This window comes from Algoriphagus chordae (assembly GCF_003254055.1).
In the GTDB taxonomy this organism is placed as follows: domain Bacteria; phylum Bacteroidota; class Bacteroidia; order Cytophagales; family Cyclobacteriaceae; genus Algoriphagus; species Algoriphagus chordae.
The window spans coordinates 115,344-161,978 of the sequence record NZ_QKZT01000011.1 but is presented as its reverse complement, the minus strand read 5'-3'; the positions used below and the strand labels follow the sequence as shown (position 1 = coordinate 161,978).

The following is a 46,635-nucleotide window of genomic DNA, read 5'->3' as shown; positions in this document are numbered from 1 at the left end:
TGCTAAAAAGAGGCCTTGGATGGATGGGATATTTGCCCAAATTCAAAACATAAGCCCTCCATTCAATTATTCTAATGCATAATGCGGGTTAAAAATTAATTTTCCGGATTTATCAAAACAAAAGATCGTATTCGTTGCACTTTTATTAAGGACAAAGATCAGATCCTTAACGATCAGTGTTTTGGTAATACCACTAATTAACACATCATCAGTTGTTTCCAAAGGTATAATTTCAACAGATTCAAATATATCTGTGAACTCTAATTTCAACTTACTTGAAACATTAACCTCTATTACTTGATTTGAATTCTTAAATTCGTTTTCAGAACAAGAAAGAATAAAAATTGAGAATAATACAAAATATAAATTTTTCATAAAAAGAAGAGAGGCTGCCTCAAAATGAGGGACAGCCTCTGATTTATTAGGTTAAATATCTGATTCAATTTTTATTACCAAATAATTGACTACTCTAGACGATAACAATTTGGTTCTGGATCTAATGATAGTCCTGGGCAGCATGAAATCTCATCCATCTCACACTCTTCAAAAGAAACCCAAACGTTTTCATTTGCACAATATTTTTCAGTGGAGTTGTAAAGTGAATAAGATAATTCAGGAATGGGGCAACTTGGAGGCATTCTTTCAGCAAAAGCCTGATTCCGCACAATTTGATCTAAACTGATTAGAGGAATAATTTGATTTTCATTGAAATCAAAGCTAGGCCCAATATTCAAAAATAATACTGCTGCTAAACAAACCGCTTTGGTTAATACGCGAGTCTTCATAAAGAAATTGAAATTAAGGTTATAACTAAAATATTTTTTAATTTTTAAAAAAAACCAAAAATCCTAATTTTAGTTGAAGTTTATCTTTACAATAATAATTAATTCAGAACATCGGTAAACATAAAAGTTGAAAATCTACCTTCATGTAAGGTAGATTTAGGTCAAAACAAATTCACATCAAAAATGTTTCCAGCCTTGAGCTTTAATCTGCACTGCGGTTCCACTTTTTGTAACCAAGAATTTACCTTCTTCAGACTTCGTGATATGACCGATAAAGTGGATATCCGGATGCTTTTCTAGTTTCTCAAAGTCCTTCTGATCAATCGTAAATAGCAACTCGTAATCTTCTCCCCCATTCATCACACAGGTAATCGGATCTAGATTCAACTCTACAGCAGTATCGAAAGTCTGCTTATCAATTGGCAACTTATCTTCGTAAATAGTCGCTCCAACTCCTGAAGCTTTGCAGATATGGAAAATCTCAGAAGCCAATCCGTCAGAAATATCCATTACCTATCGGCAACGATTCCAGATGGTTGACTGCTGGTTTTTTGAAATACAAAGACTTATCAGTCGATTGTGCCTGACAAAACTGATATCCCAGAATACTAAAGAGGACTATGAAACAGGACTTTTGAAAAAAACTACTTACCATAATATTGGGTTGTTACTAATTATTAATTTACTGATGAGCTTCACTATTTATTAAGACCATCGAATGATTGTCTATGATTTAATCTACTATCGTCGAGATATCGAAAGTTTCTTCCTTGACTTTTCCTGATAATAGCGAAACACTAAGCTTCACTGATCCACCTTTGGTTAATGTAATTTTATAATCGAGCGAGACCTGGAAAGCCTCACACTACTCGACTTGCAATTTCACCTTGTACAAAATGATCCAATCGTCCTCAGTTTCGGATAATGAAGCATCTTTTGATACTACTATTTCACCCTTCCTATTCACAACTCTTGGCGCAGCGCTGGTCGCTGGAAATGGAATATTGACTGCTAATTGCTTAAAATCCTGGTCGAAAATCGCAGCATAAAATGGATTTTTCATCTTGATTGCCAAATTGTACTTATCTCGATCTTCATCTGGCTCCGGCATTCTATTTTCCTCAATTCCCTTATTGTAGATGGCGACATAATAATCCTCCACTTGTAAAATATCTACCAGGCCCCCGTTTGTCCTTTTATAGTTTTGGGTGTAAAAACCTTCTCGATCTTCTAGTTCTGCAGGGGTATAAGCAACCCAGTCAGGAATAGCTATGCGAACAGTTTTATCATAGACAATATCTCCATTCACCTTTTTATACACATATATCTTAGGTTCTACCCAAGTTCCCAGCAAAACCAGATTTTCCATATCACTGACCACAGGAAAGAGCATGCCGTGCATTTGTCCATCCAAAATATCGGAAGTCTGCGGAAGACTCAATGCACTAAGGGTATCGCCAGAAGTCAAATCTTGCCCTTCAATGAAGGGTCTATGATACATTTCTGAATAAAATTTACCGCCTTCCTGACCCAACGAATACAGGCTTTCAGGCATTGGTTTAGGGTAATAAAGTCTATTCCCATACTTAAAAGCCCCAAGCTTTGGATAAATCATGTACGGGACGAATTTGTAAGGCACCGTAATCTCTCCAATTCTATTGCCATCTTGATACAGCAAAAAACCCTTGGTCTCGGATAGGATAATGACCTCTCCCTCCAAGTATCCAGATCCCAAAACAAAACCTACCGCATCCTTTGCATCAGTGGTGAAATCCTTTTCCCTGAGGATATTGCCTTCGCTATCTATTTCCAAATATTTTTCAGTAAAGTCAGTTGTCAGCAGATACTTATCCTCTTTGGCATCATAGTCTATGAGCTTCATTTCACCTAGAAAATCTACTTGGATAGAGTCAACTAATTCAAAGGAGAAATTATCTGGATGGGCAACTTTTTCAGAATTTCTTCCACAGGAAAAAACAGCAAATAATAAACAAAGACTGGTGATCTGGCTGAGGGAAATCTTCATTTGAGAATCAGAGGGAAAACATATGTTATTAAGCTAAAAGTGAATGTAAGAAATATCTTTCCCTAGAGAAACGATAATTACTAGTCGAATTTCAATTTCAGCTTATAAAGGACAATCCCATCGTCTTCCGTTTCGGATAAACCCGCTACTTTAGAGACAATTAATTCTCCCGAATTATTCACCACATTGGGATAATTGCTTGCTATTGGAAAAGGAACATTTGTAGCCAATTGATTAAAATCCTTATCGAAAATTGCTGCATAATTGGGGTTCTTTTTTCGTATAGCCAATCCCCCATCTGTTGGTGGGCCTAGTTTGGTCATTTCTTCTTCAGAAAGACCTTTGTTATAAACAGCGATATAATAATCACCTGACACTAAAATATTGGTCAGTATTCCGGCCCGCTTTTTCCTGTTTACTTCAAAAAATTGTTCGGCCTTATCCAAAGCCACCGGAGTATAGGGTACCCAATCGGGGATGTTCACATCTACAGTCTTTTCAAACATAAATTGATCCCCAACTTTATTGTACACATAGAATCTTGGTTCAAACCACATGCTAAGCATCAGGTTATCTTCATCCAAAGTATAGACTGGAATCGGGAATCCGTGAACCTGATCGCCTAATAAATCAGAAGATTCTGGTAAACTAAGTGCTCCAAGTGTGTCGCCTGAAATTTTATCTTGGGACTCTATTATAGGCAGTCTATACAATTCCTGATAGAACTCACCCTCTTCCATTTTAATAGCCAAGGTCTCAGGCCAAGGTTTAGGGTAATAGATTTTATCCCCAGATTCAAATACTCCCAGTTTCGGATACATCATAAAAACCTGAAAGGGATAGGAAATACTTATCTCAGCAACTTTGGTAGAATCCCGAAATATATAGTAACCCTTTGGTGGATTGAATACGGTGACATCTCCATTGAAATAGCCTAAGCCCAATGCCTGGCCCACTGCGTCGATTCCATCTTCACTGAATTTGTTTTGATTGAGGATTTTACCGTCTTCATTTACTTCCAGATATTCATAGTAAGCATCCGTAGCCAATAGGTATTTTTCAGCTTTAGCATCGTAATCCAACAACATCATTTCACCAAGGTAATCCACCTGAACAGAGTCGATGATTTCCAGAGAAAAGGCCTTTGGTTCAATAGTGTTTTCTGCTTTTTCTCCACAGGAAAAAAGGCTTAGCAGTATAGTACTGACTGCTAGTTGAGGTAAATTAAGTTGCATAAGAAAAATTTTATAGTGGCAAAATCAATTGTCAATTGCATGATTCTCAAAATCATATATAAAAAACTAAATCAAACTTACCTCTGCAACTAATTAAAGTTTTTTAACTAATTCTTCAACTTGACTCTAGAGTCTTGACATCGGCCACCAACTGAGCAATGGAAGTCTTATTTAAACCATTGTATATCCCACGAATATGTTGCTCCTTATCGATCAGGACAATATTCTCCGTATGGATGAAATCATCTTCCGATTTTGCCAAGCCCAAATCCTCCTCAATGAAATAGGCATTTCGCCCAAGACTGTATATCTGTGATCGATCTCCTGTCAGCAGATCCCATTTCCCATCCTTCACTCCTTTTGAATCGGCATATTCCCGTAAGACTGATTCGGTATCGTAGTCAGGTGTGACAGAGAAAGAAATCAGCCTTACTTCTGAATCATCAGAAAACTCTTCCTGAATCAAATACATATTACTCGCCATCTTGGGGCAGATCCCTGGGCAAGTAGTAAAGAAAAAACTTACTATCTGAATTTTATTCTTGTAGGTATCTTGTGTGATTTCTTTTCCATTTTGATTGACAAGACTAAAAGCTGGAATCGAATGAAAATCAGCAGGAACAGCTAGCTTAGAATCAAACCACTGCGGTGTAAAAGAAGCTTCTGAGTAATACGGAAGTTCGTTTACGCGACTACTTATCTCCTGCTTTGGAGATTCACAAGCAATCAGCAGTAGCAGTGAGCAAAAGAGCATCATCCTAATTCGCATATTCAATACTTTCATCGTTAAGTTCATAGCAAAGATTAGCTCGTTTAAGGCCAAAAATCCTTCCGTTTTTCGCTTCATAATTGGCGTAAAGCTTTCCATTTTCTCTCCACGCCTGCTGCAGTCCCTCTTCTTTTCCATCTATTAAATTGATCCGCTTGAAGGGATTCCCACTACTGTACCATTGCATCTGCTCTCCCTCCACTCTTCCAGCTACATAGTTGGACTCAGATCTCTGCTGACCATTTTCCCACCAGGATTTGACAGTTCCATGCAACTTGTTTGAAACATACTCTGCTTCGTAGCTCAGTAGACCATTTTCAAACCATTTTTGACTTATTCCTTCACGTTTGCCAGCCACATAGCTAGACTTTTCGGATAATTGTCCAGTTGCATAATAGTCCATACTATAACCTGTAAATGGCGAGTCTTGGTAATAGAGCTTGCCCTCATCGGGATGAAGTACGAGTTGATCCACGATTACCTCTTCAGCGATGGAAATACTGGCCTGAACTTGATCATCCTGTAAAGCAGTGGGCACAGAGCTATTTTCAGATAACAGCAATAGGGCAAGCAGGGTAAAAAGCAACTTAATAGATGGCATTAGAACTTCCTTGATAATTGCCTGGAAACAAAATGTAATACTTGTTTAGATACAGTTCATTCTGAGTGTGGTAGTGATAAAGCTCCTCAGTAGAATGCTTGGTAGCACTGGTATGCCCGCCTGATGCATCAAGATCTACAGGATAAGTATCAGAGGAAGCGCATTTTCTACCATACAATAAAAAGCCATCTGAGATTACCCCGATCAGATTGTCATCATCATCTGAAAAAGACTTAGGCTCCAGGTGGTAATGATAACTCTGAGGACCAGTATGTGCGCCGTTGAAATCCAAAGAGGACACCGCTCCGTCAAGTGGGATATTTGGTCCTTCTTCATCATTATAAATCATCGCTCCACTGACGGCTATGCCAATTGGACCCAAGCCAGTAGAAGATGTAGATGAAGCTTTTGTGGGGGCAGCAGGGATTCTTAGGGTATATGATCCGTTGAAATTATCAATATTTCCTGGAGCCATCTGGTCGTATGAGGTCACTGTTGGCTCCACAAACAATGGATGATCCACTTCTGCTGCTTCTGTTACCATCGTTCCTTCCCCATTCGGACCGACGATAGAGCGCTCGTGGGTACTTGACCAGTAAGGTGATTTGTGATTGGGCATGCCATTAGATTCAATGACGATCTCCTGCCCATCCAAGTAGATGGTAGTATTCTCATCATCAAAATCGGAAAATGCTGCCGGCAATTCGGTAACAAGATTACCTGGGACATTTTCTTCACTTGTACTGCCGCAAGCCATCCAAGTGCATATCCCAAAAATCATTAAAAGGCTAAATCTGATTGTCTTCATAGTAATTGTCTTTTACTAATTAGACGCGATCATTTTATTTATCCCTCGGAGGTGGCGAGTTATTTTTTCTTCCACCCAGAATTGCTGGGATTAGTTCGTCGACAACCTCATTAAAATCAGAAAGCTGATCTGCATGACAGATTAATTTCAATTCCTCAAAATGATCGAAGGTAATGCGAATCTTCTCTCCCTGGATTTGCTTAATTTTCTCTAAGGCTACTGATTTTTCCTGCTCATCAAGTTGATCTGATTTAAGCAACTGAAAATAGGTGTTGGTGGCTTCCATTTGGCGATGGTCCAGTTTCATCATTTCCTCACTATGAACTTTGGCTAATGCTTCATAGCTAGACTTCTGGGATTCATCAAGCTTCAGCTTAGTTGAGATCATATCCACCAAATCGTTGTTTTGCCCTCTCATGGGAGGCCCAGCAGGTTTCACTACCAGCAAAAAAATCAAGACCAGGTTCAGGAGAACCAGTATTGCGAAACTCACTTTAACTGTCAATAGGTTTTTCATTCAGAATAAAGATTAAAATCTGATAACAATCCTTCGTATTGAAGCTCCATTTCGGCCTGTGTATTATTGCTACTGAAATAATCCACTACCACATAAAGATTACAACTAATAAGCAAAGCTATCGCTGCTGCAATAGCCATCATGCTAGGCCTCTTCTCAGGCACTGCCCTCAACTCTGTAGCAGAAATTCTACCTTGAATTTTGCTAAATGCATCCTCAGGTGGACTTGCCCGTTGCATCCCCTTTACACTATCCACAGCCTTATCTGTCCAATGCTCCATAATCTTATGACGTTTTTATTTGCTTTTCCCCTCGCTCAGGATACAAATGAATTAAAGTTTTTTTCAAATTTTCTTTCGCCCGCCTCACTAGAGACTCTACTGCTTTACGAGACAGTTGCATGATTTCTGCAGCTTCCGTCTGGTTGAGGTCTTCTATCTGAGTAAGGATGAAAGCAGTTTTTTGATTTTCTGGCAATGTCTCAATGACTCGAAAAAGAGCCTTTGCATCTTCTTGGTTTTCTAACTTTACTCCGGGATGTACAAAATCCGTTTGATCGTATTGAATATCTCCTGAATCTTTTTTGTAGAGGGAATAAAAGAAACCTTTTCGCTTAGTGGCTTGCTGACTACGCTTAAAATCCAAGGCACGATTGACCGCAATTCTATATATCCATGTGCTGACAGATGAGTCCTGTCTAAATTTAGCTGATTCGTGAAACACTTTCACAAATACATCCTGCAGCAATTCCTCCGCATCCTCTTCATTTTGAGTATAACTCAAGAGCGTATTGTATACTCGTGCGCTAAATGCATCATATAACTCCTTAAAAGCTATTTGATCACCAGAGCCAATCCTCTCAATCAATAAATGATGCTTTTCGCTCATTTATTTAAAGTTTTTATAAAAAAACATTCCCCAATTAATCTCATGTTCAGCGCAGCTAAAAGCATATTTCTAGCACAATAGTATGCAATAAAATAAAGTGTAAAAATTTTAGGCAGAGAGTTAACAACTTTTGAAGTTTGAGCAGTTTCCAATTTACTTAATCAAATCATGAACTCGCTCACGAAGGCTCGGCACCACTTCTTCCTCAAACCAAGGGTTTCTTCTCCTCCACATCAGATTGCGGGGAGAGGGATGAACCAAAGGTAAAAATTCTGGCAAATAGGTCTCGTAATTCTTTACAGTTTCAGTCAGCGTTTTCTTTTTGTCCTTACCCAAATAGTATTTCAAGGCATATTGCCCAATGAGAATAGTAAGCTTCACTTCTGGCATATGATCTCGCATTTCCTGGTGCCAAGTCGGTGCACATTCAGGCCTTGGAGGCAGATCTCCACCTTTCCCCCTGCCAGGATAGCAAAAACCCATCGGCATTATCCCAAATAATTTCGGATCATAAAATTGTGCTTTATCTACATCTAGCCAGCGCCTCAATTCATCTCCACTTGGGTCATTCCACGGAATTCCTGTTTTGTGCACTTTCGTGCCTGGTGCCTGCCCTATAAGTAGAATTTTACTTTGCGGATGTATAGAAAAAACAGGATTGGGACCTAAGGGAAGGTGAGACTCACATAAACGACATGATTTTGCTTCCCTGATTAAATTGTAAAAATTGTCCATTGGGCGACTATTCTTGCTTTTTCACTAGTACTAGTATACAAAAGAGAAATGAATTTTTACTCAACGATGCTTTTATGTCGAAATAATTGTAAATTATTAGGCTATAAAGTTGAATACCAAATAATTAATCAAAACAATAGTATGTTAAGTTTAGTTAAATCCAAGTTTACCGTTTGTGCGTAACTGGGAAAACGTTTCACTACCTATACTTCAAATACCATGAAAAATTCTTACAGCCTTTTTACTCTGATAATTTTTATCTGTGTAGGATGCTATTCATCCAAAGATTTCATTGCAGAGTATGACTACAACTATCATGCTTCCTTCAAACGGTACAAAACCTTTGCTTTCGTGGTTCCTTCCGAGGCAGACACTAGCATGATTTCCCCAGTGCTAAGCGCTACAATCGGAGCAAGACTTGGGTCTCAAGGCTTTCGAGAGCAGGAAGAAAAACCTGATTTATTGGTAAGTTATAAGGTCTTTATGGACTCCATAAAGTATCGAGGATATGTACAGCCCGAATTTAATTATTGGCTGAAACGGGTAAATAATGTACCCGTGAAAGAAGATGGAGAAATCGACAAAGAGCAGGAAAAAGACGAAACTTATAATCATGTGAGATATCATCAAAAACAAGGAATGCTCGTGATCTATGTGATCGATAGCAAGCGTGGAAACACGATTTGGCAGGGATATACGGCAGCTAATTTTGATTACGATTCACCAAATTTCCAATCTGATATCACTAGGGCAGCTTATCGAGTGATGAATGAATTCAAAGTTTTGAACCGGCAAATGGAATAATTGCCATGATTCGTGAGTATGGAAATGTTCAACTTGTGTAGAGTTTCCACAGTTATTTGAAGAAGCCCCAAAATTTGTTTGGGGCTTCTTTTTTTTGCTAAAACCTAGCCTATGGACTCCAATCGAAGTTTACGAGATGACTTCAGCAAATTTGTGAGCAATTCTCAGTTCTGGCAATAGCTTTGAAATAGCTGATGGAAATACAAAGAAATCAACTATGAAAAAATCACTTGTAATAACAGGACTTTTGAGCGCCACGATAATGGTGTCTTGTGTTTCTAAGAAAAAATACACTGAACTGGAAGGCAACCTGTTTAGAACTCAATCTGAACTAGCAAGCACCGAGCAAGAAAAAGCTGAGCTAGAAGAGAAGATGCAAATCATCGAAAATAGAGTAGCGGAGTACAACTCAAGGATCAACTCTCTACGAGACACCAATGATGCCCTGACTATGCAAAATGATGGGATGCTTAGCCTAGAAGGAGCGACTGTCATGTCTAAAAACTCCAAAGAGAAAATGAAGCAAACTCTAGCCAATGTAGATCAGGATAAACTAGCTCAAGCACAAACGCTAGAAGATTCTGTGAACTTGGCAGTTGAATATAATTTGAAGAAAAACATCACCGAAACCACGGTTGATGGCGAGGAAGATGATGTCAATATTAGCATTGATCAGACAGTAGTAATGATCTCTGTGTCTGACAAATTGCTTTTTAATACTGGTAGCTATAGAATCAATTCAAAAGCTGATCCTTTACTACAGAAATTGGCTGAGGTGATCAATGCCGAACCAAGCTTACAAGTAATGATAGAAGGACATACCGATCCTAGAACAATTTCCACTGGAGTAGTTCAGGACAACTGGGATCTATCTGTGAAAAGAGCAACTAGTATTGTAAGAAAGCTTCAAGAGCAATATAATGTAGCTCCTGAGAAAATGATCGCTGCGGGTAGAGCTAGCTATATGCCACTTGTGGATAATGATACTCCTGAAAACATGGCAATCAACAGAAGAACAAAAATCGTGTTGATCCCAGATTTGGACATGTTCTTCGCGATGCTTTAACAGCTAAAAACCACCAAGTTGCTTTAACCACCACAACCCAAAAGCAGGCTCTAGAGCCTGCTTTTTTTGTTTTTTTAATAACTGATGAGGGAAGGAAGAATTACTCGAATGGTACAATTCCAACTCATAATAAAGGAATTATAACTCCCCCCAACTTACCAGCAGTTTGATGCAGCTAAATATCTTTTAGAAAATTCCTATCTTTTAGTAAAAAGATGAGATTAACCCAAAAAACAATTGACAACCTCTCATACCAAATCATTGGGGCAGCAATAGAGGTCCATAAACATTTGGGTCCGGGTCTTTTAGAAAGCATCTATCATAAATGCCTTGCAATAGAATTAGGAAACAAAGACTTAAAATTCACAAATGAATTAGTGATCCCTATCGAGTACAAAGGTCACTTTTTAGACACCCAACTTAGATGCGACTTTTTGGTAGAAGAACAGATAGTAGTAGAAATAAAATCTGTATCTGAAGTCCTTCCAATTCACCATGCACAGATCATTAACTATCTCAATTTATTAAAAGTACCGAAAGGAGTACTTATAAATTTCAACGTTGTAAATATTTTTCATCATGGTCAGAAGACATTCATCAATAACCACTATGAGATACTTGATAGAGAATAGCCTTATAAGAAAAGTAACATACTGTTTTTCAAAAGTAATCTCTTAAGGGAACTGAAAAATAAAAACCACATAGAAACATAGAAAACATAGCTGCAGGAAATCTGAGCATTTACTATGAAATCTATGTGGCTATGTGGTTAAAAGAAAATCCTACTCCAAGACCTCCAGCGTACCCAAGGCATGCTGCATCAAGACTTCTTGGAAGAACAAGGTGTATACAGCCTGAGCTTGATCTGCTTGAGCACTCACCAATTGTTGGTTGGCAGTTGCCAAGTCCACAAAATTGGAAACGCCTAATCTAAATCGTTCGCTGATTGCATTTTGAGCTTCTGTAGCTGCCAATACCTGAATACCGGTATTCCCCTCTTTTTTCACAGCAGCCATATAATTCAGATAAGCCAGTTTCACATCTTGGTAAATTTTTCTATTCACCGATTCCTTCTGCAAAATCTGGTTTTTATACGCCACTCGACTTCTACTGACGTCTAGTCTTGTTTGGAAATTATTGAAAATCGGTATCGTTAGGCTTATTCCAAGGGTGTTTTGAGGATAAACCTTAAGAAGCTGATCCTGTAGATTTCTATCATCCAAGGAAGTAAAGAAGGTGTTATAATTATAAAATGCACCAAGTCGTGGATAGTACATCGCTTTGATCGCCTGCATATCCTTTTTGAAAGAAGTTACCAAAAGCTCCTGCTGCGTACCATCTGCACGGTTTGCCTGCGCTATATCATACAATTCCGGCATACTCATTCCTTCATACCTCAAGTCACCTGTCCTCGGGTCAACAGACTCCAAAACAGGGATCACGCCTGCTTCCAACTGCAAATATTCTGAAAGGTCCCAAACATCATTCTGGTATTGCAATTCAGCATCCACCAAGACGGATTCTAGTCTCGCTACCTCGGATTGTTGATTGTACTTATCCGACATAGTTCTCAGACCTGCCTCTAAGAAACCCTCGATTTGGCGTAATAGCTCCTGCTGATTCTGCAGATTCTCCTTAGAAATCCTTACCAATTCATCATCCAACAATACCTGAAGATATCGCCGAGCTACATCAAACATCACCTGCTGAGAAGCTCTATCTAAGCCTTTTCCTCCAGCTTCATACGCCAGTTTAGCAGACTGCGTATCGAGAATTCTTCTACCTGAATTGAAGATGGGCATACTCATATTCAGTCCAGCATTGACCACCTCATTGGTCACGTTGGTCACGACTATCTCCCCCTCTATCTGCTGAAATTGCTGTCCAGATTGCTGGGAAAATGAGCTACTGACATTAGCGTTTGGCAGATGTGAAAGGAGAGCTGATTGTTTTTGTACCTTTAGCACTTCCATATTATTCGCTTGGGTTTGGTAGGCTACATTTGCTGCCAGTGCCAAATCCACCGCTTGTCGGAAGTTAATTCTCAGCGTATCCTGTGCTTGAATAGTCCCAGCTATTAGGATTGCTACTCCTAGTGTTATATACTTTTTATACATGGATAATTGCTTCATCTTTTTCTATTTTACCATCCAGCATATCAATCAATCGTGTGCCGTAATCTGCATTTTCACGTGCATGGGTAGCCTGAATAATGGTAGTTCCTTCACGATGCAATTCCTGAAATACTTCCATAATTTCTTTGGCCTGTCCAGAATGTAAATTCCCCGTAGGTTCATCGGCAAGCAACACGCGTGGTTTACCAGCCACTGCCCTAGCGATACCGACTAGCTGTTGCTGACCTCCAGAAAGTTGTGCTGGAAATAGATCCTTTTTTGCCACCATATTAAATCGATCAAGGAGATCCGCAATAATACTTTTACGCTCATTGGAAGATACTTTTCGATACAAAAGAGGCGTTTCTATATTTTCGTAGACAGTCAATTCGTCGATCAAATGATACGCTTGAAAGATGTAACCAAATTCGCTTTTGTGAAGCGCCGCACGCTCCCGGTCCTTCATGGATTTGATATTTCTATCACCGAAAAGATACTCCCCATCATAGTCCTCATCCAGCAAACCAAGGATATTCAACAGCGTGGATTTCCCTGCGCCACTTGGCCCCATGAGAGTAATAAATTCACCTTCGTTAATCGTAAGATCTATTCCTTTAAGTATAAACACACGTTGAAATCTTGATTCTATGTATTTATCTAGGTCTTTAAGTTGTATCATTAATGTATTGGAAGATTGTAAAATTGAAATATTGGAAAACTATCCATTTCTAATTTTTCATTATAAATTTTAAATTCTATTCACTCTTTAAGGTCTTTGCGGGATTCACTCTATACACTTTCCAACTTCTATATCCTATTGTCAATCCTGCTAGCAATAAGACGAGCAAAATCGCCATAATATAAGGCATAGGTGAGAAAGCTACTTTATTGGCAAAAGATTGTAGCCAGGTATCAGCAAACCAAAGTCCAAATCCTATCGCCAGGATTGAGGCTACCAAGAGTAACTTGAAGAAATCCGAGGCCAGCACTGAGACTACGTCTTTTTGGGTAGCACCAAGCACTTTTCTAATGCTGATCTCCCGAGTTCGACGAAGTGCCACGTAAGACACTAAGCCAAATAGCCCCATGCATGCGATGAATACTGCTATGCCCGAAAATAAGGTAAATACTACTCCAACTCGTTCTTCCGAGCGATAAAGTTGTGCATATTCCTGATCTACAAATCGATAATTAAAGGGACGCTCAGGTACAAATTTTTTCCAGACCTCTTCCAAAGAAGTCAGATTGGCACTAGGATTTCCTTCGGGTATTTTCACCAAAAGAACATTGGCATTTCCTGGATCAATAAATATCCCCAACGGACCAATTTTTTCATGCATGGAGTTGAAATAGAAATCACCTACTACCGCTTTGATTCTTGCATCTGAGAAGCCAAAGTTCACGGTTTTCCCTATTGCTTCCTCAGGTTCCCAGCCCATTTCTTTAATGGCTGATTCATTGAGAATGATTGGCAGTAAGGTTTCATTTTCTCGTGTTTCTGATCTAGAAATGTCATTTTCATTGAAATCAGTCCCAGCAAGAATTGCTAGGTTAAGTGTTTTTACAATATCCTTATCCGTGGAGTATCCCGTAATCATAAATTCCCGCTGATTATCTCCTCCTGGAAAGATGGTATATCCTGCCTGAATATGTACTGGCATATCTCCTGCCAGTGCTATAGAGTTAGCAGCTCCAGATCTTAGCATTTCAGACTTCATAGTCTCAGCCACATTTCGCATGTTGTAGTGATAGGTCAATGCTACTACCTGCTCTCTATCGTATCCCAAGCTCACATTCTGCATATGATCCAATTGGCTTTTCACAACAAAAGTAGCTATCAATAGACCGATGGACACAAAAAACTGGAAAACCACTAAGGACTTTCGCACCCATGCCCCTCCACCCATTTTTGTTTTATTTGCCAAGGCTTTGATCGGCTCCATACCTGACAAAATCAAAGAAGGATACATCCCCGCTAGTAAGCCAACGATCAAGATCAACCCGACCATAAAGCCGATTCCAACAGGATTCATCAAAGAATTAGTAATCAGAGGCACCCCGCCTATATCTGAGAATTTGGGTAAAATCAAATACAGACATAGCACACTAAAGACCGTCGCTGCAAAGGTGAGCAACATGGATTCAGAGACAAACTGTCCAAACAACTGCCCACGTCCGGCACCCATTGCTTTGCGAAGCCCAACTTCCTTATTGCGTTCGGTAGCTTCTGCAGTTGCCAGATTCACATAATTGATAATACCTATTGCGATCAGCAGCAAGGCCACTATACCAAAAATATACAAGTAGCGGATATCCGTGCCTGGCTTTATACTGCTTAGAGACTGATCGCCTAAGTGAATATTACTAACAGGCTGAAGATGAAATGAGGTTTTGTAGCCATACTCAGCCAAATCTTTGCCAAGGTATTTTTCCTTGATTTGCTCTACTTTTGACTCAAAAGCTGCCACATCCGTTCCTTGCTTAAGCTTCACATAGGTATAATAATTACTTGGAGACCACTCAGGTTCTTTTCCATGTCGGTGGGATTTAAAGGAGGCCAAAAAGTCAAACTCCATGTGGCTATTGCTCGGAAAATCTTCCATCACCCCAGATACGGTAAAATCCGTCCCTTCTACCTTCAGTATTTTGCCAGTAGCAGATCCAGCATTTCCGAAATAGCGTTCCGCAGTACTCTTAGTCAGCACTATTTGATTTGGTTCCGCCAAAACTTGGGCTGGATTTCCCGACAAAAGCTCAAAATTAAAGACTTTGAAATAGTTTTCATCTGCGTAAGCAAAGGATTGCTCCTCCTGATTCCCCTCACCTGCATCTATTAGCACAGAGGAAAAAATGCTAATGTCAAAAATCAAGGTTCCGGTTTCAACATCAGGTACCTCCTCTATCAGCGTAGGGATCAAGCTAGAAGGTGTTGAGGCTACTAATTGACTTTCACCTTGTGAAACGAATTCCTGATTGAATTTATAAATCCTATCGTAGTCTGCATACATTTTATCGTAGCTCCACTCATGCTGTATATACAGGCAGATTGCCAAAAAACTTACAATAGCTACCGTCAACCCAATAAGGTTGATACCAGTATATAACTTGCGTTTCCGCAAATTTCGAAAGGATATTTTAAGATAGTTTTTCCACATACTATTGCGATTGAAAGATTGGTTATTGTGGTTTATCCTTGAAAATCATTTTTAAAAACTCATTTTATGATATTCCCAAATACCATCTGCGACTGTGACTGAAAACTGTGCCTGATCCAAATTTTCAATTCTACATTTTAAATTCTATTCATTCTTTTCCACTTTTATGCCATAAAAAAATGCCCCTGAATTAACTCCAGAGGCATTTTTACAGGCATTTCCTATTTACTATCTCGAACATTTTTGTTCGCCAGCGAACAAAGACACTAATCAATGTCCAAGTTTCACTTCACAAACTCAATGATCAATTATCAAGGGTCAATAATCAGACTCTTGATACTTAAATCTAGATCCTAGAATTTACGATACTTTCCGTCCAAGAACTCATTAGCCTTCTTCTCAGCAAACTTCGCTTTTTTGCTATCCCAGTGTAGTGTCTCGTTAGGGAATCTACCTGCGATCACACCAAGCAAAATAGTCTCAGTCAATCTAGACGCATAAGAAAATGGTGCACTACATTCATCTTTGCCTAAACAAGCATCAACAAACTGGTGGTAATGCTTATTACTTTCAGCTGCATAATCCTTCACTGGCTTACCCAAGTTGAACGATTCGATGTCCATCTCAACATATTTACCATCCACGATTTTGCGTGGTAATTGCTGGAAGTGTGGCAACAATAATCTGCCTTTTTCGCCCATAAACATGGCACCTTGATCTGGTAATTGGTCTCCATTTGGAAGAACCAAATCATCATGTGCTGCAGGAGCTCCGATTCCATCATACCATACCCACTTCAACGAGTCGGCTGTGTGCTTTGTGCCTGGGAATTCATAAGTCACTACATTATGTGCAGGGAAGCCAAATCCAGTAGGCTCACGACATTCGTTGATGATCGTACGAGGCACATCAAGTTCCAGTGCATTGTAAGGAGTATCAAAAATATGCACCCCCATATCACCTAGCGTACCGCAACCGTAATCCATTACTTTTCTCCAATTGCCTGGGTGATAAAAACCTTCCTTGTATGGACGCTCTGGAGCAGTTCCTTGCCATAGATTCCAGTCCAGACTTGCCGGTACCGGATCAGATCCTTCTGGCTCAGGCCCATCATAACCCCAGTCTTTTGGAGACCAAGCACGTACTGTATGTACCTTACCAATGATCCCAGACTGAATCAATAGAGTTGCCAATTTGTAATCATAAAACGAATGAACCTGGATACCCATCTGAGTCACCAAATTCTTTTTGGCAGCTAGCTCATTCATAGCTCTAGCTTCAGACACGTGATGTGTCAAGGGCTTCTGGCAATAAACTGGCTTGTTCATTTCCATAGCCATCATCGATGCTGGCGCATGGGTATGATCTGGTGTAGATACGATTACAGCATCGATTTGATCGCCCATTTCTTTAAGCAAAATACGGTAATCACTGTATGTTTTTGCATTTGGATGCAATGCTTTGGCTTTCGCCAAATTCGCACTATCCACATCACATAGGACTGTGACATCTACCAATGCATGAGATGAAATCGCAGCCAAATCTGCCATCCCCATACTTCCAAGACCGATATGTGCTGTTCTTAGGCGCTCGCCGGCATTTAACCTAGCCAATAGAGAAGGTGCCAAAGCAGCTCCCAAAATCCCTAAACCGGACTTTTTGACAAAGTCTCTACGGTCAATATTTTCTATTTTTTTACTCATGTTGCTGTAAATTTATTTCTGAGTTATTTTATAATTCTTTGATACTGATATTCTTAAAACGAACTACATCACCGTGACCCAAAAAACCGATATGGCCCGAACTACGCTGCAATCCTGGGTGCTCCTTATGATCTAATGTGCCGTTTTTGCTCGCTTCTAGGTAATCCCCATCTACAATGGTTTCTCCATTCAAGATGATTTTGATATGTGGATGATTCACGATCACTTCCTGGCTATTCCAGTCTCCTACAGGCTTCAGGTAACCACGCTTTGCAGGAATCACGCCATATACTGAACCATGGTACTGATACTCTTGCAAATCGGCGAATTTATCGGCGGTATTATCCAAAATCTGAAGTTCCTTACCCACATAGGCAGCATCTCCTTCTAATGGAGCATGTATGCCAAGACCATTGTTGGCGCCAGATGTGAGTTGAAATTCAAATCGAAGAATGAAATCCCCATATTCCTTCTCAGTAAAGAGATTACCTCCACCCGTTCCTTTGGGATCAATGACGATCATACCATCTTCGGCGGTATAGGAAGTCTTATTGCCTACCCAGCCATCAAGGTTTTCCCCATTGAAAAGGGAAACAAAGCCTTTACTAGAATTGCCTTTCTGCGAACTGCATGAGGATAAGCCCATTGCAAAAGCAAAAAGGGCTAGAAAAAAAACAGAATTTGATTTGGACATGGGAGGTTATTTAAAGCGTTTGATGCATTCAATTCTTAAAACTAGTTTGCAATTTAACGTTTCATGTCAATTTTGGGATAAAAAAACTTAATTAAAAATTTTATTTACTTCTAGGGTTATTTATTGATTTTTTCGGAAAAGATGATGTGCTAAAAGTATGATTTAGTATGTGATTTCAAATAAATGGGAGGATAAGTACGGTGTAGATAGAAGCTTTTTTAAGTAAATCCCCCATCCCTCTTTTGAAAAGAGGGAGTCTCATTAACTGAAACTCAAGATTAAATTTCTTAATGATCAAGTTCCCTCTTAATCTTTGATGCATTATTGAGGCAATTTCCCCTTCTTAAGGGGGTAAGGAGGATTTTAAACTGCAATCCGAAATCGTATCATTCACTCTTCAGCACTTTGGCAGGGTTAGTTTGCGAAGCGACATAAGAATGAACACCGACGATCAATAAACATATCGTCATCACTCCCAAACCTGCTGCTACAAATATCAAGTAAGGCATTTCCACTCGGGTATTGAAGCCATTTAGCCAGTCATTGAGGAAGTAATATGCGGGGAAAACTGCGATTAGGAAGGAAATTCCCACCAAAATCATATACTCTCTAGAGATTAGGAAAAGTATCTGTTGCAGCGTCGCTCCCAACACTTTTCGGATACTAATCTCTTTGGTACGCTGGGCAATTGTAAAACTGGACAGTCCAAATAATCCCAAACAGGAAATCAAAATTGCCAATGCACAGGCAAAACCCAGCACGTTTTTGATCTTCACATCTTCTTGATAGAATCTGTCAATCTGTGTATCCAAGAAATTGAAAGAGGCAGTTTCATAAGGATAAATAGTCAGATAAATTTGCTCCAATCGCTCCTTTGCTGCAGCCAGATTTTGATCAGAACTCAACTTCACATTGATCGACTGGAAATATGCAGGGTTATAGGTAAACAGTAATGGACGGATTTTCTCCCGTAACGTTCTGGAATGGAAATCTGCAACCACACCAATAATCCTCACCTGCTCCTCACTGTAAGTCAGCTCTGACCCTACCGCTGCCTCTAGCGTGGCGAAACCGGCTTCCTTCACAAACTGCTCATTAACCAGAATCTCATCAGCTCTATCTATCGCATCAGTACCTGCCAGCAGCGGGATACCATTCACCTTTACAAATGCTGAATCCACATTCATCACCTGTATATACATCTCTTTTTCGGTCGTGTCCATAGGTATTTTGACATCCGAAGTCCAAAGGCTGGTGGACGATACCAGACTTCCGCTCAGACTCGCACTTTGTACCATAGACTCCTGATTGAAACGTTCCTGAAGTTGAAGCATTTTGTCCGGATCTGACATAAATGGCATCGGCGCATACATCACCGCTTCCTTCTCAAAACCCAAAGGCTGGCTAGTCACATATTTGAGTTGATAGTTTAGTACCAAGACCAGAATGATAAATGCAATGGAAGATGACAATTGAATGACGGTGAGATTCTTTCTCAGAAAAACACCCAAAGAGAACTTCCCGCTTCTGACCATATCGCCTTTCAATGCCCGCTGAGGATCATAGTTTGAAAGAATCAGTGCAGGATAAATACCAGTAATCATGGAGATCAAAACAGGGAACCCTACATAGAAAAGGACATTGTACATGGAGAAATAATCTATGCTGAAATCGTTTGGCAGATAGCTTGCAAACAGCATTCTGATACCTTCTACAAGTGCTAAGGCAAGTATGGTGCTGAATAGAACGATCAAAAATGTTTCAGCCAAGAACTGAGTAATCAGCTGAAGTCGAGTGCCGCCAATAGTCTTTCTTATTCCTACCTCTTTAGATCGACTAATTGCTTGAGCTGTTTCCAGATTAACAAAATTCAATGCTGCCAATACGAGTATGATAAGTCCTATGGAAATCAAGCCTTTTAAGAATACTTTCGAAACGTTGTCATTGGAGTAATTTTGCCCAAAATGCAACTCTGCGAGAGGCTCAGTGAAGAAACTCGTACTATAATCACCATCATCTCCTGCTTCCATGTTTTTAGCGATGAGGGGAATGAATGCTTCATCCAATGATTCAGGGCTTACCCCCTGCGCAAGTTTCACAAAAAGCTGACTACTGGAATTTACCGATCCCCAATCATGCAAACCATACCATTCTATTTGATCTGGTGTCCTGATTGTGCTGTAAGAAATAAAGTCTGTGAACACGAAGTCTGTGTTTTCGGTATAATTGGCTATTACTCCCGTGACTTTGGCATAGATAGAATCCGAATCCACAAACATCAATTCCTGCCCAAGCACATCTGATGCATCAGAACCAGGAAAGTACTTATGCAGACTTTCTTCGGTGATCACTACAGATTCTGGTTGAACCAAGGCTGTTTCAGGATTTCCGGCGAGCCATTCTCTTGGAAATATCTTAAAGAATCCAGGGTCTGCAAAAGTCACATCATCAGACCGTCCAAACACCTTGTCTGTATTTGGCAATGCCACTAAAGCGTCATATAAAGTATAGAGCTTGCCTTTCTCTTCGATCCCAGCAATCTCGTCTTTGATTACTTCACCTAAGGGTCCTGGTGTCCCAGAATTAGGAAAGCTTCCTCCATCACCCCAATCTGTCAGCGTGTTGATGCGAAAAACTCTTTCCTTATCAGGATGAAACTGGTCAAAACTATAGGAATGTGTCACCACATTGAATATCAAAAAGCAGATTGCTATGCCTATTGACAAGCCAAGTATATGAATGCTCGTTCTAAGCTTATTTCTTCGGAGGTTCCTCCAGGCGATTTTGAAGTAGTTTTTCAGCATTTTTTTATAAGATTGAAAAAACTTGTCCGCCGTGGCGGATTGGAATATTATTTTTACTTGTAATAAATCATATCGTCATTGCAAAGGGCACCTATATATCAATCTATTCTCTGATAATTTTGCCCTGAAGCAATCTCTGTAAATCAACTAGAGATTGCTTTGTCGTCGTTCCTCCTCCGCGCTATGACGCTACATCGGCCATCCGGCATCCTACACCCATCATCATTCATCCTTCAGGGTTTTCACCGGATTCATCTGCGTAGCACGATAAGCCTGAGCAGTGACAATCAGTAAGGTGAATGCTATTCCAGCCAAACCTAAAATCGCGAAATTCAGCCAGGATGGCCAGGATTTTATAGCAAACTGTGCGATCCAAGTTTGCATTAGATATAAACTTAAGGGTAAGCCAACCAGAACGCCGATGACTGTTATCATCAGAAACTCTCTATTAAACATCCAGGATATACTGAAGCTGGAAGCTCCCAAAACCTTGCGTATCCCAATCTCTTTCGTCCGGCCAGCGATGCTCAAAGCTGCCATCGCAAATAGGCCCATCGCAGCAATCAGAATCGCAATTCCTGCGGCCATAAATACCATCTTTCCTAAGCGCTCATCCGCCTTGTATTGATTTTCGACCGTCTCATCCATGAAACTGAAGCTAAAGGCTTCCAAAGGAAAAACCCTTTCCCACTCGCTTTCAAGCAAATTTCTAAAAGCCTCAAAGTCATTTCCATTGCCCTTTACCAGCACTTTGGGGTTGGTAGCCGAATTGATCATCAGCATATTAATCCCACTGAAGAAGGTTTCAGGACTTTTTGCCAATACTACTGGCTCGATTTCTTTGTACAAGGAATTGTGATGAAAATCTTTGACCACACCTATTATTTGGTGAGGATTGAAGCGAGTGTTTGGCATCATTTCCCCCAGAGGATCATCCCATTTCATCGCCTTGGCAAAGGTCTCATTAATTACAAAAGCACTGCTATCTGATCCTGGGTCCGGATTGAAATCTCTGCCCTCTGCCATCTCCAACCCCATAGCTTTGATATAATCTCCACCTACGAAATTCACCCGGAAATTGAATTGCACATCCCCGTCTGTAGGAAACCCTGCATCCCAAAAAGCATCATCCCCATAAGTAGCAATGCTGATACCAGCGGATTGCACCTCAGAACGTGCAAGCAAAGCCTGTCTATATAATTCAGCTTGTTGAAAACTCTCAGTGATGGATTTGACAAAGCTAGTGCTGGGCACATCCGGTACATCCACGATTACCACCATTTCCTGATCAAAACCCAAATCAAAGCTTCGAACTGCTTTCATTTGATTGACCATAATCAAGGTGGAGGCTATCAGAAGGAAAGAGATAAAAAACTGAAAAGCTACCAAGCCTTTTCGTAGTGCTTGCTTGCCAAATCGTATCGAAAGATTGCCTTTCAAGACTTTGATTGGTCTCAGACTAGACATGAAAAAGGCTGGGTATGCACCTGCCATAGTTGTAATCAAAAGTACTAATCCAAATAACATTAGGATTTGAACTGGTCCATAAATCAAAGTCAATTCCTTCTCAAAAAGGCTATTGAAGGTAGGAACAAGTAGCTCTGCCAAAAGTAATCCCAAAACCAAGGCTGAGATGGTAGTTAAAAATGCCTCAGTCAGAAACTGAAATACCAATTGGCCAAAGTCTGCACCCATGGTTTTTCTTACGCCCACTTCTTTGGCTCTAGTAGTAGATCGACCGATGGCCATGGTTGTAAAATTGATACAAGCTATCAGCAGTATCAAGAAGGCGATGCCAGCCAGAATCCAGAGTAAGGTAGGCCGGGTAGACTCTATCATTCCCGTATTGGTCTTATCTGTAATGTGCATCTCAGCGATTGGCTGAAGCGTAAACAAGTAAGATCCCTCGGTATATTCTTCTCCTAGCACCTTTTTCATCAAATTTTCCACTCCAGCTTCAATTGTAGCCTTTTCGGAGGGATCATTCAATTTGACATAAGTGTCGCCATAAACTTGAAACCAATTATTTTGACCTTCCTCCGCAATATTAAAGTCCAGGTTTTGATCATTCATCAGCATTTCAAACTGTATACTGGAATTGGCGGGAAGGTCCTCCAAGAGTCCTGACACCTGATATTCCTCATAGTTCTCCCCCATCTTCATCCGGATAGATTTTCCGACAGGATTGGCATCACCAAAGTATTTCTTGGCAACTTCCTCTGTAATCACCACAGCAAACTTGTCTTGTAACACTTGGTCTTTGGTACCCTGAAGCAACTTGAAATTGAAAATCTCCAAGAAATCAGGGCCTACTATTCGGAACTGCTGAGTTTGTGTAGTCTCTTCATCTAGGTAGGCCTGAGCCGAACCACCAATGATTCGAGTAGTATGGGCGACTTGAGAAAACTCATTTTCGAAGGTTGGTGCGGCTATTATCGGAGTAGAAAAAGATGTTTGGGCTTCCCCATCTTCGATCTGATGTCGTTCTAGACGAAAAATCTGCTCGCTATCTTGATGAAAGTTATCAAAGCTTAACTCGAACTGGACAAAAAAGAAAATCAGAATACTGACTCCCAATCCTAAGGTCAAACCGATTAGGTTAATACTCGTGTGTAATTTGTTTTTGGCCAAATTACGAAAGGCGATTTTTAGATAGTTTTTCCACATAACTCAAATGGTTTCAAATAGTAATTACTGCTGTGTGTATGTGTGTGTTGATACTATCTAGAACCGAAAAAGGAATGCAACTCAAATGATTGCTTTTCCCAGATCTATAGTTCTATCAGGATTCTTTCAGAAAAGCTTTCCACTTCCATGCCATTAAAAATGGGCTCAGATGCCACCTATCGCATAGTATTCATCTTAGAAAGAAAATCCCATCGGACATTATTGTCCGCTCGTGGGCAAAATTTATTAAGTGGAATCTATTGTGCAAAAAAATCACAATCACTAGCACCTATGCTCTCTAGCCTTCTTTCGGAAGAAATGATCAGTTCTCAACAGATTAGTCCATAAGATTTTTAATTTTACTTTATCTTACTTTTCAATCCCAAATGACATGTCAAAAACTGACCTGAACCACTCCAATAAGAAAACGATCAACACGCAGGATAGACGCAAATTTTTACAAAAAAGCGTGCTTGCTGCAATGGCAACTGTGTTGGGGGCGGATATTGTTCATGCCTCTTCTATGCCTGAGGGCTATATCCCACTGGCTTTACCTGCTGACTTTGATCCCATGAAAGGCAAAAGTAAGGGGATGATTGTCCGAAATGAAAAGCCCTGGAATGTAGAGCCAACACCGGATTTATTGAACGATGCAGTCACACCTTTTGCCAGCATTTTTATTAGAAACAATGGGCTTATCCCAGAAGACGTTGATGTAAATGATTGGACACTAACAATTGGTGGAGAGTCAGTTACTCAAGAGAAAACCTATACCCTCGAGGAGCTCAAAAAGAAATTCAAATCATACAGCTACCAACTCACCTTGGAATGCGGCGGAAATGGCCGTGCGGGCTTCTATCCTCCAGCCTCTGGCAATCAGTGGGAAGAAGGTGCTGTGTACTGTTCTGAATGGACTGGAGTGAGACTCAAAGATGTACTTGCGGATGTGGGCATAAAATCTGACGCGGTTTACATAGGATACTACGGCAAAGACAAACATCTAAATGGCGACCCAACTAAAGTAGTGATCTCTCGAGGCGCACCAATTGCCAAAGCGATGCAGGACGAAACCTTACTTGCTTGGAAGCTGAATGGAGAGGATATTCCATTGCAACATGGCTACCCTCTTCGGATGGTTTGTGGAGGTTGGCCAGCTTCTGTATCCGGCAAATGGCTACACAAACTAGTCGTGAGAAACCAAGTTCATGATGGTCCGAAGATGATGGGAGATGCCTATAGAGTTCCCAAATATCCAGTGGCTCCAGGTCAGGAAGTTCCTGAAGAGGATATGAAGATCATCGAATCCATGCCTGTGAAATCACTCATCACCTATCCTAAATCAGGTGCAATGTTTGACAAATCCAAAACATTGCATGTTCAAGGACAGGCTTGGGCAGGTGAGCAAGAAGTAAGAGAGATGCAGGTAACTATCGATTTTGGTGCAACTTGGCAAAAATGCTCTCTAAAAAAACCTGCCAATCGACTCGCTTGGCAGCAGTGGTCCATTGACTTAAATTTTCCGCAGGCAGGATACTATGAAATCTGGGCGAAGGCGACCGATGATCAGGGAATCTCTCAGCCTATGGTAATGCCGGGATGGAATCCCAAAGGCTACCTCAACAATGCCTGTCATAGAATCGCGGTGAAAGTAAGCTAATACCTATGAACAACTCAGCTAAAAACAAGTCTACAAGGCCCAAGAAGGAAACCTTACAGCTTTTCAATGTCCTTATTAAATCCACTATAGGCATATTGGTGCTAGTGGTACTACTTGTAGGATTGGTACTTGCCATAGTTTTTCAACCTGAAATCTCAGCTCTACAAAGCGCAGATGCAACTGAAGCAGGGGAATCTGTAGCAAGTCAAGAAGAACCCCTAGATCAGCTTGTTGACGGGAAGGATGTAGCGACAGGATTAATTGCTGGAGAAGGCCTTGAATTGGTCAAAGCAAGTTGCACCGCATGCCACTCTAGTGCGCTTATTCTACAAAATAGATTTACACGTGAGGGTTGGCATTCCAAGATCGTCTGGATGCAAGAAACCCAAGGCCTTTGGGATCTTGGAGATAATGAATCAAAAATTCTGGACTACTTGGCTGAGCATTACGCTCCAGAAGAAGCGCATGGCCGTAGGGCACCGCTTAGCAATATTGATTGGTATGAGCTAAAAGATTAATTAGCTCTGTTTATTTTTTCCTGCAATTTCTCCATCCAAGATGCTCTTTCGGCAACTACAAAATCAAATTCAGAACCATCTGTTGTCAAAATTCTCAAGCCATTGTCAATCAATTTTCCCGTTTTTCTGGCTTGAACATCTGTAATGGTCTCATAAGGAAAATTGGATTGACCAGTACGAATATTGATTTTGTGAGACTTAAAAATCAAGCGCTCATTAGTCAGAAACAGCTTCCCTCCTACGGCTTCCGCACCACGAAATAAGTTGGCTGGCCCTTCTGTTTCAATTTCCTCGCTAGTATTTAGCGCTGGATGAATACTTTTCCCAAGTCTAACTCCGAGGCTATTGGCTATTTTCCCAAAAACATATGGAAAACCAAATGCCATAAAAACCCCAAAGAATAGGCCTTGAAAAATCAAGACATACCAGTCATGAAATTCGCCTTTCCACACATAGTGACTCAGGACAAGCAATACCATAAATAGCCCTCCATTGAGTAGCACTAAACCAGCCTTTTGCCTCCAGTTTATTGGATTGATTTCAGCTTTCATCTCTAGGTCATTTATTTGGTACTTAAGGCATCACAGCCTTCCTTATCGATGGTATAAGATAGATTGATGATCTTCCAAGCTTCATCCTTCTTGACCAAAGTAAAGACATCCACCCCACAGTGTGAGAATTCTCCATTCAGTCTAAATTCATAAGGAACCCAAGCCATCGCCATTCCTGCATGGATTTTTACATCCATGGTTTTTGCTGTTTCAAGATAGGAATTCTTGGAAGGAAAAGACTTCAAATCGTCTTTGAAAAACCTCATACGCTGTATAGCTGGACTTACGGCATTGTTCACTGTCCAGATCTGCCCTTCCATAAAAGCCAGTTCCTTGAGCAATACAGTATCCTGCTTTTCCAAAGATTCGAAAAACCGGTTAACCACTGACTTCACCGCAGCTATATCTGTCTCCTCAGCCTGTTGCGAAAAGCAATCAAAGCTAATGGCAAGAGCGAGGATTAAGAATATGTTTTTCATGGTTTTATTGAGGCTTATTGGTTAATGGAGATTCAATATCAGGATTAAAAATTATAATGAGAAATAGATAATTCACCCAACTCAATCATGACCCATACAGCAGTCCTTGAATTTCTTTCCACTACCACAGGGGCAAGGATCATTTCGCCCAATGCTTCGCTTTAGCTTATTATCGCCGAGCTGACTATTGGCCAGATCAGTTTTGAATACCTGAGAGAACACCTTATATAATTCGGGATGTTTTTCTTTGAAAAGCTTTGGTCGCTCAAAAAAGTACTCACTCGTAACCGCCAAAAACTCCTGCTTATTCGTCGCTCCATAGATATTGATATCACTTTTTCCAGCGAGCATTTCCTTCGTATTCTCAGAGATCAAATGCAGCCAAGGCAGCACCGCCTGATTCTTCATAATTAGATGCGGAATCCCATCAATCTCACCGTCTTGCTTGTCAAATAAATGCACAAACTCATGAATTCCCACATTCATTTTGTCGCTGGCATTATCAAAACCCTGATGCAAGGCTGGTTTGGAAAAAAGTACCACATGATGCATCACGCCACCGGATCCCACCATGCCTGAGATATTTCGGTCTTGCTCGCTGAAATCATATTTCTCAGTAAACAAATCAGGATACAAAAGCACCTCATGCAAAGAACTATACTCCCATTCTGGAAAAGCAAAAACAGGGATCACGGCAGAAGAAGCCACCAACAGACGGTCTTCATCATCCACGCTCGTTTTGATTCCAGTGATTCTCACCCGCCTCAGAAAGCGCTGAACATCCCCTTCAAATATCGCTTTATCCTCCTCATCTAGAGAAGCGTAGAAATTCACTTCCTTGAGTAAATAAAGTTTCCATTTTTCTGGAAAAACTTCTGGCACATCAAAGCCACTTTTGATTTTCTTGGGGCGAAAAAGTAAGAATAGTATTAAGGCAATTAATAATCCGACTAATATTTTTATGATCAAGACTGGGTTGTTTTAAGAGTTAGGGTAAAAGGTAAAATTCAATGCTTTGCCACCTTCTGCTTTTATTTTATAAATCACTCCTTTATTTCCTTCAAAATCAAAGTCTCAATCATATTCTAGTCTCTTTTTTTAAGTACTCTGATAGAAGCTTTGATTTTTTAGATGCATTATAAATTGACATTCGAAAGTTGAAATCCGTAAATCCCGCCATCCTTCTCTAAACTTTTTAAACACCACACCCCCCTCTCAGACCAAAAAAAAGCCACTTTATCCGACAACAAACGAATACTATCGAATACAAACGACTAGCTACCGACTTAGTGCAGTACGATCCCCCACCTTTGGATCATAAGTTTTTCCTCTAGCGAAAACGACAAACAAATTTTCTAACCAAAACAACAAACATCATGAATGCGCTAAGAAACAAAGTACAGCTAATCGGTCACCTAGGAGCCAAAGTAGAACTGAAAAATTTTGAATCAGGCAAGATCCTAGGACATGTAAACCTCGCTACAAACGAGTCCTACAAGAATCAAAAAGGCGAGCGTGTCACAGAAACCACCTGGCACAGACTAGTGCTCTGGGGCAAGAATGCAGAGCTTCTCGAAAAGTTCTCTGACAAGGGTTCTGAGGTAGCCATCGAAGGCAAGATCTCCAACCGTGACTACACCGACAAAGATGGTGTGAAGCGCTACATCACAGAGATCGTAGTAAATGAATTTCTAGTCTTGGGCGAAAAAACAGCAAAAGTATCCGCGGAAGCAGATCTTCCTTTTTGAGAAACGGAAACACCATTATTGAAAGGCTGGGAGTTCGGAACTTCCAGCCTTTTTTTATAGATCAGCTAATCAGGAAAAAACATGTGCTCGGCAGTTTAGGAAATTTCTCAGATAGCTCTGAAGATTTCGATGATCGAAAATCCACCAGAGATTCCTATTCCGAAGTCTTATTAAATCGTTGGTTTAGCCCGTCAATAATTTGATGAGTCTTTTTATCAAAGCCAACAATTCTGCCGGAACTATCTCTTACAAAATGAAACCAAAGTTCTGCATCTGTATCAAAAAACACATCCTTTTCATATGGGTAAATCGGAATGCGGTCCAGCACTAAATCTCGTCTGTATCCTTGAAATTTCAAGGTATCATTCTCAACCAGCATATTATTCCAATAAACTTTACTTTTTTCATACAAGAAATCTCCAACGTACTCTTGTAATTCTTCAGCTGAAATTGCATTGGGTTCTATAAACCTATTTCGCTGTACGCGTCGCTCCTTTAGATTGTATTTATCGCCATTTTTCAAAACATAGAATTTGTTCTTCCCAGTTTCCATCGTGTCAATCTCATTATAATAAGGTGACCAAAAAGTACCATCATAAATAGCTACATACTTATTGCCAATAACTTCAAATTCATCCCCTTGTACTATTATCCCAGTATCCTCATCGATCCCAATCCCCAATAATTCTGGCCGACTTTTCAGCAACTCAAACATATCATATTGCCTGTTGCGGTAGAGATGATGCTGATCAAAGGCCGTATTGGTCACAAAGCCAAAACCGACCTCGGGATCTCCCATGATCTTGTAATTTCCTTCCACATCCCTGCCTCCTCTAACCAAATAAGAACCTTGGATGGACGCTCCTGCTGAATGCCCGCCAATAATACCACCGCGATTCAAAACCTCATTTAATTCAGTGAATGTTTTGGTATTCAAATATGCATCTGCCAATCGCCATTGCCGCCCACCTTCAAGCCAAACGGCTGTGGCGGATTTCAAAGGTTTTACAAATTCATCCGTATCCGCAAGCAGTGAATCTCTTGTGTGCATAAATTGGATATCAGTGAATCCACGTGCTCTAAAATTCCTTTCCAAAATCTTGAATTCCGGATCGTAATTAATCGAGTTCTCATCGAAGGCCGTCGGGATGACAACAAGCCTAGCAATATCTCCACCGGCAAATTCAAAGAACACCTGCCACATTTCATCCGTCATCCCGCCTCCACCAACTAATAAGGCACCATTGCTTGGTCCAATCGATTGACTTTTTGAAGGGGAGGATTGATTCTCTGGGTTTTGGCAAGAAACACCCAAAATCAGAAGAAATACTACTGATAGATTAGAGAAAAAATTAAAGTTGGTATTCCTGATTTTCGATGATCGCAAAATAAAATGTTTAGAATGATAAGTTCTCGCCTGCTGCTCGTCCAACAAGGAAAGTATGGAACTTTCGATCTGGCAAATAGCCAAAACCTTGCCTAAGACAATATCCCAAAGTCTTTAATAGCTTCTCAGAATACTTGCATTTTTATAATGCTTCTTCAATTCATTTGAGTTTTTCCACTCAGCTGCTTTCGCCTCATGATACCAAGCTTTCAATGAACAGTGCTAATGCTGAGTTATGGTGAGTGTTTTTTTTTGGTTCTCAATTCGATGGTAATGCGTCAAACACCTCTCTTTTTTTATCAAACCAATCTTTCATGGCATCAGGAGACTTCATCATTTCTTGCATTTTGCTCATGGCCTCAAGATGTGGCTTGTCGCCCTTTTGGTACATTTCCATACCATGCTTTTTGCTCATCTCTGCAATTTCCTCAAAGGTATCTGCGGTAAACTCCTTATCACAGGCTCCGCCTAATTGAATACAAGTCATAGTTTTCATTATGTAGTGGTTTGGGTTATGGATGAGGATGACGGCTTTGGGAATTTCCATAGGCAGTCTTATTGAGCCAGCTGATCATTCAAATCAAATAGCTCTGCGAAGTCACATTACTGAAAATATAGAACATAATCCATATATGAACAAACAATTCTATTGACCTTCTGAAAGAGGGGAACTTTAGAAAATAATTATATTCTGTATTTTAATTTTAATTTAACCTTTTATTATTGACACTCCAATAGCAGGATTTAGACAGCTCTGCCTATATCATGATTTATACCGCCGATACACAGAATCACTCATAATATTGACAGACTAATTACTGCTCGTGCCTTTGGCACTCTATGGTTCTAATTATTTCCTGACCCCGAATTTCGCTTCGCTGTATTCGGGGTTTTTACCTTTTGTGCCGTTGGCACTAGCTTAGAATAGTAGTTTCTAAACATCTTGTCCAAGGTAAGCTCAGTAGAAACCCAATATGAAATTCTGGGTAAAAAAAATGAAATAAGTCGCAAAGTGCCAAAGTCATTTTCCAACTCTCCCTCTATATCACTTTTACACTAAACACAACTATCGATAACCATACTAGCCCAACGCGCTGAAATCCATTGCGTAATTACCAGACAGCTCAGGTTTGTTTTAAAAAAATTTGAAACTTACTTAAGCTTTCAATTCAATTGACCTCTCCATGAACCTCCGACTCTGCCTAACTTTTCTTGTTTTCCAACTATCTCTAGCCACTTTCGCTCAAACGAACGAATCACCAGCCGATTTGGTAAATCCCTATGTGGACAGCAAAAATTCCCGCTGGTTCTTTTTCAACACGGCTACTAGACCTTTCGGCATGGTCAATCTCAGTCCTGACACAGACACTGGTGGCGCTTGGGGATCTGGATACCGATATGAAAGCGATTCGATCAAAGGCCTGAGTCATGTCCACGCTTGGCAACTCTCTGGAATTTCGGTTTTACCCGTTTCTGATGTGAGCTTGGAAGGAGAAAGAAATTTCGCATCACCATTTTCTCATGACACCGAAATCGTAAAGCCTGGCTACCACCAGCTGATGCTAGATCGCTATGACATCAAAGTAGAACTCACCTCCACCCTACGCACAGGATTTCACAGATATACTTTCCCTACGGATGCCAACCAGCAGGTAATGATCCGATTGGGGGGAATGCTCGGCCCTTCCAATATCATCGACGGGGAGCTAAGTCAGGTAAATAACACGACGCTGACAGGCTATGTGATCAATGGAAGTACAATCAGAAGACCAAATGACACCCCTATCTTTTTTGCAATCAAACTCAATAGAGAGATCTCAGAGATTAGCGGTTGGTCAGAGGATGGAGTCACCTCTATGCTATCTGAGATAAGAGGAAAAGACTCCGGAGCACTTTTGACTTTTGATAAATCTAAGGAGGAACTGCTGATGAAAGTTGGGATTTCCTATGTAAGTACAGAACAGGCCATGCTCAATCTGGATACGGAATTGGCGCATTGGGATTTTGAGAAAATTCGTAAAGAATCTTTCGAAGAGTGGAATAGCTACTTAGGAAGGATCAAAGTAGAAGGAGCCACGGAAAAGGACAGAAGAAGATTCTATACGGATCTGTTTCATGCGCTACAAGGGCGAAGAACGATCTCAGATGTAAATGGAAAATATGCTGACCTTACGAGCGGAACTCACCTGACTAAGCAAATCCCTCTGGATGATTCCGGCAAACCTAAATTTAGGCACTTCAATTCAGATTCTTTCTGGGGAGCTCAATGGACGATCAATACGCTTTGGCACTTGGTATATCCAGAGATCACCGAGGAGTTTGTGAATTCCATGCTACGTTACTATGTGGATGGTGGCCTGATACCTAGAGGTCCTTCTGGCGGAAACTACACCTATGTGATGACCGGTGCTTCAAGCACGCCATTTATAGTCAGCGCATACCAAAAAGGCATTCGAGGTTTTGATATTGAGTTGGCTTATGAGGGGTTGAAAAAGAATCACCGACCTGGAGGAATCATGGACAAAGCAGGCTATGAACACAAAACTTCTAAAGGCGGAGGACTATCCTATTATTTGAAAAATGGCTACGTTCCTTCACCAAATCCAGAAGGAACTAGGTTTGGATTTCATCAGGGCGGCCCAAGTTTGACGATGGATTATGCCTATCAGGATTGGACTCTGGCACAATTAGCAAAAGCTCTAGGCGATGGAGCTGGAGAGCAGGAGTTTTTGAAAAGATCAGGGAATTACAGGAACACCTTTGACACAGAATCAGGGTGGATGCGACCAAGAAATGTAGAAGGAATCTGGAAAACCCCTTTTGATGCCTACGAATACGGCGCTGGTTTCAACGAAGCAAATGGAAGCCAAAATACGTGGTTTGTCCCGCACGATTTAGAAGGATTGGCAGAATTAATGGGAGGAAAAGAAAAAGCAATTGAGCGACTGAACATCTCTTTCCAAGAAGCTGAGAAACTTGGCTTCACTTCAGGCACTTCCCATTCTCAGGAAACTCATCCAGAATACCGTAGGGTCCCGATCAATTATGGAAATCAGCCTTCCATTCAGACAGCTTTCGTTTTTCACAAACTAGGAAGACCTGACCTAACTCAATATTGGTCTAGAGCTGTAGTGAAAAGAGTTTATTCTGATTTAAGTCCTGAAAATGGATACAATGGAGATGAAGACCAAGGACTAATGGGAAGTCTTGCGGTGTTAATGAAGATCGGTTTGTTCCAAATGAACGGTGGTACTGAAGCCGATCCAGCCTATCAGATTGGCAGTCCTATTTTCGACAAAATCACCATCGAACTGAATCCAAAATACTACTCTGGCAAGGAATTCATCATCAAGACCGAAGCAAATAGCCCTTCTCATGTCTATGTGAATTCTGCCAGCTGGAAGAATCAAACTCTAGGAAACTTTGAGCTTTCGCATAGCCAGATTACCGGCGGAGGAGAGTTGAAGTTGGAAATGAGTGAAAAGCCATAAACTAGACAGCCTACACGTCTATTAACGATTTCTTTCAATCATCAAACTACTATTTGGCTCTTCAGAGCTTTGCTTTCTATATCTGATCTACGCAATCAATTCCAGCTTCTGAATAAGCAGGAAAACTCTAAGTTGCAACCTCTGCGTATCCTCTGTGAGCTTCGCGGTAAAAAATGACAAAAAAATGAGGCCCTTACGAGCCTCATTTTCATTCAATTTATCTTGGCCAAACATTGTCAGCCTTGTCCTTATCAGGAAAACGCCCATGGGGATCAAGCGTGATTGCTTTGATTTTTCGATCACCAAAATCCATCACCGCATCAAAATTTCTATTTCCATCAAACCAAACCGTCACTGGCCAGGTCACTTCATAGGTAGTAGCGTCAATCATTTTTGCATTAGCCATTTTCTTGATCGCTGTACCTTCTGATTCAAACTCTACTTTCAATACAATCGGAGATGGCATTTCTCCAGCTTGATGTACAGTCACCGTTGTTTTACCATTTGCAGTACTTACATTTTGGATAGAACCTTCTACAGATTCCGTAGTAAACAACCAGTAATACCAGAACCACTCCAGATTTTGTCCCAAAGCATGATCCATAAAGAACATATAATCCCATGGAGACGGATGCTTAAATGCCCAAGTGGCGGTATATTTTTTCATGGCATTGATCACCGCCTCATCGCCTACGATCCCACCAAGCATGGATAGCATAAGTGGCGTTTTGGCATAAGTTTGAAAACCATACATGCTACCAGCATCATTGGCACTCCACATTAGTGGCGCTTCGTCTTCCATTCCACTGATTCGTCCGTAGCTTTGACCTAGGCCATCCAAATTATAATCCACTCCCTTGCTATCTGCTCCAGATAGAATATTCATGTATTGGTTGAAACCCTCATCCATCCAGCCGTAGCGGGTTTCATTGGTACCAACCATCATAGGCCACCACTGATGTGCTACCTCATGATCCGCTGCCCCTTGATTGGAATTGATCACCATAGGATATTCCATACCAGCACTTGGACCGTCCTGTAGGGTTAGCTGAGGAAAAGGATAAGGTGCCCAAAGCTTGGAATAAAACTCCAATGCATGTTTGGTATACTCTCCAGCTTTTTCAAAAAACTGAGCTCTCTCAGGAATGAAAACCATGTAAATCGGTACAGGGCCTTTGCCAGGAATATCCGCTTTGGTCGCTTTCCAGATAAACCTATCTGAAGTCGCCCAAGCAAAATCATTGACCTTATCAGCCACAAAACGCCAGGTAAGTTGGTCTCCAGCTTTCGTTGCTTTTCCAGGACCTTTTTCATCTTCACCCACTAGCGTAACTTCCCCATCAGAGTTCAGGACATTGGCGAATCTCTCAGCCACTGTCGGAGTCAAAACTTCCGTCGGGTTTTGTAAAACCCCTGTTCCTGTTACGATCCATCCTGCAGGCACAGTAAGGGACACATCAAATTTCCCGAAATTATTATGAAACTCCGCGGGACCTAGATAAAGGCTGGTTTCCCATCCTCTCAGATCATCATATTTTGCCAATCTTGGAAACCACTGCGTTGGTTGAAATAAAGTGCTATCAAAACGCTGCGTCATTCTATGACCTCTGCCAGAATCACCCCCCGGCAATTTGGTATGCCAGTCAATTTCTACTTCAGCAGTTGTTCCTGCTTTGATAGGATCCACCAGCATGATGGTTGCTACAGTGCTTTGCAAACCTCTTACACTTAATTTCGGCGCTGTTGCAGGATCATTTCGTCTTCGTTGAGGAGGAGCATTTAAGTCTACAGATTCGCCAGCTACTTTTATAGAAGTCACAATCATTCCTTCAGTATTTTCGGCAGGAACGGAACTTCCACGCGGAACATCTCCTCGGAAAACATTATGATCCAATCGAAGTACGATGGAATTCATATCCTCCTTGCTGTTATTATGCACCAAGATTTTCTCAGATCCAGTGATCGTCTGGGTGGACGGATCCAACGTTGCCTTGATTGTAAAATCGGTTTCTAGCTGCCAATAGTTAGCTCCTGGTTTGCCAGTGAAATTTCTTGAACCTTCTTCGAAAGCCTTACGAATAGAATTCGTCATCGGCACATCTTGCCGTATTGCACGCGAGTCCGTTTCGATGGACGTACGTAGCGGTTTGGTAGTATTTTGCTGCGCAAAAGCTACAGAAGAGCTAAGGAGCAGAAAAAAGAGTATTTTTCTCATATGCTTAGGTGGGTTTTATTCATTTGGAAAACTAAGTTAAAAATCCAATTCTATGCTCACAAAATGAGTATGAATGGGAAATGGAATTGATATGCTCACTATTTTTTGACACTTTTTACTTTTTACTTTTTACAATTTTTACTTTGTACAAAATCTACTCTCTCTTCCCCGGTACATACCGCTCTTCCATCCTAGCCTCCACATCTTCACGGTAGAAAGCAACATCCTTAAACTTTCCATCAACATATCTCTGGGCCTGATCATAGAAATGTGGGGAATTTGAGTCCGCATTCTGCCCTCCTGCGAGAACAGATTTCGCTTTCACTTTCTCACCAAATTCAACCACAGCTACAAAGCTATTTCCTCTGTAGCCATATAATCTCTTCGTTCCTGGGTAGGTTTTAGCACCAAAGGCAGCCAAAGCTCCCCAAGTTCCTGAAGCCATTCCCACAGGAGTATATTCCTTGGAATCATCGAAAGGCCCATCGATTTCACCTGTCAAACGCTGAAATCTATTGATCTCAGACCAAGGAGTATTCCATGTGCCAAAATCGGCATTCATCTCTTCCAAGGTCTGACTAAAGGTGGCTAGTAGAGCTGTCGGAGATGGATTAGGGATCTTAGTGTTTTCATCAATATTGAAAGGAATCAGATTATTGATATTTCCATGATTTCTAAAGAAATTCATTCCAAAGAAGTGCGCTAAGGACATCGCTACTGATTCCTTTGAAGTTCGGTAATCCCAAGCTCCCAAAATTTCGATAGCCTCATTGAACTGAGGATCTGCTATTCCTCTCTGCTCATGGGCTTGCAAAAGCATAGGCACTAAATACTCCATTGCCGGTAAATATGGATCATAAGCCAATTCAATCATGCTATCTATCGTCAAGCCTGAAACTTCTTTCAGCACTTTGACGGCATGAATTCCACGGAAATTCTCCTGATCTGGCGCCATGTAAAAAGGATAATCTTCCTTTTTCGGGCTAAATTCTGCAGCTGCCGTGTAAGGCGTAGAGTTACAGTTCTGAATCCAACCAGTACCCGGATTTAAGATCATAATACTTTCATCTACAGTGTGTAATCCCTGCCAATCAGACTTGGGATCTGAGCCATCTACTGGTTCGGAGAAGTCAAAACCTTCATTCCTTTTGGGAATAAAATTACCGTGGAAATAAGCAATGTTTCCATCTGCATCTGCGAATACGGTATTATTAGAGGAGTTGGTACGGATATCCATCATCTTCTTAAACTCCTCATGATTGCTCAGCTTTGTCCTGGTGAAACTTTGGATCAATGCATTCACAGGATCCCAATTGATCTTCGTTGCTACCCATTTATCACCAATCTTATGTGTGATCGGACCATGATGAGTTCTGTAAAAAGTGAATGGTTTCTCCTTCAATTCTGAGCCAGACTTATATTTCAGAGAAACTTGAAACTCCTCCACCGCACGAGTTTCGTCTCCATATTGATATTCATAATTGCCGTCTTTCTCTGATACTTCCTCTACAAACTCATCTATGAAATCTACTTTAGTAGAAGTATGCATCCAACCGGTTTTTTCATTGAATCCCTGATAGACAAAAAACTGCCCCCAAGTCACCGCTCCGTAAGCGTTTAATCCTTCTTCACTCACCACATGAACTTCTGGTCTGAAATAGAATGAAGTATGTGGATTGATCAATAAAATGGCATTGCCAGAGGCAGTCATTTTTCCATTTACTGCTATTCCATTTGATCCTTTAGGCTCATCCAACAACTCCTCACGATGAAATTCATCTTCGTACAAAGCCATTACGTCTGACTCTTTCTCTGCATAAAAAGCCTGAATCCCTCTCGTAGGAATCTGCTCTATATCTCCACCGATAGATCCTTCGCTGAAAAACATCGGCATCCAAGGCTCATATCTGGTAATTACCTGTGGTTTCACTTCTGGATGCGTAGCCAAATAATAATTTACTCCATCGGCAAATGCCATACAAAGTTCCTTCAGCCAATCTGGAGCCGAGTCATAAGCTGCCTTTGCCTCCGCCTCGGTCATGTAGAGATTTGCGCGAAGATCACTGTAGATAGCCTCTTGTCCTTCCAGCTCTGCCAAACGGCCTGTGGCCCAGATATAATTTCGTTCTACCCTTCTGAAATCATCCTCGCACTGTGCATAAAGCAATCCGAAAACTGCATCAGAATCACTTTTTCCATAAATATGAGGGACTCCAAAATTATCTCGAATAATCTCAACTCTGCTTGCCGTATCCTCCCAGCGTTCTGTTTCGCTGAGTTCTTTGGGTTCGCATGACCAGATTAAAACCGGTAATACAAATAATAGCAGTCTAAATTTCATATTTGGGTGTTTTAAAAAGCAGGTTGAACATAATTCTAGCAAAATAGGCTTTTTGTAAGGTCTAGGCAATCGAAATTTTACCGGTGCTGGCTATAGAAGTTCAGTGGTATTTTGGCGGAGATTTCTTTTATCAAATCATCAGAAATCATGTCATGCTGCTGATATGCGTAAATCATTTTTTCAACTTGCTCTACTGAACTTGCTCCTATCACCAGTGAACCTACAGCTGGCTGTATCAATCCAAACCGAATCAAAAACGCCTCAGGGAGCAAACCAGAATCTGCAATCAATTTTCGGATTCCGATAACTTCTGCAGCAGTAAAATCCAAAAATGGCTCCGCAGATTTACTGATCAAAAGTCCTTTGGCAAAGGTGCCTCTTACTAAAACTCTGGAATCAGATGCCGCGATCAAGGGGAAAGCTTCTTCCTCTGGCCTACGATCCAAAGGATTGTATTGCATCATAATGGTAGCTGGAGGACTCATCGAAAGCACTTTTCGAATCACATTTGGCCGAATGGAGGAAATCCCAAATGCCCGGATTTTTCCCTGAGTTTTCAGTATCTCAAAGGCTTCCAGCGTTTCTTCCCAAGGATCTTCTAAGGTGCCACCGTGTAGCTGATAGATATCTATGTAATCAGTCTGTAATCGCTTAAGACTATCCTCTACAGCTTTCAGAATGTAAGTTTTACTAGGATTCCAATCCCAGCCACTTCCATCTGCACGCATTTGATTACCTACTTTGGTGGCTAACACCAGATCTTTTCTCCGATCACGAATCGCCGCCCCCACCATTTCTTCATTCAGTCCATTTTGATACATATCCGCAGTATCCAAAAAATTAATTCCGCCAGCTAAGGCCATATCAATAATTCGTTGGGCTTGTTTTTGATTAGCCTTCAGAGACATGCATCCCAAGCCGATTGGGCTAATTTCAAATGATAAAGCTGGTATTTTTCTAGTTTCCATACCCCCAAAGTCAGATTTTTGGGACTGGAATTCAAGCGCTTTTCAAAATCTATCTTTATTAAGAGTTTAATAATTTCAGAAACTGAAATCGAGCATGGCTCAAAAGTCAAACTTAGGAATAATCATAATGAATGCGAGATTCCATATGATCGCTGAAAAACTATTATAAACATATGAAAGCATTCTTTCTTTAATCGCTATTTTTGGAATCTTAAACCTATGAGCAATGAAATCGAGCCTGCCTGAGGCAGACAAGCATGACTTAATTGTCAAGCTGTGGGATGCCTGGATACTTATCGAGGTAATAACCATGCGAGATTCCATTTGACAATTGAAAAACAATTATAGACCTATGAAAAAAATAGCTGTTTTTACTTCTGGAGGGGATAGCCCTGGCATGAACGCTTGCGTGAGAGCGGTCGTTCGTACTGCCATTTTCAAGGAACTGGAAGTATATGGAATATATCGCGGATATGAAGGAATGATCGATGGAGAGATCAAGCGACTTCAATCTCACTCTGTAAGTAATATCGTGCAGCGTGGTGGAACTGTTCTTAAGTCTGCCCGATCTATGGAATTCAAAACTCCTGAGGGTAGAAAGAAGGCCTATGACAATCTTACTGCTCTTGGCATAGAAGGCTTGGTGGCAATAGGTGGAGACGGGACTTTCACTGGTGCCAAAGTGTTTTTTGAAGAATATGGAATACCTACCATTGGTTGTCCAGGAACAATTGACAATGACCTTTATGGTACTGATTATACCATTGGTTTTGACACGGCAGTAAATACTGCTTTGGAAGCAATTGACAAAATCCGTGATACTGCAGCTGCTCACGATAGAATTTTCTTTATCGAGGTAATGGGTAGAGATGCTGGATTCATCGCTGTAGAATCTGGAATTGGCGGAGGTGCCGAATTTGTGATGGTTCCAGAGAGCAAAACCGACTTAGATCATGTCGTCAAGTCTTTGAAGAATCTGAGAAAATCCAAATCTTCCAGTATCATAGTTGTAGCAGAAGGTGATGATGCCGGTAATGCTCAGACCGTCATGGAAAAAGTGAAACAGAAGTTGAATGATCCTACCAAGGACTTCAAAGTAACTACGCTTGGTCATATTCAGCGAGGAGGAAACCCTACGGCTAGGGACCGAGTTTTAGCTAGCCGTTGCGGAATGTCAGCTGTGGAAGGTTTATTAGCTGGTCATCAGTTTCATATGGCTGGAGTAGTCAATCAAGAAGTGGTATTCACTCCTTTTGCAGACTGCATAGGCAAGACAAAATCGCTGATCGAAGATCATCTTAAATTAATGAAAATCTTGAGTATATAAGATGGGTTTTATACCACTATTTATCATGCTGGGAGGCGGAGCCCTCCTGTTTTTCTTTACCGTGAAAAACGTTTTACAAAGCAAACTCAATAAGCAAAAAGAGTTACTATATAAGCTTAATTCCTTAAACCCAGCACTTGGGATTTTGGTAGAAGATTCTTCTGATCCAGATCTACTAATCGCCGCACTTAAGGAAAAGAAAATTGAAAAAAGCATCGCTGAAAAAGCGCTTGAAATCATTCGTGAGATGAAAGTCAATCGTATTCAATACAATGAACTTCTAAAAAAAGCACCTTACAATTGGGTGGGGACTATCGCCAGTTTTCAGGTGATTTGACTTTTTATGTATTCTAAAATTTCCTGCTGATCTTCTGGTGCAAACCATTTGATTGATTCATCTTTTTTGAACCAAGTCATCTGTCGCTTTGCATAACGTCTGGAATTTCTCTTAAGTAAACGTACCGCTTCTTCCTTATCATAATCACCATCGAGAAAGCCGAAGATTTCAGAGTAACCCACCGTCTGTAATGCATTCAGATCTCGCTTTTCAAAGAGTGATTTTGCTTCTTCAAACAAGCCCGCTCCAATCATCTGATCCATCCTTAAATCAATCCGAGCATACAATTCCGCACGATCTCGTTCCAAACCTATTTTGATCACTTCAAAGGCTCTTTCTGTTTTTGATTTCACACGAAACGAACTGAATTTCTTACCCGTCCCTCTCCAGATTTCCAAGGCTCGCATCAATCGCTGCGGATTCTTTTGATCTACTTTTTCGAAATACTCCGGATCATTTTCGGCAATTTCCTGCTGCAAAAAAGCTAAGCCTTTTTGCTCATATTCTTGGATGATCGTCGCTCGAATCTCTGGCTTAACTTCTGGCATTTCATCGAGGCCATTTACAATTGCATCCGCAAACAAGCCAGATCCACCAGTCATGATCACCAGTTGATGTTGTTCAAATAATTCATCCAGCAAAGTCATTGCTTCTCGCTCAAACTTGCGAACATCATACGCCTCGTCAATAGACAGACTGTTGATAAAATGATGAGGCACCTGCTTTAATTCATCTGAACTGGGCTTAGCAGTACCGATATTCATCTCACGATAAAACTGTCTGCTGTCACAGGACACAATTTCAGTCTTGAAATTTTTGGCTAAATTTAGACACAAATCGGTCTTGCCGACTGCCGTGGGGCCTACCACCAGGATTAAATAGGATCGGTTTGACAAAATGAGTTATTAGTTAGCTGAAAGTCCAAAGTAAAGTAATGAAAAGCAAAAAGGTCTTGATTGTCGAGAATAATGACTTAAACCGGACGTTATTCGAAAATCTAATCGGCCAGCTATACAGTTTCGAATCCGTGAAAAATGGAGTGGAAGCGGTGGAAAAGGCATCGAAAGATAAGTTTGATTTGATCCTTATGGCTATTCAAATGCCTAATATGGACGGTATTACTGCTGCAAAAATAATATGGAGACAGTCAATATTCCAATGCCCAATCATCGCTGTTTCTACCTATTCAGCAGATGCTACTTGCAAAAGTTATTTAGAAATGGGATTTGATGGATTTATCTCCAAGCCTATCCTACCCAAAGAATTCTTAGAAGTAATCTCTTCTACACTCAACCCAAGAGAAGAACCAGAAACTACTGAAAAAGAAAGCCTTATCTTAGACCAAGATGTATTTCAGCAATTAATGAAATACAATTCCTTAGAAAACATAAAGTCTATCTACACTGATTTCTTGGAAGAATTTGATCAATTAATCAATAAAATAGATGAGGCATTTACGGAAAAAGATCAACAAATTTTGATCGAACAACTGCACACTATGAAAGGTAACTCTGGCTCCTTGGGAGTAAATGAAATTTACAACTTGTCATCTGCTGCGGATCTATTGGCAAGGTCTCAGGAATGGAATTCTTTGGAAATAGCTGTAAAAAAACTTAAAAATGAGCGTGAACTATTTGAGAAATATCTCCAAGAAGAAACTACTTTTAACCCATGAGTAACACCAAAAAAATCCTGGTCGGTGAAGACAGTTCTGTCATCATCAACCTGACCAAAAGTATCCTCTCGTTTGAAAACTATCAGATGAAGGCTGCCCGTAATGGCAAACAAGTATTAGAAATGCTGGAAAAAGAAGAATTTGACCTAATTCTAATGGATCTCAATATGCCAGTGTTGGATGGCTCTACTTGCACCAAAATGATTAGAAGTCTGGATGACCCGATCAAGTCAAAACTTCCTATCATCGCTATTTCGGGTAACATGAACAACCTGACAATGGATGAATTCAGAAGAATAGGTTTTGATGATTTTATCCAGAAACCTCTGGATTATGATAAATTACTCGCAACGGTAAAGAAATTCCTCAGCTAAAATGGCCATAAAACACACCAAGCACTTTTTGGACAAACTCGAAAATCTATTCGCCTCATCAGAATACATGTTGCGCTATGAAAAGGGTAATTTCAAATCTGGCTATTGTGTTTTGAATGATGCCAAAATCGTCATCGTTAATAAATATTTCCCCTTGGAAGGCAAAATCAACGCGCTCATAGATATTCTGATTGAGTTGAATCTTGATCCCGCAGATTTCAAGGACAAAGCAAATCATGACTTCCTCACCGAGTTGAGGCAAACCCAGTTAAAATTTTGAAAGTAACTTTTTTAGGAACAGGCACCTCTCAAGGCGTTCCCGTGATCGGCTGCACTTGTTCAGTTTGCAAGTCCTTAGATTTCCGGGACAAGCGATTTAGATCCTCGGTTCATATTCAAATCGGTAAACTCAGCTTGGTCATTGACACAGGACCAGATTTCCGCAGTCAAATCCTAAGAGCCGGTATCAGTAGCCTGGATGCGGTACTTTTTACACACGAACACAAGGATCATACTGCTGGACTGGATGATATCCGTCCGTTCAATTTCATGCAACAAAAAGACATGCCTGTTTTCGGAAAATATCAGGTCATAGAGCAGATTAAGCGTGAATTCTCTTACATTTTCACAGGAAAAAGATACCCTGGAGTTCCTATGGTGGAGACCATCGAAATCGATGAAAATCAGTTTGTAATAGAAGGAATCACCATCACACCTATTCCTGTAATGCACTACAAACTTCCAATTTTAGGTTTCCGAATCGGAGATTTCACTTATATCACGGATGCCAATTATATCTCTGAAGAATCCCTGAAACTAATCGAAGGAACGGAAGTTTTGGTATTAAATGCGCTGCAAAAGAAGCCTCATATTTCGCATTTTACCCTAGATGAAGCAGTAGCAATGGCTAAAAAGATAGGGGCAAAAGAAACGTATTTCACTCATATTTCTCACCGATTGGGTCTTCAAGACAGCATCGATCGGGAATTGCCTGAAGGAATAGCTTTGGCCTACGACGGGCTTCAGCTAACTTTGGACTAATGCATCTTAATTATCACTTCCTACAATACCTCTGTCCCGAGTTAGAAAAAGCTTTTCTCGGTAAAAAAATAACTGCCTGTTTTTCCCAGAATAAGGATGAGTTGGTCATAGAGACCGAGGATGCTGTGGAATCGCGGTTTATCCGAGCACATTTTCTTCCGCCTCAGATTTATCTTTCCTTTCCTCAGGTTTTCCAACGAGCCAAACGAAATAGTATTGACCTATTCAAAGAGCTGATTGGGGAAGAGATCGTCAGCTGTAAAGTCTTAAGTTTTGAACGAGCATTTTACTTCAGTCTCACATCTGGTAAAATCCTCTTATTCAAACTTCATGCAAAAAGAAGCAATGTTCTACTCTATGAACAAGACACTGAGACGCCTATCAAACTGTTCCGAAATAGCATTGCTGAGGACCGTGATTTGGACTGGCACTCACTGTACAAAAGCTACGATTTGAGTTGGGAAAGCTTCGAGGAACTTGAGGGAAATGCCTCCAAATTCCTTCCGACCTTAGGGGCTATTCCTAGAAACTGGCTTAAAGCACATGGCTATCCTGAAGCAGACATCCAATCCAAGTGGGAGCTTATGCAGGAATTGCTAGACATGCTGGAAACCCCGCTCTTTTCGCTAATTGAAAAGAATGGAGAAATTCATCTCAGCCTCTTGCCTGAAACAAATCCTGTCAAAACTTACTCCAACCCTCTTCAGGCCATCAATGAGCTATTTTATCTGGCTTTGGTACGGGGGAATTTTGAAAAAGATAAAAACACCTTACTCAAGAAATATCAGGAGCAACTCAAGCGTACCTATTCATACATTGAGAAGTCCACTCAAAAACTGGAAGAACTCAGAAATTCACCCCCTCCTTCACAACTTGCTGATGTGATCATGGCAAATCTTCATGAATTTCAAGCGGGAAATCTAGCAGCTGAATTGATGAATTTTTACACTGGAGAAAACATCCAAGTCCAACTCAAGCCAAACCAAAAACCACAGGATCATGCTGCTACACTTTACCGAAAAAGTAAGAACCGGAAGTTGGAATGGGATCAATTAGAAAAGACTATTGAGGCAAAAATCAATCAGACAGTTATACTAGAATCCAAAATTGAAGAACTCAATAGTATAGATGATTTCAGAGGTTTGAAATCCTTCAAGAAATCTCATGGGGAAGATAAAGCACTACAGAAAGATGCAGTGATCTTACCTTTCAAAACCTTTGAATTCGAAGGCTTCCCGATCTGGGTTGGCAAGTCCTCCCAGGCAAACGATGAGATGCTTCGTGGCTACACTAAGAAAGACGACATCTGGCTGCACGCACGAATGGTTCCTGGATCACATGTGCTCATCAAGACTTCGGGGCTTAAAAGCATCCCAGCATCGGTCTTGGAGACTGCCGCTTCACTCGCAGCCTTTTACTCCAAGAATAAAAATGAATCCTTGGCTCCGGTGATCCACACTGAGGCAAAATATGTGAGAAAAGTAAAGGGCTCCGCAGCGGGTTCAGTAATGGTAGAAAAAGAAAAAGTGATAATGGTCGCTCCCAGAGGTCCGGAGGAGATTTTTGGAAAAGGGGATTAGATTTAGTTTTCAGGGAACAGTCGCAGTGGTCAGTTTAATTGTAATAACCCTGAAGACCAATCAATCCATAAAAAAAGAGTCCCAGATTGCTCTAGGACTCTCTATATGAATTCTTTAAAGGCTTATCCTACGATATGAACCTTAAGCATATTAGTTCTGCCATTTGATTTCAGCGGCATGCTACCTGTGTTGACAATAATGTCACCAGAATTCACATGATCATCTTCCTTCAGCGTATTTTCAATATCATTGAAAGTAGCATCAGTAGACACCTGATTCTCATAGAAATATGCTCTAACGCCCCAAACTAAGCTCATTTGAGTAATCAAAGGCTTGTTTCTGGTGAACACAAAAATACTTGCAGACGGACGGTGTGAGGCAATTCTAAATCCAGTAAAACCTGAAGAAGTAATACCCACTATCGCTGTTGCCTTCACATTTCTAGAAAGTCTAGAAGCCATCAAGATCAAGTTGTTGCTCAAGAATGTATCGTCATCCTCAGGGATTTTGTAGAGGTTATGATAGATATCCGCATTTTCTTCCAAATAGCTAATGATACTACTCATTGCTTTCACCGCATTGACAGGGTATTTACCTGAAGCTGTTTCAGCAGAAAGCATTACAGCATCAGCTCCATCAAGCACAGCATTTGCCACGTCATTGGTCTCCGCACGAGTAGGGCGAGGATTTACGATCATACTCTCCATCATCTGAGTAGCGATGATCACTGGCTTACAAGCGAGCTTACATTTCTCAACAATTCTTTTTTGCCAAAGCGGAACAATTTCCATTGGAACTTCCACTCCCAAGTCACCACGAGCTACCATGATAGCATCTGTAGCTTCGATGATCGCATCAATATTGTCAAGCGCTTCAGGCTTTTCTATTTTGGCAACGATCTTACAAACCTTGCCTTTTGCCTCGATTCTTTCTCTAAGGTCAATGATATCTTCAGCCGAACGTACGAAAGATAATGCGATCCAATCTACTTCCTGCTCCAAGCCAAAAGCTAAATCTTCAATATCTTTCTCCGTCAGAGAAGGCGCAGATACTTTGGTATTAGGAAGGTTGATTCCTTTTCTGGATTTCAAAATACCACCGTGAATAACGGTACAATTGACATTTTTGCCATCCGTATCATTCACCCTTACTTCTAGATTACCATCGTCAATCAAGATACGATCACCTGTTTGCACATCGTTTGGAAGGTTCTGATATACAGTACTTACCAAATGACTTTTTCCAACTACAGGATCGTTAGTAATTGTAATTACTTCACCAGGCTTGATCTCTACTCCATTATTTTCTACTTCACCCACACGGATTTTAGGGCCTTGAAGATCCTGGAGAATCCCAAGATTCAGTCCTTCATCCTTATTTATTTGTCTGATGATTTTTGCTACTTCAGCATGGATCTCATGAGTACCATGGGAAAAATTCAATCTAAAAACATTAGCGCCTGCTGCTGCCAAGCTCTTGATTGTTTCGTAATTATTAGATGCTGGGCCTATGGTGGCGAGAATCTTAGTTTTATTAAAATGGCTCATTAGGGTGTTAATAAGTTAATAGGTTTTC

At 40.7% G+C, this 46,635-nt stretch carries 44 protein-coding genes and 1 pseudogene (1 of these 45 cut by a window edge); 14 read left to right on the top strand and 31 right to left on the bottom strand.

Annotation, left to right across the window (positions count from 1 at the left end):
- Window positions 1-66 precede the first annotated feature (66 nt).
- The 12 genes and pseudogenes from LV85_RS13530 to LV85_RS13475 form a co-directional block, all read right to left on the bottom strand.
- On the bottom strand, window positions 67-375 hold the full coding sequence (locus LV85_RS13530) for a 6-bladed beta-propeller (protein WP_111320296.1): 309 nt from the start codon (window positions 373-375) through the stop codon (window positions 67-69).
- 89 nt (window positions 376-464) lie between these two features.
- Window positions 465-785, bottom strand: coding sequence for a hypothetical protein (locus LV85_RS13525; RefSeq protein ID WP_111320294.1), 321 nt, complete (start codon window positions 783-785; stop codon window positions 465-467).
- A 177-nt stretch (window positions 786-962) separates the two neighbouring features.
- Window positions 963-1,298 (bottom strand): annotated as a pseudogene (locus tag LV85_RS13520) (thiamine-phosphate kinase); the annotation flags it as partial.
- A 352-nt stretch (window positions 1,299-1,650) separates the two neighbouring features.
- Window positions 1,651-2,811: a hypothetical protein gene (locus LV85_RS13515; protein WP_111320292.1), complete on the bottom strand. Its 1,161-nt coding sequence runs from the start codon at window positions 2,809-2,811 to the stop codon at window positions 1,651-1,653.
- 80 nt (window positions 2,812-2,891) lie between these two features.
- On the bottom strand, window positions 2,892-4,046 hold the full coding sequence (locus tag LV85_RS13510; RefSeq protein ID WP_111320290.1) for a hypothetical protein: 1,155 nt from the start codon (window positions 4,044-4,046) through the stop codon (window positions 2,892-2,894).
- A gap of 115 nt (window positions 4,047-4,161) precedes the next feature.
- Window positions 4,162-4,842 carry an SCO family protein gene (locus LV85_RS13505; protein WP_245942308.1) on the bottom strand — a complete coding sequence of 227 codons (681 nt, stop codon included), beginning with the start codon at window positions 4,840-4,842 and terminating at the stop codon, window positions 4,162-4,164.
- Window positions 4,805-5,416: a toxin-antitoxin system YwqK family antitoxin gene (locus tag LV85_RS13500; RefSeq protein ID WP_111320286.1), complete on the bottom strand. Its 612-nt coding sequence runs from the start codon at window positions 5,414-5,416 to the stop codon at window positions 4,805-4,807. The genes LV85_RS13505 and LV85_RS13500 overlap by 38 nt, the downstream gene beginning before the upstream one ends.
- Window positions 5,403-6,224: a YHYH protein gene (locus tag LV85_RS13495; protein WP_111320284.1), complete on the bottom strand. Its 822-nt coding sequence runs from the start codon at window positions 6,222-6,224 to the stop codon at window positions 5,403-5,405. Before LV85_RS13495 ends, LV85_RS13500 begins: the two co-directional genes overlap by 14 nt.
- Window positions 6,225-6,258: 34 nt before the next feature.
- On the bottom strand, window positions 6,259-6,741 hold the full coding sequence (locus LV85_RS13490; RefSeq protein ID WP_111320282.1) for a periplasmic heavy metal sensor: 483 nt from the start codon (window positions 6,739-6,741) through the stop codon (window positions 6,259-6,261).
- Window positions 6,738-7,022, bottom strand: a complete 285-nt coding sequence (locus tag LV85_RS13485) for a hypothetical protein (RefSeq protein WP_146260475.1) — start codon at window positions 7,020-7,022, stop codon at window positions 6,738-6,740. The genes LV85_RS13490 and LV85_RS13485 overlap by 4 nt, the downstream gene beginning before the upstream one ends.
- Before the next feature lie 4 nt (window positions 7,023-7,026).
- On the bottom strand, window positions 7,027-7,629 hold the full coding sequence (locus tag LV85_RS13480) for an RNA polymerase sigma factor (RefSeq protein WP_111320278.1): 603 nt from the start codon (window positions 7,627-7,629) through the stop codon (window positions 7,027-7,029).
- A gap of 153 nt (window positions 7,630-7,782) precedes the next feature.
- Window positions 7,783-8,364: a uracil-DNA glycosylase family protein gene (locus LV85_RS13475; RefSeq protein ID WP_111320276.1), complete on the bottom strand. Its 582-nt coding sequence runs from the start codon at window positions 8,362-8,364 to the stop codon at window positions 7,783-7,785.
- A 219-nt stretch (window positions 8,365-8,583) separates the two neighbouring features.
- Between LV85_RS13475 and LV85_RS13470 the strand changes: the two genes are divergently transcribed.
- From LV85_RS13470 to LV85_RS13460, 3 genes are all read left to right on the top strand, one after another.
- Window positions 8,584-9,168: a DUF4136 domain-containing protein gene (locus LV85_RS13470; RefSeq protein WP_111320274.1), complete on the top strand. Its 585-nt coding sequence runs from the start codon at window positions 8,584-8,586 to the stop codon at window positions 9,166-9,168.
- Window positions 9,169-9,385: 217 nt separating this feature from the next.
- Window positions 9,386-10,234 carry an OmpA/MotB family protein gene (locus LV85_RS13465; RefSeq protein ID WP_111320272.1) on the top strand — a complete coding sequence of 283 codons (849 nt, stop codon included), beginning with the start codon at window positions 9,386-9,388 and terminating at the stop codon, window positions 10,232-10,234.
- Between the two features lie 215 nt (window positions 10,235-10,449).
- On the top strand, window positions 10,450-10,866 hold the full coding sequence (locus LV85_RS13460) for a GxxExxY protein (protein ID WP_111320270.1): 417 nt from the start codon (window positions 10,450-10,452) through the stop codon (window positions 10,864-10,866).
- Window positions 10,867-11,016: 150 nt separating this feature from the next.
- Here the strand turns inward: LV85_RS13460 and LV85_RS13455 are convergent, their stop codons facing one another.
- The 7 genes from LV85_RS13455 to LV85_RS13425 all read right to left on the bottom strand — a co-directional run bounded on the left by LV85_RS13455 (window position 11,017) and on the right by LV85_RS13425 (window position 23,371).
- On the bottom strand, window positions 11,017-12,366 hold the full coding sequence (locus tag LV85_RS13455) for a TolC family protein (RefSeq protein WP_111320268.1): 1,350 nt from the start codon (window positions 12,364-12,366) through the stop codon (window positions 11,017-11,019).
- Window positions 12,344-13,027 carry an ABC transporter ATP-binding protein gene (locus LV85_RS13450; RefSeq protein WP_111320266.1) on the bottom strand — a complete coding sequence of 228 codons (684 nt, stop codon included), beginning with the start codon at window positions 13,025-13,027 and terminating at the stop codon, window positions 12,344-12,346. The genes LV85_RS13455 and LV85_RS13450 overlap by 23 nt, the downstream gene beginning before the upstream one ends.
- A 76-nt stretch (window positions 13,028-13,103) precedes the next feature.
- Entirely contained in the window at window positions 13,104-15,503 is a 2,400-nt protein-coding gene (locus tag LV85_RS13445) for an ABC transporter permease (RefSeq protein WP_111320264.1), read from the bottom strand.
- Between the two features lie 353 nt (window positions 15,504-15,856).
- Window positions 15,857-17,206 carry a Gfo/Idh/MocA family protein gene (locus tag LV85_RS13440; RefSeq protein WP_111320262.1) on the bottom strand — a complete coding sequence of 450 codons (1,350 nt, stop codon included), beginning with the start codon at window positions 17,204-17,206 and terminating at the stop codon, window positions 15,857-15,859.
- Between the two features lie 28 nt (window positions 17,207-17,234).
- The gene (locus LV85_RS13435; protein ID WP_170125621.1) at window positions 17,235-17,900 is read right to left on the bottom strand and encodes a 3-keto-disaccharide hydrolase; all 666 of its coding nucleotides are present in this window, start codon (window positions 17,898-17,900) and stop codon (window positions 17,235-17,237) included.
- Between the two features lie 386 nt (window positions 17,901-18,286).
- Window positions 18,287-20,704 carry an ABC transporter permease gene (locus tag LV85_RS13430; protein WP_111320260.1) on the bottom strand — a complete coding sequence of 806 codons (2,418 nt, stop codon included), beginning with the start codon at window positions 20,702-20,704 and terminating at the stop codon, window positions 18,287-18,289.
- 222 nt (window positions 20,705-20,926) lie between these two features.
- Window positions 20,927-23,371, bottom strand: a complete 2,445-nt coding sequence (locus LV85_RS13425) for an ABC transporter permease (RefSeq protein ID WP_111320258.1) — start codon at window positions 23,369-23,371, stop codon at window positions 20,927-20,929.
- A 391-nt stretch (window positions 23,372-23,762) separates the two neighbouring features.
- On the opposite strand from LV85_RS13425, the gene LV85_RS13420 reads away from it, so the two are divergent.
- Together LV85_RS13420 and LV85_RS13415 are read left to right on the top strand one after the other, a co-directional pair.
- Window positions 23,763-25,028 carry a sulfite oxidase gene (locus LV85_RS13420; RefSeq protein ID WP_111320256.1) on the top strand — a complete coding sequence of 422 codons (1,266 nt, stop codon included), beginning with the start codon at window positions 23,763-23,765 and terminating at the stop codon, window positions 25,026-25,028.
- Window positions 25,029-25,033: 5 nt separating this feature from the next.
- Window positions 25,034-25,546 carry a hypothetical protein gene (locus LV85_RS13415; protein ID WP_111320254.1) on the top strand — a complete coding sequence of 171 codons (513 nt, stop codon included), beginning with the start codon at window positions 25,034-25,036 and terminating at the stop codon, window positions 25,544-25,546.
- Here LV85_RS13415 and LV85_RS13410 read toward each other — a convergent pair.
- From LV85_RS13410 to LV85_RS13400, 3 genes are all read right to left on the bottom strand, one after another.
- Complete coding sequence (locus LV85_RS13410) at window positions 25,543-26,097, bottom strand: GRAM domain-containing protein (RefSeq protein ID WP_111320252.1); 555 nt, start codon at window positions 26,095-26,097, stop codon at window positions 25,543-25,545. The two genes, LV85_RS13415 and LV85_RS13410, sit on opposite strands and share 4 nt — an antisense overlap.
- Before the next feature lie 11 nt (window positions 26,098-26,108).
- Window positions 26,109-26,576: a nuclear transport factor 2 family protein gene (locus tag LV85_RS13405; RefSeq protein WP_111320250.1), complete on the bottom strand. Its 468-nt coding sequence runs from the start codon at window positions 26,574-26,576 to the stop codon at window positions 26,109-26,111.
- Between the two features lie 81 nt (window positions 26,577-26,657).
- Window positions 26,658-27,545, bottom strand: coding sequence for a zinc-dependent peptidase (locus LV85_RS13400; protein WP_211318415.1), 888 nt, complete (start codon window positions 27,543-27,545; stop codon window positions 26,658-26,660).
- Window positions 27,546-27,952: 407 nt separating this feature from the next.
- Here LV85_RS13400 and LV85_RS13395 point away from each other — a divergent pair, with 407 nt between their 5' ends.
- The gene (locus LV85_RS13395) at window positions 27,953-28,324 is read left to right on the top strand and encodes a single-stranded DNA-binding protein (RefSeq protein ID WP_111320248.1); all 372 of its coding nucleotides are present in this window, start codon (window positions 27,953-27,955) and stop codon (window positions 28,322-28,324) included.
- A 154-nt stretch (window positions 28,325-28,478) separates the two neighbouring features.
- On the opposite strand, the gene LV85_RS13390 is transcribed toward LV85_RS13395, so the two are convergent.
- The 3 genes from LV85_RS13390 to LV85_RS13380 all read right to left on the bottom strand — a co-directional run bounded on the left by LV85_RS13390 (window position 28,479) and on the right by LV85_RS13380 (window position 30,207).
- Window positions 28,479-29,711, bottom strand: a complete 1,233-nt coding sequence (locus tag LV85_RS13390; RefSeq protein ID WP_211318414.1) for a cyanophycinase — start codon at window positions 29,709-29,711, stop codon at window positions 28,479-28,481.
- Window positions 29,712-29,825: 114 nt separating this feature from the next.
- Complete coding sequence (locus LV85_RS22480; protein ID WP_111320246.1) at window positions 29,826-29,924, bottom strand: type II toxin-antitoxin system HigB family toxin; 99 nt, start codon at window positions 29,922-29,924, stop codon at window positions 29,826-29,828.
- 46 nt (window positions 29,925-29,970) lie between these two features.
- On the bottom strand, window positions 29,971-30,207 hold the full coding sequence (locus tag LV85_RS13380) for a DUF1059 domain-containing protein (RefSeq protein WP_111320306.1): 237 nt from the start codon (window positions 30,205-30,207) through the stop codon (window positions 29,971-29,973).
- Window positions 30,208-30,895: 688 nt separating this feature from the next.
- On the opposite strand from LV85_RS13380, the gene LV85_RS13375 reads away from it, so the two are divergent.
- Window positions 30,896-33,202 (top strand): GH92 family glycosyl hydrolase, encoded by a 2,307-nt coding sequence (locus LV85_RS13375; RefSeq protein WP_111320244.1) that lies wholly within the window; start codon window positions 30,896-30,898, stop codon window positions 33,200-33,202.
- A gap of 217 nt (window positions 33,203-33,419) precedes the next feature.
- Here LV85_RS13375 and LV85_RS13370 read toward each other — a convergent pair whose 3' ends face one another.
- The 3 genes from LV85_RS13370 to LV85_RS13360 all read right to left on the bottom strand — a co-directional run bounded on the left by LV85_RS13370 (window position 33,420) and on the right by LV85_RS13360 (window position 38,726).
- Window positions 33,420-35,417 carry a M1 family metallopeptidase gene (locus LV85_RS13370; RefSeq protein ID WP_111320242.1) on the bottom strand — a complete coding sequence of 666 codons (1,998 nt, stop codon included), beginning with the start codon at window positions 35,415-35,417 and terminating at the stop codon, window positions 33,420-33,422.
- Between the two features lie 154 nt (window positions 35,418-35,571).
- Entirely contained in the window at window positions 35,572-37,758 is a 2,187-nt protein-coding gene (locus LV85_RS13365) for a penicillin acylase family protein (RefSeq protein WP_111320240.1), read from the bottom strand.
- Window positions 37,759-37,835: 77 nt separating this feature from the next.
- Window positions 37,836-38,726, bottom strand: a complete 891-nt coding sequence (locus LV85_RS13360) for an aldo/keto reductase (RefSeq protein WP_111320238.1) — start codon at window positions 38,724-38,726, stop codon at window positions 37,836-37,838.
- 352 nt (window positions 38,727-39,078) lie between these two features.
- Between LV85_RS13360 and pfkA the strand changes: the two genes are divergently transcribed.
- Window positions 39,079-40,053: a 6-phosphofructokinase gene (pfkA, locus tag LV85_RS13355; protein WP_111320234.1), complete on the top strand. Its 975-nt coding sequence runs from the start codon at window positions 39,079-39,081 to the stop codon at window positions 40,051-40,053.
- Window position 40,054: 1 nt separating this feature from the next.
- Window positions 40,055-40,390: a hypothetical protein gene (locus LV85_RS13350; RefSeq protein WP_111320232.1), complete on the top strand. Its 336-nt coding sequence runs from the start codon at window positions 40,055-40,057 to the stop codon at window positions 40,388-40,390.
- Here LV85_RS13350 and miaA read toward each other — a convergent pair.
- Complete coding sequence (gene miaA, locus LV85_RS13345; protein WP_394336123.1) at window positions 40,378-41,289, bottom strand: tRNA (adenosine(37)-N6)-dimethylallyltransferase MiaA; 912 nt, start codon at window positions 41,287-41,289, stop codon at window positions 40,378-40,380. The two genes, LV85_RS13350 and miaA, sit on opposite strands and share 13 nt — an antisense overlap.
- Window positions 41,290-41,324: 35 nt before the next feature.
- Here miaA and LV85_RS13340 point away from each other — a divergent pair, with 35 nt between their 5' ends.
- From LV85_RS13340 to LV85_RS13320, 5 genes are read left to right on the top strand one after another with little or no spacing between them, the layout of a single operon-like run.
- On the top strand, window positions 41,325-42,065 hold the full coding sequence (locus LV85_RS13340; protein ID WP_111320228.1) for an Hpt domain-containing response regulator: 741 nt from the start codon (window positions 41,325-41,327) through the stop codon (window positions 42,063-42,065).
- A complete protein-coding gene (locus LV85_RS13335) occupies window positions 42,062-42,439 on the top strand; it encodes a response regulator (RefSeq protein ID WP_111320226.1) in 378 nt (125 codons plus the stop codon). The genes LV85_RS13340 and LV85_RS13335 overlap by 4 nt, the downstream gene beginning before the upstream one ends.
- Window position 42,440: 1 nt before the next feature.
- Window positions 42,441-42,719: a hypothetical protein gene (locus LV85_RS13330; protein ID WP_111320224.1), complete on the top strand. Its 279-nt coding sequence runs from the start codon at window positions 42,441-42,443 to the stop codon at window positions 42,717-42,719.
- Window positions 42,716-43,480 carry an MBL fold metallo-hydrolase gene (locus LV85_RS13325; RefSeq protein WP_111320222.1) on the top strand — a complete coding sequence of 255 codons (765 nt, stop codon included), beginning with the start codon at window positions 42,716-42,718 and terminating at the stop codon, window positions 43,478-43,480. Before LV85_RS13330 ends, LV85_RS13325 begins: the two co-directional genes overlap by 4 nt.
- Window positions 43,480-45,060: an NFACT RNA binding domain-containing protein gene (locus tag LV85_RS13320; RefSeq protein ID WP_111320220.1), complete on the top strand. Its 1,581-nt coding sequence runs from the start codon at window positions 43,480-43,482 to the stop codon at window positions 45,058-45,060. Before LV85_RS13325 ends, LV85_RS13320 begins: the two co-directional genes overlap by 1 nt.
- A gap of 122 nt (window positions 45,061-45,182) precedes the next feature.
- Here LV85_RS13320 and pyk read toward each other — a convergent pair whose 3' ends face one another.
- Together pyk and LV85_RS13310 are read right to left on the bottom strand one after the other, a co-directional pair.
- Window positions 45,183-46,607, bottom strand: a complete 1,425-nt coding sequence (pyk, locus tag LV85_RS13315; RefSeq protein ID WP_111320218.1) for a pyruvate kinase — start codon at window positions 46,605-46,607, stop codon at window positions 45,183-45,185.
- Between the two features lie 7 nt (window positions 46,608-46,614).
- Window positions 46,615-46,635 carry the end of an IPExxxVDY family protein gene (locus tag LV85_RS13310; protein ID WP_111320216.1) on the bottom strand. 408 nt of this gene lie beyond the right edge of the window, so 21 of the gene's 429 nt are visible here — the last part of the coding sequence; its start codon lies beyond the right edge, outside the window; the stop codon is at window positions 46,615-46,617.

Coding starts and splice junctions, on each gene's coding strand:
- LV85_RS13530 (WP_111320296.1), bottom strand. CDS start 375: ATGAAAAATTTATATTTTGTATTATTCTCAATTTTTATTCTTTCTTGT.
- LV85_RS13525 (WP_111320294.1), bottom strand. CDS start 785: ATGAAGACTCGCGTATTAACCAAAGCGGTTTGTTTAGCAGCAGTATTA.
- LV85_RS13515 (WP_111320292.1), bottom strand. CDS start 2,811: ATGAAGATTTCCCTCAGCCAGATCACCAGTCTTTGTTTATTATTTGCT.
- LV85_RS13510 (WP_111320290.1), bottom strand. CDS start 4,046: ATGCAACTTAATTTACCTCAACTAGCAGTCAGTACTATACTGCTAAGC.
- LV85_RS13505 (WP_245942308.1), bottom strand. CDS start 4,842: ATGAACTTAACGATGAAAGTATTGAATATGCGAATTAGGATGATGCTC.
- LV85_RS13500 (WP_111320286.1), bottom strand. CDS start 5,416: ATGCCATCTATTAAGTTGCTTTTTACCCTGCTTGCCCTATTGCTGTTA.
- LV85_RS13495 (WP_111320284.1), bottom strand. CDS start 6,224: ATGAAGACAATCAGATTTAGCCTTTTAATGATTTTTGGGATATGCACT.
- LV85_RS13490 (WP_111320282.1), bottom strand. CDS start 6,741: ATGAAAAACCTATTGACAGTTAAAGTGAGTTTCGCAATACTGGTTCTC.
- LV85_RS13485 (WP_146260475.1), bottom strand. CDS start 7,022: ATGGAGCATTGGACAGATAAGGCTGTGGATAGTGTAAAGGGGATGCAA.
- LV85_RS13480 (WP_111320278.1), bottom strand. CDS start 7,629: ATGAGCGAAAAGCATCATTTATTGATTGAGAGGATTGGCTCTGGTGAT.
- LV85_RS13475 (WP_111320276.1), bottom strand. CDS start 8,364: ATGGACAATTTTTACAATTTAATCAGGGAAGCAAAATCATGTCGTTTA.
- LV85_RS13470 (WP_111320274.1), top strand. CDS start 8,584: ATGAAAAATTCTTACAGCCTTTTTACTCTGATAATTTTTATCTGTGTA.
- LV85_RS13465 (WP_111320272.1), top strand. CDS start 9,386: ATGAAAAAATCACTTGTAATAACAGGACTTTTGAGCGCCACGATAATG.
- LV85_RS13460 (WP_111320270.1), top strand. CDS start 10,450: ATGAGATTAACCCAAAAAACAATTGACAACCTCTCATACCAAATCATT.
- LV85_RS13455 (WP_111320268.1), bottom strand. CDS start 12,366: ATGAAGCAATTATCCATGTATAAAAAGTATATAACACTAGGAGTAGCA.
- LV85_RS13450 (WP_111320266.1), bottom strand. CDS start 13,027: ATGATACAACTTAAAGACCTAGATAAATACATAGAATCAAGATTTCAA.
- LV85_RS13445 (WP_111320264.1), bottom strand. CDS start 15,503: ATGTGGAAAAACTATCTTAAAATATCCTTTCGAAATTTGCGGAAACGC.
- LV85_RS13440 (WP_111320262.1), bottom strand. CDS start 17,206: ATGAGTAAAAAAATAGAAAATATTGACCGTAGAGACTTTGTCAAAAAG.
- LV85_RS13435 (WP_170125621.1), bottom strand. CDS start 17,900: ATGTCCAAATCAAATTCTGTTTTTTTTCTAGCCCTTTTTGCTTTTGCA.
- LV85_RS13430 (WP_111320260.1), bottom strand. CDS start 20,704: ATGCTGAAAAACTACTTCAAAATCGCCTGGAGGAACCTCCGAAGAAAT.
- LV85_RS13425 (WP_111320258.1), bottom strand. CDS start 23,371: ATGTGGAAAAACTATCTAAAAATCGCCTTTCGTAATTTGGCCAAAAAC.
- LV85_RS13420 (WP_111320256.1), top strand. CDS start 23,763: ATGTCAAAAACTGACCTGAACCACTCCAATAAGAAAACGATCAACACG.
- LV85_RS13415 (WP_111320254.1), top strand. CDS start 25,034: ATGAACAACTCAGCTAAAAACAAGTCTACAAGGCCCAAGAAGGAAACC.
- LV85_RS13410 (WP_111320252.1), bottom strand. CDS start 26,097: ATGAAAGCTGAAATCAATCCAATAAACTGGAGGCAAAAGGCTGGTTTA.
- LV85_RS13405 (WP_111320250.1), bottom strand. CDS start 26,576: ATGAAAAACATATTCTTAATCCTCGCTCTTGCCATTAGCTTTGATTGC.
- LV85_RS13395 (WP_111320248.1), top strand. CDS start 27,953: ATGAATGCGCTAAGAAACAAAGTACAGCTAATCGGTCACCTAGGAGCC.
- LV85_RS13380 (WP_111320306.1), bottom strand. CDS start 30,207: ATGAAAACTATGACTTGTATTCAATTAGGCGGAGCCTGTGATAAGGAG.
- LV85_RS13375 (WP_111320244.1), top strand. CDS start 30,896: ATGAACCTCCGACTCTGCCTAACTTTTCTTGTTTTCCAACTATCTCTA.
- LV85_RS13370 (WP_111320242.1), bottom strand. CDS start 35,417: ATGAGAAAAATACTCTTTTTTCTGCTCCTTAGCTCTTCTGTAGCTTTT.
- LV85_RS13365 (WP_111320240.1), bottom strand. CDS start 37,758: ATGAAATTTAGACTGCTATTATTTGTATTACCGGTTTTAATCTGGTCA.
- LV85_RS13360 (WP_111320238.1), bottom strand. CDS start 38,726: ATGGAAACTAGAAAAATACCAGCTTTATCATTTGAAATTAGCCCAATC.
- pfkA (WP_111320234.1), top strand. CDS start 39,079: ATGAAAAAAATAGCTGTTTTTACTTCTGGAGGGGATAGCCCTGGCATG.
- LV85_RS13350 (WP_111320232.1), top strand. CDS start 40,055: ATGGGTTTTATACCACTATTTATCATGCTGGGAGGCGGAGCCCTCCTG.
- LV85_RS13340 (WP_111320228.1), top strand. CDS start 41,325: ATGAAAAGCAAAAAGGTCTTGATTGTCGAGAATAATGACTTAAACCGG.
- LV85_RS13335 (WP_111320226.1), top strand. CDS start 42,062: ATGAGTAACACCAAAAAAATCCTGGTCGGTGAAGACAGTTCTGTCATC.
- LV85_RS13330 (WP_111320224.1), top strand. CDS start 42,441: ATGGCCATAAAACACACCAAGCACTTTTTGGACAAACTCGAAAATCTA.
- LV85_RS13320 (WP_111320220.1), top strand. CDS start 43,480: ATGCATCTTAATTATCACTTCCTACAATACCTCTGTCCCGAGTTAGAA.
- pyk (WP_111320218.1), bottom strand. CDS start 46,607: ATGAGCCATTTTAATAAAACTAAGATTCTCGCCACCATAGGCCCAGCA.